Raw genomic sequence first — 55,043 nt, 5'->3', positions numbered from 1 at the left:
AAACGCCCCCGCTGCGTCACGGCTTCGAAGCCCGATCCGGTCGCCGACACCTCCACCGGTCCGCAGTCTTCCACGATCTCGGCGCCCAGTCGGCGGGCGGCATCGGCGAAGGCGGGGGCGATCAGGCGCGGGTTGCCGCTGCCGTCCTGTGGAGAGAAGGAGGCGGCGATGGCTCCCGGCCCCAGTCCGGGGAAGCGGCGGCGGATTGCCGGCGGCGACAGCTCCTCCAGCTCCAGCCCCCAGGGCCGCGCGTCAACGATGAAGCGGCGCATGTCGGCCAGCCCATCCTGGTCGAACACCAGCCGCAGATGGCCGGTGGCGCGGAACTCCACGTCGCGGCCCAGCAGCCGTTCCGCCTCGCCCCACAATGCCCGCGAGCGGTGGGCGAGCGGCAGTTGCGGCAGATAGCGCCCGCTGCGGCGGATATTGCCGAAGGACGCCACCGTGGCGCCCGAGCCGACGCGATGGCGTTCCAGCAGCGTGACGCTCAGGCCGCGCCGGGCCAGGAAAAAGGCGGCGGCCGATCCCATCAACCCGCCGCCCAGCACGATAACCCTCATCGACCTCTCCCACATGCGGGCGGACGCGGCTCCGCCCCATCGGTCAGGCTGCCCAGGACGGGCAGGCGGGTCAAAGACGGGTTGGACATGGTCCCATAAGGCCGGGCTATGGGAGCCAGCCATTGGAGCCGCGGTGCATAAGTCCGCCTTATGCATTTGCTTTTATTGGGTCTTAGACCGCTCTCACCCCGGCATGTCAGCTTTTTCCCAGCACAGGCACAGGCTGATCTGCGGAAGGGAGCGAAGATGGACGGGGGCATGGGAGAGGCCGATTGGAAGGTCGGCGTCGATATCGGTGGGACCTTCATCGATTTCTGCGCGCTGGACACCCGGTCGGGCCGGGTGGCGTCGTTGAAGGTGCTGACGACGCCGGACGATCCCGGTGCGGAGCTGATGACCGGCCTGACCCTGCTGGCCGAGCGCGAGGGGTTGGACCCGCGCGCCGTCACCCGCTTCGTGCACGGCACGACGGTGGGCATGAACACGGTGATCCAGCGCAAGGGCGCGCCGCTGGCGCTGCTGACCAATGCGGGGTTCGAGGATGTGATCGAGCTCGCCCGGCTGCGCATGCCCGACACCTATTCGCTGTTCTGCTCGCGCCCCGACCAGCTGGTCGCCCGCGACATGATCTTCGGCATCCCCGCCCGCCTGCGGTCGGATGGCACCGAGCGGCAGGCCCCCGACATGGCCGCCGTCGCCGACGCCGTCGCCGCCCTCAAGGCCAAGGGTGCGCTGGGCGTCGTCGTCTCCTTCCTGCATTCCTGGCGCGACGGCGGCCAAGAGAGCGCGGTGAAGGAGGAGATCGCCCGGCTCGCGCCCGACCTGTTCGTCTTCACCTCCGCCGAGGTCTGGCCGGTGATCCGCGAGTATGAGCGGACGACCACCGCGATCCTCAACGCCTATGTCCATCCCCGGATTTCCGGCTACCTGTCGGCGCTGGAGGAGCGGCTGGCCGGACGCGGGGTGCCCGCCCGTCCGCTGCTGACCAAATCGAACGGCGGCGTGATGAACGCGGCGGAGGGCAAGCGGGCCTGCGTCCACATGCTGCTGTCCGGCGCCGCCTCCGGCGTCAACGGCGCGGCGTGGCTGGCCCGGCAGGCGGGGGAGCCGCGCATCCTGACGCTCGACATCGGCGGCACCTCGGCCGATTTCGCCCTCATCATCGACGGTCAGGCCCAGTTCGGCACCGGCGAGATGATCGGCGAGTTTCCGCTGCACATCCCGTCGGTGTCGGTCAGCTCCATCGGCATCGGCGGCGGGTCGATCGCCAGCGTCGACGGCCAGGGGGTGCTGCGCGTGGGGCCGGATTCCGCGGGATCGACGCCGGGTCCGGCTTGCTACGGCCGCGGCGGCGAATGGGCGACGGTGACCGACGCGATGGTGGTGTGCGGCTGGCTCGGCCACAGCCAGATGGCCTATGGGCAGCTGCGGATGGATGCCGACCTCGCCCGCGCCGCGGTGGGGCGGCTGGCCGACCGGCTGGGCCGTTCGCTGGAGGCCACCGCCCAGGCCATCCTCGACGTCGCCGTGTCGGAAATGTTCGCGGAGGTCGAGAAGATGACCGCGCGCGCCGGTGTCGACGTGCGGGACTTCGCGTTGATGCCCTTCGGCGGCGGCGGGCCGATGCTGGGGGTGTTCCTGGCGCGCGAGCTGGGGATGCCGCGCGTCGTCGCGCCGCGCTGGCCGGGCGTGGTGTCGGCGCTTGGCGGTCTGGTCGCCGATCTGCGCGGCGACTTCGTCCGCACCCTGTTCGCCGAGCTGTCCGCCGGGCTGATGCCGACGCTGCGCGACGCCGTCGCCGTGATGGGCGCGGAGGGTCGCGACTGGCTCGTCGCCCAGGGCCATTCCGGTGCGGTCGAGCTGAGGATCGTCGCCGACATGCGCTATGCCGGCCAGAGCTATGAGATCGAGACGCCTCTGGATCCCGACTGGCTGGATGCCGACGATCCCCACTCCATCTCGGCCGCCATCGCCGCCGCCTTCCACGCTGCGCACACGCGGCTCTATGATTTCCACGACCCGGACGGGCGGATCGAGATCGTCAACCTGCGCCTGTCGGCCATCGGCAACGGCCCGGCGCTGCAGTTCCCGACAGCACAGGAGGAGCCGCGTGCCGCGTCGGCGGAGCGGACGGTTCCGGTCTTCACCGGCGGCGCCGTGACCCGGGTCGGGCTGTACCGCCGCGCGGATTTGCAGGCGGGGGCACGCTTCCATGGCCCGGCCATCGTAGCGCAAGAGGACACCACCTTCGCCATCCCGGCCGGGACCGAAGCCCGTGTCGATGCGCAACTCAACCTCCACCTGACCTTTGCGGAGTGATGCCAGTGTTTGACCGTATGAAGCTACAGGTTCTGGCGAACCATGCGCGGTCGGCGGCCGAGAACATGGCCCACACGCTCCAGCGCACCGCCCATTCCGCCTTCGTCAAGGAGACGGAGGATTTCACCGTCATGCTGCTGAACCGCCGGGGCGAGACCTTCGGCGTGCCGATGGAGCTGGGGGCGACCTGGTATCCCGGCCTGACCTATGGCCGCGCCATCGACATGATCGAGGATTACCGGCCCGGCGACGTCGCCTTCACCAACGATCCCTATTCCGGCTTCGTGGCGACCCACGCCCCCGACACCCATCTGTGGAAGCCGGTCTTCTTTGAGGACGAGATCATCGCCTGGACCGGCGGCCACATCCACAACACCGACATGGGCGGCGCCGTCCCGGCCTCGCTGTCGCGGGCGCTGACCGAAATCCACCAGGAAGGCATCCGCTTCCCGCCGATGAAGCTGGTCCGCGAAGGGGTGTTCGACGAGCAGATCCTGCGGATCATGACCACCAACGTCCGCAAGCCCGATCTGAACATCGGCGACATCAAGGCGCTGGTCGGCGCGCTGAACACCGGCGAGCGCAAGATCCTCGCCATGGTCGAGAAGTTCGGCAAGGCCGCCTTCCTCGACGGCGTCGATGCGCTGCTGGACCATGCCGAGGCGCAGGCGCGCGACATCCTGCGCGCCATGCCCGATGGGCAGTGGGTGTTCGCCGACTATGCCGACGAGGATTCGGTCGCCGCCAACCCCTGCCGCCTGAAGCTGACCCTGACGATCCGGGGCGACGAGGCGATCCTGGACTTCACCGGGTCGGACCCGCAGCTGGCATCCTCGCTCAACGTGCCGTCGGGCGGCGATCCCCGTCACACCATCCTGCTGGTCGGTGTCTATTACGTCCTCTACACCCTCAACCCGAAAATCCTGCTGAACACCGGCCTGACCCGGCCCTTCACCTGCATCGCGCCGGAGGGGACGGTCCTGAACCCGACCTTCCCGGCGGCGGTGGGCATGCGGTCGCTGACCTGCGCGCGGCTGCGCTCCGTGATCTTCGGCGCCTTTTCCCAGGCGGTGCCGGAGCGTCTTCCGGCGGCGCCGGCCGGCAACAACTGCATCGTCAACGTGATGACCACCGACGAGCGGACGGGCAACCGCATCATCGCCGCGGTGAACCCGGTGGTCGGCGGCGGCGGCGGCATGCCGCACCGCGACGGCACCAACGGGTCGGGGGCCGATGCCGCCTATCTGAAGAACACGCCGATCGAGATCACCGAAATGGAAACCCCGGTGGAGTTCGTCCGCTACGGTCTGGCGGCCGACAGCGGCGGGGCCGGGCGCTGGCGCGGCGGTCTGGCGACCCACATGGCCTTCCGCGTCTTCTCCCCCGACACCCGCATCACCGCGCGCAACCGCGACCGCGGCTTCTTCCGCCCCTGGGGCGTGCTGGGCGGCCGGGCGGCGGGGCTGTCCGACATGGTGGTCAATCCCGGTACGCCGGGGGAGCGGCGGCTGGGCAACATCGACACCGCGGTCCTGCAACCCGGCGATGTGCTGGACATCCGCTCGGCGGGCGGCGGCGGGCGTGGCGACCCCTTCACGCGCGAGCCGTGGCGGGTGGCGCAGGATGTGGCGCGCGGCTATGTCTCCGTTGGGGCGGCGGAGCGGGAGTATGGCGTCGTCATCCGCGACGGCGTGCTCGACGCCGAAGCGACCGACCGGCTGCGTGCGGCCCGGCCGGCGCCCACCGCGCATTTCCATTTCGGACCGGAGCGCGAGGGCTACGAGCGGCAATGGACCCCCGCCGCCTATGATGTCCTGACGCGGACCCTGGACGGCCTGCCGATCCACTGGCGCTTCTTCGCCAAGACGGAGATCTTCAGCCGCATGGCCGGCCGCACCGGGGCCGACGGGGTGGAGGCGGCGCTGGAAGAGGTCTATGCGCGCTTCCCCGAGATGCCCCGCGCCAACAAGCCCATGATCGGGGAGGCGGCGGAATGAGCGGGACGGCGTTCGGCGTTCCTCCGGACCCCGGCGGCAGGCTGGTCAGGCTGGCCGAGACCGGGCGGGAGCCGGTCCGCTTCCTGCTGGACGGCGTGGAGCGGATGGCGCTGTCGGGCGATACGGTGCTGACGGCGATCCTCACCAACGTCCCGTCACTGCGGCAGACGGAATTCGGTCCGGAGAAGCGTGCCGGCTTCTGCCTGATGGGGGCCTGCCAGGATTGCTGGATCTGGCAGGAACAGGGGCCGCGCATCCGCGCCTGTTCCACCCCGGTGGCCGAGGGCATGCGGCTGCTGACCCGGACCCGGGAGGACTGGACATGACAACGCCGAACGAACCGCAAGTCGTGATCGTCGGAGCCGGCCCTGCCGGCATCCGTGCGGCGGAAACGCTGGCGTCGGCCGGGTTGCGCCCGACGGTGATCGACGAGGGCGCGCGGGCCGGCGGGCAGATCTACCGCCGCCCGCCCGACGGCTTCACCCGCTCGCCGGCGACGCTCTATGGCTCGCAGGCCGGCAAGGCGGTGGCGCTGCACACCGCTTTCGACGGGCTGGTTTCAACCGGCCGGGCGGTCCATCTGCCGCGCCATTCGGTCGTGGCATTGGCGGACGGGACGCTACACGCGGTCGGCGACGGTGGGAGCCGCCGGATCGGCTATGACCGGCTGATCCTGGCGACCGGGGCGACCGACCGCCTTGCCCCGGTGCCCGGCTGGCAGGCGCCCGGCGTCTACAGCCTGGGCGCGATGCAGATCGCGCTGAAGGCCCAGGGCGTGGCGATGGGGCGGCGGATCGTGCTGGCCGGATCGGGGCCGTTGCTGACCCTGCTGGCGACGCAACTGCTGAAGGCGGGAGCGGAGATTGCCGCGGTCCTCGACACCGCTGGCATGCGCGGCCAGATCGCCGCCTTTCCCGACCTTGCCGTCCGCCCATCCTTCGCCCTGCAAGGACTGGCGATGCGGGCGCGGCTGGGACGGCTCTACCATGCCGGGATCGCACTGGAGGGGATCGAGGCGACGGAAACGGGAGTGACGGCGGTCCGCTGGACGGATGCCGGCGGACGAGCGCGGCGGACGGCCTGCGACGCGGTCGGGCTGGGCTGGCATCTGAAGGCGGAAACCCAGCTTGCCGATCTCGCCGGCTGCCGGTTCGACTACGACGCGACATGGGCGCAGTGGTTGCCCCGTGCCGACCGCATGGGCCGTGCCGGGGAAGGCGTCTATCTGGCCGGCGACGGTCTGCGCCTGCTGGGGGCCGATGGGGCGGAGGTCGCCGGGCGCCTTGCCGCAGCCGCCTGCCTGTCCGATCTGGGACTGCCGGCGCCGGACGTCGCGGCCGACCTGAAACGGCTCGACCGGCTGGAACGATTCGCCCGCGGCATCGCCCGTGCCTTCCCCTGGCCGGCCGATCGGGTGCGGGCATTGCCCGACGACGCCGTCCTGTGCCGCTGCGAGGGGATCACCGCCGGTGCGGTGCGTGAAACGGCGGCCTATGGCGGGGCGGAGGTCAACCGGGTGAAATCCTTGGGCCGTGCCGGGATGGGGCGCTGCCAGGGCCGCTATTGCCAGCTTGCGGCGGCCGATCTGATCGCCGCCACCGGGGGGCTCGCCCATGCCGGAGAGGTGGGACGCCTGCGTGCGCAAGCCCCGGTCCGGCCGACGCCGGTCCGCGCGCTACTGGAGGAGGCCCGGCCATGATGGTGGCGGCCCATGCCGCTGAAGCTCTTGATCCTGACAAGTCAGGATCAAGAGCCGCTGGTATGAGGCCACGGAGCGTCCCGCAGGGTGTTTCGACGTCAGTGGAGCGTCGTGGCTGCCAGCTGGGGGGCGGTGCGGGAGGTCTCGCGCGAACGCCCGATCCCGAGCAGCTGGTAGAGGCCGAGCGCCGCAATCGTCGCGGTGCCGATGCCGCCGATGGAGAAGCCTCCGGCGGAAATGGTGAAGTTGCCGGCGCCGAGAACCAGCGTCACGCCGACGGTGATGAGGTTGCGCGGATCGGAGAAGTCGACGCGGTTGTCGACCCACAGGCGCACCATCGCCGCGGCGATCAGGCCGAAGACGACGGTCGCCAGCCCGCCCAGCACCGGCGCCGGGATCGTCCGCAGCAGGGCGCCGAACTTCGGCGAGAAGCCCAGAAAGATCGCGGCGACCGCGGCGACGACGAAGATGAGCGTGGAGAAGACGCGGGTGACCGCCATCACGCCCATGTTCTCGACATAGGTGGTGACGCCGGTGCCGCCGCCGCTGCCGGAGACGATGGTGGCGATGCCGTCGCCGATGAAGCCGCGGCCGATGTAGCGGTCGAGGTTGCGCCCGGTCATGGCGCCGATGGCCTTGATGTGGCCGAGATTCTCGGCGACCAGGATGAAGGCGATGGGGGCGACGAGGGCCATGGCGCCGGCATCGAAGCTGGGCGTGCGGAACTCCGGCATGCCGAACCACGGGGCGGCGGCCAGTTCCGCGAAGCTGACCGGCGGCAGCATGCCGAACCCGTTGGCCAGCACGAGATAGAAGACATAGCCCGCCGCGATGCCGGCGAGGATCGAGAGCCGCCGGATGGCGAGCGGGGCATAGACCGCGATGAGGGCGGTGGCGGCCAGCGTGAACAGGGCGACGAGGATGTGCGGACCCGTCCCCTCGATGCCCTTGACGGCAACCGGGGACAGGTTGAGGCCGATTGCCGCCCCCACCGCGCCGGTGACCGCCGGCGGCATCAGCCGCTCGATCCAGCCGGTGCTGGTCCAGGTCACGAGCATGCCGATGAGGACATAGAGCACGCCGGCCGCGATGATGCCGCCCAGCGCCGGCCCGATGTTCGGGTTGGGACCCTGGCCGCTGTACCCCGTCACCGCGATCACCACGGCGATGAACGAGAAGGAGGAGCCGAGATAGCTCGGTACGCGCCCGGCGGTGAGAACGAGGAAGATCAGCGTGCCGATGCCGGAGAACAGCACGGCGAGGTTTGGATCAAACCCCATCAGCAACGGCCCGAGGATGGTCGAGCCGGACATGGCGACCAGATGCTGGATGCCGAGCGTCATCGTCGAGCCCCAGGGAAGGCGCTCGTCCGGCTGGACGACGGGGCCGGTCGCGAGCGGCCAACGCGGGAAGAAATCTGCCATGGAGGATCTGTCCGAAGCTGTGTGGAAAGGCGCCCTTGCCGGGGAAATGTCCGGGCCATAGCAGGCCGAGAAATTGACCATCCGATTGATCCCGGCAAGCAGGACGCCTTCCGTGGGAACGACGCCCGCTTTTTGGCGCCCGCGACGCCGCTACGCCACATTTTTGTGCAAGCCAATTGCGATTGTTTGTGAATTTTCCTGCGGGCTGCGTTCCGGCCGCAACCCCCTTCGACCGGCTGCCGGATGGTGAAGCCCGCGGCCGGGAATACGGCGGCATCGCTCCGGGCCTTTCCGGCAGCCGGCGCCGGGTCCGGTCATGCAGGGATCGACACCGTGACGGTCGTGCCCTTGTCGGACCTGACGGTCACGCCGCCATCGATCTGCTCGGCCAGCAACTCCATCAAGGTCAGGCCGAGCGAACCGGAGCGCGGGGTCGCGGACATGCCGACGCCGTCGTCGCCGATGGTCAAGCGCAGAAGGCTGCGCGAGGTGTGGCGGAACGAGACGGCGATGCGGCCGGACCGTCCGTCCGGGAAGGCGTATTTCAGCGCGTTGATCATCGCTTCGTTGGCGATCAGGGCGAGCGGGATGGCCTGGTCCGGCTTCAGGAAGGCCTCGTCGGTGTCGATGTCCAGGACCACCTGCAGGCCTTGCGCGGCCCCGAAGGACGCCAGCAGGTCGCGGCACAGCATCCCCAGATAGCCGCCGAATTCGATCTCCTGCAGCCCCTGCGCCCGGTAGAGCTTCTCGTGGATCTCGGCCATGCGGTCCAGCCGTTCCACGGCGCTGTGCAGTGCCTCCTGCACGGCCGGTTCCTGGCTCTGAGCGACGCTCATTTGGATGCGCAGGAAGGACGAGGCCATCTGCAGGGTGTTCTTGACCCGGTGGTTCACCTCCCGCATCAGGTCGTCCTTGTCGCGCAGCAGCAAGTCCTTGTCGTGCAGCGTGTTGCGCAGCACCCGCTCCACGTCGATGCGGCGCTCGACTTCACTGGCGAGCTGGTGGTTGAGCTCGTCCAGCCGTTCGGTGCGCGACGAGACGCGGCGGTCGAGATCCTCGTTGAGTTGCCGCAGGTCATCTTCCGCCGCCTTGCGCGCGGTGTTGTCGACGAAGGACACGAAATGGTAGCGGATGCGGTCTTCCTCGAAGACGGGAGCGGCATGCTGGAGCACCCATAGCTGAGCTCCATCCTTCCGGTAGAGCTGCACCTGACGCACGATGGCCTCCCCGGCGCGCAGGGCCAGGTCGATGGCGCGCGCCACCTCCGGGTCGGTGTCGGAGCCGGACAGGAAGTGATAGCTCTTGCCCAGTACCTCCTCCCGCGCGTAGCCGCTGAGTTTGATGAAGGCGGCATTGACGAAGACGATCGGCACATCCGGCAGGGTCGGATCGGCGATCAGCATCGGCATCAGCGTCGATTCCGCGGCCACCACGAAGGGACCGCCGCGCGCCTCCTCCTCCCTCACCATCTTCTCTGCGTCCTTCTGGTCGCGGGAATTAGCAGGCATGCAACGCTCCCAGCCCAATCGTTTCCAATGAAAGGATATGGCTGCGGAACGCAGCCTTCCCAGGCGTAGAGGGGGCAGAGCCCCTTCTGCGGCCCGGCCCTTCAGACAGACAAATATATCGATAAATGCCCCTAAGGCTGTTCCTGAACTTTCTGCATAGGCAGAAAATAAATTCGTAAACAGTCAAAAGAACACCTTCTTTTTATTCTGCAATTAATCGCGACATTCTCCAACTTTTCTTTATAAGGACATTGTATTTTTGCGCCGCAACATAATATAGTCTCTAGTCATTCAGGTCGAGCGCAGCGCTCCCAGACATCCAACCCAAACAGACATGGAATCGATATGGAAGACGGCGCACACACCCCCACCACCACCCGCCCGACCATTCGCAGCGCAAGCGACGAAGCCCCGGCGGGCAACGATGCGCCGAAGGGCGCCACCATCCGAAGCGCCAGCGAAGAGCACGCGCCGAAAGCCGGCCGTGGCTTTGGACAGCAGCCGAGGCCCTGGCCGCCGAAGCTCCCCGGCACCTCGGGCAACCAGAGCTTCCCGGAAACCGTCCAGGCCGCCGGCCAGAAGGTCGAGCGCGCACTGAGCCATGGCCTCGAAGACGGGGGCGGTCGGGCGATGGCACTCGGCGGTGCCATGATGGCTGGCTATGGAACGGCCTTTTCGGAAGCCGTCTCCTTCATGAACAAGGCCGTCGAGCGTCAGAACGAGATGATGGGCAGCATGCTGCAGGCCCGTGGCCCGCAGGACATCGTGATGGCGGGAAACCGCTACCTGCTCGGCGGGTGGCTGGCCTTCTGCGAGGTCAATGTCCGCGCCGCCCAGGCCGCATCCCGCCTGACCCAGGACGCCAGGCAAAACCCGCTCCACCGCGACGCCTGACGCCACCTCAAGAATCGCAGGAGGACCTCCGTTGACCAGTTCGGAACACGGGCCGCAGACGCTCCTCGCCGTCGAAGAGCAGGTGGGCGTCGGCAAACGCCGACAGGTCACCGGAACCGTCCGCGCCCGCACCGTCAGCCACGAGCGGGAACAGGCGGTCGAAGCCGACCTGTCGGTGGAAACGCTGGAGGTGGAGCGGGTGCCCATCGGGCGCTTCGTCGACGGTCCGATCCCCGATCGCCAGGACGGCGACACCACCGTCATCTCGGTGATCGAGGAGGTGGCTGTCGTGGAGGTCCGCCTGAAGCTGGTGGAAGAGGTCCGGATCACCCGCCGTACCGAAAGCCGCAAGATGACCGACCACGTCACGCTGCGCCGTCAGGACGTCGTGGTCGACCGGGATCCGGCGCCGGAAGACTCCGTGGCCTGACCGGCCCGGACCGCTTTCGAAAAGCCGCTTGAAACATCGCACAAATTCGAAATCTCACTGGAGAGCATCATGAGCACGATCGTCGTTGGACTTTACAAGGAAACCGGTTCCGCCAAGAAGGCCTTCCAGGCCCTGATCGCGGCGGGCTGCCAGGAAACGGACATCGAAACCTTCGGCGGCGCCGACAGCGCCGACAAGGCGGCCCAGGGCCTGCTGGGGCATGGCTTCGGGAAGGAACTGGCCGACCAGTATGGCGCTGCCGTCCGCCAGGGCCACACCCTGGTCGCGGCCGACATCGCCGACCAGGACGCCGACGCTGCGGAGGCGATCCTCGACGAGAATGGAGCCATCGACCTGCCGGAGGCTTCCTCGGCGCAGAAGGCGGCCCGGAATGAGGATAGCAAGAAGGCGGGCAGCGGCGGCACCGTCGAGCAGGAGACCCTCCAGTCGGTGAAGGAAGAGGTCGAGATCGGCAAGCGCCGGGTCGCCAAGGGCGGGGTGAAGCTCACCTCGGAAGTCACCGAGACGCCGGTACGGGAAACCGTGACGCTGCGTGACGAGGCCGTGGATGTGGAACACCGCAAGGTCGACCGCCCCCTGAGCCCCGACGAGGAGAAGGCCGCCTTCGGCGAGAAGACCGTCGAACTGACGGCGACCTCCGAAACGCCGGAGATCACGAAGGAAGCCCGCGTCGTCGAGGAGGTCGTGCTCTCCAAGACCGCTTCCGAACGGGAACAGGTGGTGGAGGCGAGCGCCCGCCGCACCGACGTCAAGGTGGAGCCCATCGGCGGCAAGTCCGGCAACACCGGCAACAAGCGCTGACCCCAAGCGGGCATACCATGAAGGGGCGGCGATCCGGCCGCCTCCCGCCGCAGCCGACTTCGGCCGTGGCGGAATGAAGGGCGATGGCGGTGGAGACTTCTCGGAGTTTTCAGCGCCATTTTCCGCCAATCAGGAACAAACGGACGCACGCATCCGATTGGCGAAAAGCCATCGGGAGCCAGCGATTCCGCATAGTGTCCATTGCAAATTGCTTCGCAGGTCACCAATTCGAGTCTGCTGAAGCCACCCAGGCTTGCTCATTTTTGCTGCGGTCCGCAAATCCCGGGCCCTTCCTGGTGTGACTCGATCCGGACGGCATGGCTGCCGCCAACGCCGACACATCCGGCCCACATCGGAGACCACCCCATGGATGCCCGCACAAGGCTTGCCTTCTTCATTTTGAAAACCCGCGTCGGCTGGATCGTGCGTGTGGACGGATTCGTCTATCCGCCCTGCGCCAACCGAACCGATGCGCTCGCCAAAGCCATTCGTGAAGCGCAGGCGGCGGAACGGCTCGGCTTCGCCAGCGTCGTGCTGGCGCAATCGGCGGCAGGGGAACGCTGCCATGTCCGCTGGTGCTGTGCGGCTATCGGCGGATCGGCCGGCGGAGCGTCAGAAGCGATTGCCGGTTCACCGCATCCGGCGGTTCCAGCCATGGCCGACGCCCTGACGGCCAAATCCGCGCTGGTCACATCCGCACCGGCCAATTCCGCACTGGAGGAACGCCCATGACCCCGCTGTTCCACTCCATCGAAGGGCGATGCCCCCATGGCGCCGATGTGCTGCGCGAACAGCTGCGCTGGACGAATGCCGAGCGCCGTTGGCATCCGGCGTTCCACGACACGCGATCCGACCTTCTTCCCCCCGCCTTTTCGCCGCCGGGACAAGCCAGCCTGATGCGGGGGGCCGTGCTGACCCGTCTCACCATGGCCTGCGCCGTGGCCGGCGCAACCGCCATCAAGGAACTGTGACCTCATGAGCCTCTCAGCCCATTACATCGTGTCGTGCCGGACGGACGGCTGGTTCATCGGGCTGGAAGGGGAACGGTACGGCCCCTTTCCCAACGGACAGGTCGGCGCCCTGATCGCCGCGGTGCAGGCCGCCAACCATGCCGGCAAGGACGGCCATGACGCCCGCGTCCTGCTGCGTAGCGCGGAAGGCATCATGGCCACCGTATGGATCTTCGGCACCGACAGCTACCCGTCGCCCTGGGTGGAGGATCTGCATCGGATTGCCCTGCTGCCGCGCCGCGAACGCGCCCGCGCACCGGTCCCGCCGCTGCCCGTCAGGGGCCTGGAGGCGATGACGCCGGACGCCGCGGTGGCGGGCCGGGCATAGCCTGTACCGATCAGGCGACCACCTCGTCCGTCCAGATTTTGAATCCCGTCAGCGTGTTGGGGCCGAAGGTGTGGGTAAGCGGCACATCGGCGGCGTCGCGCCCCTGGGCGATCAGGATTCGTCCGATCCGGGGGGCGTTGTTCCGTGGGTCGAAGACATGCCAGCGGCCACCGAGATACACCTCCATCCAGGCCGCGAAATCCATCGGCGCATAGGGCGGCGGCTCGCCGATGTCGCTGATGTAGCCGGTGCAGTAGCGCGCGGGAATGTTCATGGCGCGGCAAAAGGCGATGGCGAGATGAGCGTAGTCACGGCAGACCCCACGCTTCTCGGCATAGGTCTGGGCCGCGGTCCGCGTCGGGCGCGAATGCTCGTAGCCGAAGGTCACATGGCCGTGGACGAAATCGCAGATCGCCTGGACCCGCGCCCATCCCGGTGCGGTGCCCGCGAACAGCCGCCACGCCTCGTCCGACAGGACATCCGTCTCGCAATAGCGGCTGCCCAGCAGGAACAGCAGGGTGTCGGCCGGCAGCTCGTCCACCCGGTGCTGCACGGCGCCGGGCTCGGCCGGGTCGGGGAGCCCGCTGTCCCGGATGATGCTGTCGGCGCTGATGGTGACAAGTCCGGCGGGCGCGACCAGCCGGCTGCACCAGTTGCCGAAACTGTCGCGGTAACCCTGGATCGGTGCCGGTACGCTGGTGACGATGTGGTCGGGCTGCTCCAGGTCTCCGACGCGCGAGTAATGCACGTTCAGCATCACGATCATCGGCGTGGGAGCGGGAAAGCTGAAGGTCAGCTGGTAACCCAGTCGTATACGCATGAAGGCGTTCCTTTGAAAAAGCGTGGTGGTGCCGGCCGGTGGTTCAAAGGGAACGGGGATCGACCATTCTTCATCGGGTGGAATCCCGATACCAACACATCTGCGGAAATTTAGATAGCCGTCAGTGCCGTTGCTTCTTCCTCAGTATAGCGGCTCGGATGGCTATTTTATTCCGGCAGTGCCTTTTCTCAGTGGCGATTGGAGCGCTTCGGCCCGATCGGCATGATGGGCCGGTTCATGCGTTGCCGACATGGCCGCAGACCGGTGGCGTCAGGTCGGCCCACGGTGACCGCGCACGCTTCGGATGACCTCGGCGATCCTGTCCGGGTCCATCACCTCGCGTCGTGCGCCACCCTGGCACAGGGCGCCGCGAAAGCCGAGAATCGACGGACCCAGCGCCGCAAGAGGGGGGATGTCGGCAAGCCTCAGGGACCCGGCCAACCCTGCCGACAATCCGGCATCGCGTGCCCGTCCGATGAAATCGGCCAGCGCGTCGGTGGACAGATGATCGCGCAAGCTGCGGCCGTCCTTCAGTCCGGTGTCCAGCATCACGCCGATGAAGCCGGCATCGGCCATGGCATGAACCAGATCGGGCGTGGGGGGCGTCAGGTCGGCAAGGATGACGCCGACCAGCGCGGAAGCGCCGCGTGCCAGTGCCGCCGCCTCGATGCAGGCGGCCGGGTCGCCGCCGGCGACGATCCCCATCTTCACGATGTCGACCCCGGTGGCCGCCGTCCGGGAGACGGCCATCGCCGTGATGTCTGGATCCATCGGCAGATCGCCGATGGTGGCGCTGACCGGCCGTCGTCCGGATACCGTTGCGAGGCAGGCGCGGATCAAGTCGGCGGGCAACGCGCCCAGGGCGCCCTCGCGCGGATTTTTCAGATCGATCAGGTCGGCGCCGGCCTCCACCGCAAGATCGGCTTCTTCGGGATCGGTCACGCTGGCGAGCATGCGGATCATGAAAGCACCTTTGGCTCGGCCTTGCGGTCAGCTTCGGCCCGAAAGGCCGCCAGACGGTCACACAGCCAGCCCCAGGCCTCCCGTTCCCGCGCTCCGGCGGCTTTTTCGACGGCAATGGCAAGGTAAGCCATTTCCCGTTCCACCTTCTCCCGCGGCAGCAGATGCAGGCGGCTGCACAGGATCGCGGCCTCGATCACGGCGGCGGCGGCGCGGTTGTGGCCGGCGAAGGGCCGATGCGCCTCTTCATGGACGCATCGGCAATGGAAGCGCGGGCGCACCGGGTCGGCCTCCACCCGAACAACCTCCACCTCCCAATGGGCGAGGCTGTCGACCAGACGCACACCCGCGATGGCGGTCGCCGGGACCAGCGGCCAGTCCCGCCGTCCGGTCAGGCAGCCGGCGAACAGCCGCGCATCGTCGGTGAGGTTGACCACGGCCCGGCCGGTGGCCTCCAGCGCATTGAGCGTGACGGAGGGGCGGAAGGGGGCGATCGCCAGACCCTCTCCGGTCCGGGTGACGCCGAAGGGCGCGATGTGCGGGGTGCCGTCGGCGCCCAGCGTGGTGACGATGGTTTCCAGGATCATGATGCCCTTCCGCAGGCCCGGCGGCGCTCCTGCAAGGTCGTGCCGGCCGTCTTGAAACCGTGGATGTCGCTGTCCGCCTCTGCCGCCGTCTCCACGGTGCAGCCCCAGGAGAGGTCTTCGTCCTGGACATAGCGCTTGCCGAGCTGCCAGGCGAGAAAGGCCTTCTGCAACTCCACCCCCATGTAGAAGGCATGTCCGCCGTCCTCCGCCAGCCCCAGCAGGGGATAGAGACGGTACGGATCGGTCGCCACATGGTGCCCGTCACGGTTATAGACATGGACGCCGTCCTCGGCCACCTCCACCCGGAAGGAGGGGTCGCGGATGCTGCGGGCGGTCTCCGCGATCTCGGCCGGGGTGCCGGCGAAGGGACGGCGGTCGCGCAGAGCCAGCAGCCCGTCGTCGATGCCCTTGGGCAGGCTGCCGCTTTCGGCGGCGGCATGCATGATCCGCCGCGCCCGGTCGGCCTCGCGCACGGCGGTGCGGGCATGCGGGCTGACTTGCAGGGTCAGGACGGCGCCGATGGACAGTTCCGACACCATGCCCATCAGCAGAGCCGTGGTGCCGGTGGTGTCGGCGTCGGTCAGTTCGGTCAGGTTGCCGATGCCCATCAGCATCTCGATGTCGGGATAGCGCCGGCGCAGGTCGTGATAGCGGACCACCGACTCCGTGAAGCCGTAATGGATGGGGTCGAGCACCGGATCGGCGAGGAAACGCCGGCCGGAGGTCCGCAGCCGGTCGACGGCGCGGCACAGCGAGTCCAGGTCGCGCGCCTTGCCCGGAATCAGGATCGGGGTGGCGGCCGTCCGATCCAGCACCCACAGCGTGTCCTCGTTGAGGCTGAGCAGGTAGGAGGCACCGGCCGACGCCCCGCGCAGCAGCTCCTCGGGGTCGGCGCTGTCGACGCTGACGGTGTGGCCGGCGGCGACCAGGGCGGCGACGGCGGCCTCCAGCCCTTCGAACCGTTCGCCGGGGTGGCAGCCGATGTCGATCACGTCGGCACCGTCACGGCGCAGCCTTGCGGCGGTTTCCAGCAGAGTGTCGACGGAGCGGTGGGGGGCGTCGACGATCTCCGCGAAGATCGTCACCGCATGGCGGGACAGGTCGGTCCGCGCCGCCCGCCCGCCGAGATAGGCGGGGATGTCGCGCAGTTCTTCCGGCCCGCGTTCGAAGGTGACACCGAAATGCCCGGACAGTGCCGCCAGATCGCAGCGGGTCCGGCCGGGCAGGATCACCCGGGAACCCGGCGGCGGCGGCGGGAGGCGGCGCCTGATCAGTTCCTCGGTCATCAGGGCGGCGACGCTGACGCCGATCTGCACCACGTCGAACCTGAAAGGTGAGGACGCCATCCCGTTGAGCACCGCCCGCAGGCGTGGCTCCGCCAGCTTTCCGGTCACGAAGACGAGGTTGTCAGACATTCACCAGGCGCCTTTCCGGACGCACGGAGTCCAGGCGCGTTGCCAGCGCCGCTTCAAGTTCGGAAACGGTTTCGACGACGGTGGTCGCCTCGAACCCGCGCAGCCGTTCGACATTCTCCAGGTCGATGCGCCGGGGATAGACCGGCACCATGCCGTGCGGCGCCTCGGTCATCATTTCCGGCGCTGTGTCGCAGGCGAAGACGATGCAGGGCACCCGGCATTTGCCGGCCTGGGCGAAGGCGTTGGTCGGCAGCGTGTCGGAGATCCCCTGCACGCATTTGGCGACCGTGTTCGAGGTGGCCGGCCCCACCACCAGCGTGTGGTACTCGCCGAAATAGAACCGCCCGATCTGCGGCGCGCTGGCGGCACGGTCGCGGAACAGGCGGGTGCCCGGCGGGAAGTTGCCGTCGCGGCGGCGGTACATGCGCATCACCTCCTCGGCCGCCTTGCTGAGGAAGACGTCGAGCGGCGCCAGCCGCGCCATCAGGTCGAGCGTCTCCTTAATGTAATGGCCGGATCCGGTCAGCGCCCAGGCAAGCCGCGGCGAAGCGGGGTCGGGAGATTCCCCGGTCATGCTCGCACGCTTGGCAGAAGTTCCGCCTCCGGGCTGCGCAGCAGGGTGCAGCCGGGATTTGCGCGGCCGGCAAGCGCCTCTTCCATCAGCATGTGGTTGTCGCGATGGATGCACCAGGTTTCGCCGGCGAAGCGCGCGCGCCAATGCGGGAAAGCCGCATCGACCAGCCCGTCGCGGGCCAGCGCCGCCGCATCGGTGGCCGCACAAGGGCAGGGACCCGACTTGACCAGCACCAGCGCCGCCGCGTCCAGCTCCATCGCCAGCCATGCCGCCAGACTGTCGGAGGTGACATCCCAGCTTTCGGCGATCTCCGGTTGGTCGAGCGCCATCGCCGACGGCAGCCACACCGCCGGCATCCCCGCCCGGATCAGCGAGCGCAGCCGTTCGCGCGTCGCCGCGGTCTGCAGGGCCGGGCAAATGCCGTGCAGCATCAACCCGAACTGCTCCATCGCCAGCAGGGCCATGCGATGGGCGAGCCGGTCGTCGAAGCGCCAATTGTCCTGGGCGTCGCGCACCGCATCGGCGAAGGGGCCGCCGCCCGGCACGATGACCAGAGGGTGGAGATGGCCGGGCTGGGAGATCAGGTCCAACCATGTTCCCAGCCGGTGCCAGTCCGACAGGCTGCCGCCGATCTTGATCACCCAGGGCCGTGCCGTGACGTTCCCTGCAGCGTTTGGCGATCCGTCTTCAGGCGATGGGTTGGCCGTCATCGGATCAGATCCGCCGATCGGTCAAGACCATCAGGCGACGGGACGCCGGCAGGGACGAACCGGGCAGCTGGTCGCGCGTCCGCTCCAGCCGGATGCCGGGAACCGCGACCCCGTCATAGATGTCCAGCTTCGCCACCGACACGCGGGCCGACTGCACCTGTTCGTGGGCAAGGCACATGCGGGCGATCTTTTCCGCCAGCATCTCGACCAGATTGGTGTGCTCGTCCATCAGGATCCGCTTCAGCCCCGACAGCAGATCGTCGTAGGACAGCACGTCGCCGATATCGTCGGAGAATTGGGCACTGTCCTGGCGCACATGCAACAGCAGGTCGATGCGCACGCGCTGGGGAGCGTCACGCTCGTAATCGAAGACGCCGATCCGGCAGGGCAGGACGACATTCTCCAGAAACAGTTCGTAGAGGCCTGCGGGGATCGTGGACACCCTTGAATCGGCCGCAGTCGCGCCGCGTGCGCATTGGGCGGAAAGGATCGTTTCGAGCATCGGTGCCGTCCTCCTGGCTGTTGTCCGGCGGGGCCAGACGAGGATTGGTGTCGGGCAGGCCGTTTTGTACCTTAGCGGTATCCAGGGGACGGTATCTGTTCGAATGCGACACCGATTTGGTCTTTTCCGCCGTCCCCCGCAAGTCTTTTCGAAGCGGCGCCGGTCCGCGCCGCGGTGTCGGTTGCGCTATCAGGTCAGTCCGGCGAACTCATGCGCTGCGGCAAGCGGGCTGTGCCGCTGGTTCTGGCGGTCGCTGCGCGGTGCGACGCCGAAATGGTCGCGATAGCATTTGCTGAAGTGGGTGGCGGAAATGAAGCCGCAGCTGATCGACACCTCCATCACCGACATGCGGGTCTGGCACAGCAACTGCCGCGCCCGCTTCATCCGGAGGCCGAGATAGTATTTGGCCGGCGAGCAGTTCATGTATCTGCGGAACAGCCGCTCCAGGTTCCGGCGGGACTGACCCAGTTCCGCGGCCAGCGTCAGCAGATCCAGCGGCTCTTCGATGTTGGCCTGCATCACCGCCACGGCGGCGTTGAGATCCTCGTGATCCAGCATCGGATTGGTCTGCAGTTCCTCCTGCTGGCGGACGCTGCCGGCCCGGATCTTGGTGTGCAGGAGTTGCTCGGCGATGTCCGCCGCCAGCTTCTCGCCATGGCGGGCGGCGATCAGGTGCAGCATCATGTCGGTGGCGGCGGTGCCGCCCGCGCAGGTGAAGCGGTTGCGGTCGATGGTGAACAGTTCGCCGGTCGCCTCGATCTCCGGGAAGGTCTCGGCGAAGCCGGCCATGTTCTCCCAATGGATGGTGCAGCGGTAGCCGTTCAGCAGGCCGGCGCGGGCCAGGATGTGGCTGGCCGTGCACAGGGCACCGAAGGCGGTTCCCTGGGCGGCCGAACGCCGCATCCACGAGAAAACCGCCCGATCCTCGTACCAGTGGCCACCGACTCCGCTGCACACCATCACGGCGGACATCGGCGGGGCGTCGGCGATGGTGTGATCGACGCAGATCCCGATGCCGTTGCTGGCCCGCTGGACACCGCCGTTCGGGGAAAGCAGCGCCCAGCGATACAGCTCCCTTCCGCTGATGTGGTTGGCAAGGCGCAGAGGCTCCACCGCCGCGGTGAACGCGATCATGGAGAAATCGGGAACCAGGAGAAAACCGATCGTGTCGATCTTGGAAACGCCGGACTGCTGTTCATTGCACTTCATCGTCCCGTGCCCCTCTTCCGCATTCCTGCTCGTATTGTCGTGGGTCGCGAATGGTCGGCGAACACGCTGCTTTTCCGCGGCCTTGTTTGTTCGGTGGCCACGTTCGGATGGGCGGGGGGCGATCCCTTTCCGCACCATCAAAGTTTTATGACAAGGAGCGTACGAGGAAGAGGCCCGGTGACATTGAACAAAGCGGACATAATTCTTGAAGGAGAACGACGTCCGTGCGGATCCTGATTGTTTTTAAACACAACCATCCGCGTGTGAACGATTTGCCTGCCCATAGGTGCTAGCCCACCTGCACCGATGCGGCTATTCCGGACGAGCCATGGGGGCAGAATCGTCAGAGGCAGGCCAGCAGTTCGCCGCGTCCGCCGAAGCCACGGTCTCCCAGCCAGCGGCGCGCCCGTCCGGTCAGGCCCCGGCAGGTCGGCGGCACCCCGTCCAGTTCGGACAGATGGTTGTCCAGGAGCGACAGGAACGGCAGCTGGTTGAGGCCGCAGTCGGCGAAACCCGGCAGCGGCTCGACCTCGCCGCGGAACAGGATGGTGCCGTTTCGCATGCCATGGCCGATGGCGGCGCCCGGTTTGCCGCCGATCAGCAGGCTGCCGGCATTCATGTGCAGGGCGGCAAAGGCGCCGGCATCGCCGCCGACGGCGATCAGTCCGCGGCGCATGCGTTCGCCGACGCGGTCGCCGCAATTGCCCTGCACCAGGATCCGCCCACCCGTCATCCCCGTCCGCTCACCCGGCAGCGCGCCGCCCAGCCCGTCGCCCGCATGTCCGCCGATGAACAGCACGCCGCCGCGCATGGCGGCGCCCGCCGCCAGCCCGGCCGACCCGTCCACCACGAGGGTGCCGCCGCTCATGCCGGTGCCGGCGCGGTGGCCGACCGGTCCGGCGACCCGGATGGTGCCGGCGGTCAGCCCGGCGCCGACGAAGTCGATCCGCTCGTCCCCCTCCAGTTCGACGGCATCGCCCGGACTGCCGGACAGCTCGAACAGGTCGCCCACGGCGGCATGGCCCCGACCGATCCGCAACGGCAAGGCGGCGATCTCCGCCATGTCCAGCTCCGCCAGCCGGTGCGGCAGCAGGGGAGAGGCGTCGATGCGGCCGGTCAACGGGCCTTTCAGGCGGAAGCTGAGCACGCTCATGGCAGCAACTCGTGAAGGTGGAAGTGGTGGCGGCCCAGCTTGCCGCCGTAATTGCCGGCGGTGACGCCCCAGACGCCGGAGCCGCGACCCCGCTCGATAAGGCATTTCAGCCCGGCCGTGGTGGCCGCCGTGACATCGGCTGCGGTCAGCCCGTCGATGACGATCTCCAGCACCGATTCGACCTCGGCCGGCAGGCGGGAGCGGGGCAGGCCGCGCAGCGTCGGGCAATAGGCGTCGTTGGTGGAGGCCGGCATTCCCTTGTACTTCGCCCCCACCTTGGAGCCGGAGCGGACGACCCCACCGGGGAAGGGCAGCACCACGTTGGGCACGGCGCGCATGGCGTCCGCCGCCGCTTCCGCCGCCTCCAGCGCCGCCATCCGGGCATCGGCCAGGATCAGAAGATTGCCGCCACCGACCGCCGGGACGCTCCAGCTCGATTCCTCGCACAGGAACTCGCCGTCCATCACCGGGATGCGCCAATAGCGCCGGCCACCCAGCAGCTTCGACATCTGCTGCCCATCGCCGAAATAGCGCAGCTTGCGGCCCAGCGGGATCAGGTCCTCCTTGGCGCCGCGCGGCACGCCGGAGAAGCAGGCGGTGCCGGGGCAGGTCAGGATGCACTGGCCGAGGCGGGTCTCCACCTGCTTGCCCAGCACGCTGCGACCGGTGGCGAAGAACAGCAGGGCCACGCCGGGGCGCCCGTCCGGGGTCTCGTCCGGCGACAGCTCCCGCTCGATGCCGGATTCGCAGCCGCAGGCGATGACCGAGGTGGCGAAGCCCGTCGCCGCCATGCCGGCATGGCGTGCCCAGGCCAGCGTGTCGGCGGTGACGATCAGCCGGGTCGCCTTCATGTCGAAGGCCTCGGCATAGGTGTTCTCGATGTGGATGCCGTTCAGAAGCATGAGTCGGACGCCGTCAGGGTCGGAACGATGGAAAGCCCGCCGCGGCCATGGTCGAGGATTTCCCCGTCCGCGATGCGGAAATTGCCGAGCCGCACGGTCTGGTGATCCTCGAACCACGGCTTCAGCCGCCGTTCGATGGCGGAATCGAACTCCGGCCGGACGACGATGGTGTCGCCCCAGCCGGTGGCGGTCAGCTGTCCGTTCCGCGCCACCGGGCGGCCGTTCTTGAACACCCACGCGGGGGCGGCGAACATCGCCTCGCGGTCGGGCAGGTCGTCATACACCACCACGTCGGCGACGGCGCCGGGGCGAAGGTGGCCGCGGTCGCGCAGCCCCAGCACGCGGGCGGGGCCGGCGCGGGTCATGATGGCGATCTCCTCCAGCGTGTATTCGCGGTCGATGGAGCCGAGCCGGCTGTGCGCAGCCACGTCGGGATTGATCCGCGACAGCTGCTCGTTGCGGAAGCTGCGGTCCATCAGCAGCCGGATCAGGTGCGGATAGCTGGTGAAGGGGCCGCCATTGGGATGGTCGGTGGTCAGATAGACCCGCCAGGGATCCTCAATCAGCAGGAACAGCTCCAGCCCGATGGCCCATTGCAGGGCGTTGACGAAGGCCTTGTCGCGGTAGCGGAACGGCACCAGCCCGCAGCCGCCGTCGCATTCGATGTCGGTGCACACCCATTTGCGCGGGCTGGCGAGGCCGCTGTTGCGGAACTGCGACATGATGTCGGCCGACGCGGTGATGGTCTGGCCGAAGACGATCTGGCCGACATCGACCGAGATGTTCGGGCTGCGGTTCACCGATTCGGCGATCTCGGCGGCGGCCGAGGAGAAGCGGCGGTCGCCTTCCGTGCCGTAGCTGTGGAATTGCAGGTGGGTCAGGTGGGCGGGCAGCCCGTCGAGCGCGGCGATGGTGTCGCGCGTCACCGCTTCGTTGCCGGGGATGCCCAGGTTGTTGCAATGGATGTGCAGCGGATGCGGCACCCCCAGGTCGGACAGCGCGGTGGCCAGCGTGGTCAGGATGCGGCGCGGCGTGAGTCCGTAATGGGGATGCGCCTCGTCGAGGTCCAGCCGGCGCTGGTTGAACTTGAAGGCGCTGATGCCGCCGGGGTTCACCACCTTGACCCCGACCGCCTGGGTGGCGTGCAGGATCCAGGCGACATAGTCGTTGACCTCCGACTGCGTCGCCCCGGCCGCCAGCCGCTCCAGCAGGAAATCGTCGTTGCCCAGGACGGCGTAGCAGCCCTTGTCGATGATCGGGACGTCCGCCAGCTCCAGATGGGTGTGGCGCGCGTTGGAGGGCAGCATCGCCGGCTCGAACGCCGCCGTGTAGCCCATCTCCGCATAGCGGTAGCCGGTGACGAAGCTGGACGGGGTGAACAGCCCGCTGCCGGAGCGGCGCAGGCCGTCCGGGCCGCTGCCGTGCTCGCGATGCTCTTCCGGAAGCAGCAGGCGGGCGAGGTTCACCTTGCCGCCGCCGATGTGGCTGTGGATGTCGATGGCGCCGGCCATGACGATGCGGCCTTCGAGATCGATCACCTCGCCGATGCGGGCATCCGCCGGAGGCGCCGCGGCGATGCGGCCGTCCTTCAGATACAGGTCGCGTGGCGGCTCGCGCAGGGCGGTGCCGTCCGCAGCCCCGGCGGGGTCGCAGACGCGGCCGCCGCGCAGCAGGGTGTAGGCGTCAGACATGCGGCGTCTCCCGGACCAGGGCGGGAAGAGGGGAGATGGGAAGCCGGTCGAGCAGGGCGGTCAGCACTGCCGCGGCGGTCGGTAGCGTCATGGCAAGCGATGAGGGGGCGGATGATGAGGGGGCGGACCGCAGCCGGCGCAACGGCAGGGCGGCGACCCCGTCTGCGCGGTGGATGCTGCCGGCATGGTCGAGCCCGGGAACGGCGACCGGAATCAGCACGTCGGGATCGTAGGGCAGGGGTTGTCCCGGGCGGGCCAGCACGATCATCGGCGTGCGGGTGTCCGGCACCTCCGCGCCGTTCAGCGCCGACAGCCAGACCAGCGCGTCGATCTCGCCCCCGGCCAGCAGGCTCTTCAGCCGGTAGCGCAACGGATCATGCTCCGGCGGGCCGGCCCCCAGGCGGGACCGCAGCGGCACGCCATACTGCCAGGCGCAGACGTAGTTGGCGCCCAGCGCGTTGCCCTTGCCGCCAAGCGACAAGCCGGCGCAGCGGGTGGAGGCATTGGCGGTCACGACCAGCCGGTTGAAGGCCTCGATGGCGATGTCGCCGGCCACCGGGTCCAGCGTGGCGGCGATCCAGCCGACGACGCCGAAACGGGCCTCGCGCAACGCGGCGGCGACACGGGCGAGATCCTCCATCGCGATGCCGCCCACCCGGTCGCCACGCGGTCTTTCGCCGGACACCAGCTGCGACAGGGCGGCGGCGATGGCCGGGGCATGGATCAGGTCGACGGTCAGGCGCTCGAACCCGTCCGGTACCGGGCCGTCACCGGGACCGATCAGGAAGCCGCGCGCGGCACCGGCATCGCGGAACAGGGCCTGGGGCGGATGGACGATGCGGTCGAACAGGCGGGGGGCGTGGCGGTCGAACTCCGTCCCGAACAGCACGAACAGGTCGGCGCGGTTGCGCAGCTCGCCGAAGGTGGCGGTCATGGCGCCGGTCACCTGGAAGGCGCGCAGGCCGTGGAACAGGCTGTCGGACGCGGCGTGGTCGACCACCGCATGCAACCGCTCCGCCAGCGCCAGGGCTGCGGAGACCCCTTCGGTGTCGGCGGCCAGCCCGCCGACGGCGGGAGAGGCGGCGTTTCGCAGCAGCGCCGCCGCCGCGTCGAGCGCCGCGTCGAGCGGAACGGCGCGGCCCTTTATGAAGCAATGGGCCGGCAATGCCGGAAGGGCGAACAAGGTGCGCGCCCGTGCACAGCCGTTGGCGGTCACCCTGAGCTGGCCGGTCCGGTCGCGAGCGACCGTCAGGTCGTCGCAGGCCATTGCGCAGAACGGGCAAACGACATCGCTCATGAGAGGCGGAAGATCGGACCCGCCGAGTTCGCTGTCCATGTCCTAGACCCCGCGCATGATATCGGAAGAGAAGAAGTTCTCGGAAACTGCATAGAGAAGCGCATCTCAATTCATCGAATGAATGAGAATTGGAGGTCGGCAATTTGAATTGTTACTGTGACTTCGCAAATTTCTATCGCTGAACTCATTGATTTTATCGCTGACGATTTTATTATGGCCGAAAGGCGGCTGGTCGCCTTGGCTTTTGCGACAGGTAGGCCATGATTTGCGGCGAACAGCGAAAGACGGTCGACGCGGTGCGGGTGGAGGTGCCCGCCCGGCTGCATCTTGGATTCCTCGACATGGAGGGCGGGCTGGGCCGCCGCTTCGGCAGTCTGGGCCTGACGCTCGACGGGTTGGGCACGGAATTGACGCTGGGCCGGGCGGACTCGACAGGCGGCACCCCGGAACGGACGGATGGCAGGGCGAGCGGATATCTCGACCGGCTGTGCGGTGTTCTGGAGGTGGAGAACCGCTTTTCCCTGCGCCTCGGCCGGACGATCCCCTGCCATTCCGGGCTGGGATCGGGCACCCAGCTGGCATTGGCCGTCGGGGCTGCCCTGTCGGCGATGACCGGCCGGCCGCTGCCGCCGCGCCGGGTCGCCAGCCTGCTGGACCGTGGGGCCCGGTCGGGCATCGGCGTCGGTGCCTTCGAGCAGGGCGGCGTCATCCTGGACGGCGGCAAGGGCGCACTGGACGAGCCGCCGCCGGTCATCAGCCGGATGGCTCTGCCGGAGGCATGGCGGATGCTGCTGGTGTTCGACGATGCCAATCGCGGCCTGTCCGGCACGGCCGAAACGGTCGCCTTCCGCGATCTGCCGCCCTTTCCGGCGGACAAGGCGGCCTATCTGTGCCGTCTGGCGCTGATGGTCGGCTTGCCGGCGCTGGCGGAGGAGGACGCGATGCGGTTCGGTGCCGCGGTGACGGAATTGCAGAGCGTGGTCGGCGACCATTTCGCCCCGGCACAGGGCGGGCGCTTCAGCAGTCCCGATGTGGCGGAGGTGCTGCGATGGCTGCCGTCGACCGGCGCTGCCGGCGTCGGGCAGAGCTCCTGGGGGCCGACCGGCTTCGCGATCTTCGGCGATGCCGGATCGGCCGAGCGGGCGGCGGAGGGCGCACGGGCGCGCTGGCGGACGCGGACCAATCTGCGCTTCGTCGTCTGCCGGGGACGGAACCGTGGGGCGGTGGTGGAGACCATCTCCGGGCTCGAAGCGGTCGCTGCCGGATATGAAACAGTCGCAAAAAAGACAGCGTGACAATGTGAGGTGAAAGACAGTGCCATGAAGCGAACCAAGGAATTCGTTTCATGGAAAAGCCCTATATCATTCACGCCATTACTCCGGTGAAGGCGGTCAGTCCATTCGATATCAACATGGCTTGCGATGCCGGATATGGCGTCGTCGTGCCCTATACCAATGTCGAGACTGGCGAAGTTCCGGGCCTTGTCCAGGACATGATCTTCTCCCGCGCGCCGGGCGATGCCAAAAGGACCGGTCTGTTCATCGCCGGCCGCGATATCCTGAAGGCGCTGGACATGCTGGAGGCGGCGCGCGGGGCCATGGTGCCGCCGTTCGAAATCTCCGTCTTCGCCGACCCGTCGGGTGCCTATACCACCGCCGCGGCGATGATCGCTAAGGTCGAGGCCCAGCTCGAGAAGGCCGGAATGGCTTTGGCGGGGGCGCGGGTCGCGGTGTTCGGCGGCAAGGGGCCGGTGGGCGGCGTCGCCGCGGTGCTGGCGGCGCGTGCCGGAGCGTCGGTGCGGCTGGTCGGCCATGACGGCGCCGCGTCCGTCGCCGAGCGGGCGGATTCCTATCATGCGCGATTCGGCGTGACGCTGGGTGCGGTGGACGGATCGACCGACGCGCACAAGGCCGCCATCCTGGCGGAGACCGACGTGGTGCTGGCCGTCGCCCGCGCCGGCGTGCAGGTGCTGAGCCGCGCGCAGATCGCCGCCGCCCCCTCGGTGCGGGTGGTGGCCGATGTCAATGCCGTGCCGCCGGCCGGGGTGGAGGGGGTGGACGCCTTCAGCGACGGCGGCCCCATCGAGGGGACCGACGCGGTCGGCATCGGCGCGCTCGCCATAGGGAACGTGAAGTTCAAGACCCAGCATGGCCTGTTCAAGGCGATGCGCGAAGCGGCGAAGCCGGTCTATCTGGCCTTCGACGACGCCTTCACCCTGGCCCGCGCCCAATGCCGGAAAGCGGCCTGATCCTGGTCGCCGCCCTGTCCGGCCGTGCCATCGCCCAGGCGGTCGCGCGAACCGGAACCATGGTGGCGACGTTGGACCAGTTCGGCGACGCCGATGTGCCGGTGCCTGCCCGCCGGGTGCCGGGCGATCCCGTCGCCGGCTTCGACGGTGAAGCGCTGATCTCTGCCGCCCGCGCCTTGGCTCCGCGGGGCAGCGGTCTGGTTGCCGGATCGGGATTCGAACAGGTTCCCGACCTGCTGGACGCCCTGATGCGGACCGGTCCCTACCGCCTGCTCGGCAACGGGCCGGAGGTGGTACGGGCGGTGAAGGACCCGATAGGCTTCGCCGCGCGGCTGGCGACGCTGGGGCTGGAGGAGCTGGGCATCGGCCATCCGGAAACGCGGACGGCGGTTCCCGACGATGCGGTTCCGGGGGACTGGCTGGTCAAGCGGGTGGGGGCCGCCGGTGGCTGGCACATCACCCCTTGGACCGGCGCTCCGCTGCCGGGCGGGCATTACCTGCAACGGCGGGTGGCGGGGCGTGCGGTTTCCGTGGCCTTCGTCGCCGACCGCTCCGGCCGGTGCGAGACGGTGGCGGTCAGCCGCCAATGGGCCGATCCGGCGGCCGAAGCGCCGTTCCGCTATGGCGGGGCGGTCTTGCCGGCGGCGCTGCCGCCGTCACTGGTCGACCGGCTGTCGGACGCGGCGCGCCGCATCGCGGTGGCCTTCGGACTGGTCGGGTTGAACAGCCTGGACCTGCTGGTCGACGGAGAAACGGCGACGGTGCTGGAGGTCAACCCGCGCCCCGGCGCCACGCTCGACCTGCTTGAACGCCACCGGGTGGGTGGGGCGATGCACGCCCATCTGAACGCAGCAGCCGGACGCAGGTGGAGCCTTGGGCCGTCGCGTCCGGGCGTCATTGCCGGCGCGGTGGCCTACGCCCCCGCAGCGCTGACCGTGCCTGCGGATTTCGTCTGGCCCCCCTGGTGCGCCGACCTGCCGCGCGCCGGCAGCGCCATCGAGGGCGGACAGCCGCTGTGCAGCGTCACCGCCTGGGGCGGGGACGAGGAGGAGGCGAGGCATCGCCTGTCCCGCCGTATCGAACGCATCGTCGCGGACTGCACGCGGCGGTCCTGCCTTTTGGAGAATTCCGCCGATGTCCTCGCTTCCATTCAGTGTTAACCGGCTTGCCGCTCCCCTGGTCCATGCGCTTGTGGCCGACGCCGCCATGCTGCGGATCGGGGTGGAGCAGCATCCCGCCGGCTGCACCGTGATCGATGCCGGCATCGACCGGCCCGGCAGCCTGGAGGCCGGTCGCCGCATCGCCGAGATCTGCATGGGCGGCGCCGGCAGCGTGCGCATCGCCATGGATTCACCCTTCGCCCATTGGCCCACGCAGGTGACGGTCGGCGCCGCCGACCCGGTCCTGGCCTGTCTGGGCAGCCAATATGCCGGCTGGAGCCTGTCGGGCGAGAAATTCTCGGCATTGGGATCCGGCCCCGGCCGCGCCCTGGCGGTGAAGGAACCGCTGTTCGCCGAACTCTGCTATCGCGACATGGCCGACCGAACCGTGCTGGTGCTGGAGACGGACAAGCGTCCGCCGGCATCGGTGGTGGAAAAGGTGGCGCGCGATTGCGGCGTGCCGGCCGAGCGCGTGACCCTGATCCTGACGCCGACCCGCAGCCCGGCCGGCATCGTCCAGATCGTCGCCCGCGTGCTGGAGGTGGGGCTTCACAAGCTGCACGCCCTGCATTTCCCGCTGGATCGGGTGCGCGACGGCGTCGGCTGTGCACCGCTGCCGCCGCCGGGCCGCGATTTCGTCCAGGCGATGGGCCGGACCAACGACGCCATCCTGTTCGGCGGCACCGTCCATCTGCTGGTCGACGGGCCGGACGACGACGCGGCCGATCTGGCCGCCCGCCTGCCCAGCTCGGCCTCCGCCGACTACGGCCGCCCCTTCGCCGACCTGTTCGCTGCGAGCGGGTTCGATTTCTTCAAGATCGACCCGATGCTGTTCAGCCCGGCCCGCGTGATCGTCACCGCTTTCGAGAGCGGGCGGAGCTTCACCGCCGGGGCGTTGGCTCCGGCTCTGCTCGACCGTTCCTTCGGCATCGGCGGGTAAGGGCCGGGGCATGGGACGGACCCGCATCGCCATCTTCGTGGACGGCGCCGACTGGCACACCCGGCGGCTGACCGCCGCCTTCGCCCGGCGCGGCGCGAAGGCGGTCCCGGTGTCGCTCGGCGCCTGCGGCTTCGGTCCGGACGGGCCGGTGATACCGGGCTTCGATGGCGCCCTGCCCGACGCCTGTCTGGTCCGCACCATCTCCGCCGGCAGCTTCGAACAGGTGACGGTGCGGCTGGGCGTGCTGCATGCGCTGGCCCATGCCGGCGTGCCGGTGGCCAACAGCCCCGCGGCCATCGAGCGCTGCGTCGACAAGAGCGCCACCGCCTTCCGGCTGGCCGCCGCCGGGGTGCCGACCCCGCGGACCTGGACCGTCGCCGATCACGTCCAGGCGTCCTCCATCCTGGCCGCCCTCCATGCCGAAGGCGGCGCCGCGGTGCTGAAGCCGCTGTTCGGGTCGCAGGGCAAGGGGCTGCGGCGGCTCGATCCCGGCATGGAGCTGCCCGTCCCCGACGAGGTCGCCGGCGTCTACCATCTGCAGGAGTATGTCGGCGCGGCGGATGGCGGCTGGTTCGACTGGCGTGTCTTCGTGGTGGACGGGCGTCCGCTGGCCGCCATGGTCCGTCAGGGCGATCACTGGATCACCAACGTAAAGCAGGGGGCGCGCTGCCATCCGGCCAGTCCGGGCGGCATTCTGGGCGAGCTGGCGGTGGCCGCCGCCGCCGCCGCGGGCGCCGATTATGCCGGGGTGGACGTGATCCGCGCGCCCGACGGCCGCTTCCTGGTGCTGGAGGTCAACAGCATGCCGGCATGGCGCGGTCTTCAGGCGGTGACGCCGGTGGATGTAGCGCAGGCGCTGGCCGATCTGGTCCTGGCCCGTCTGGCCTCGGCCTCGCCCGCATCGGGTGAAGCGCGGAGGGCGGGATGAGCGCCCTGCTGCCGACCCCCGGACAGGAGTGCCGGGTCTCGGTCGAGGAGGCGGTGTTCACCGCCTGCCGGCTGGAGCTGTTGGCGCTGAAGCCCGGCAACGTCCACATCCATGCCGAAGGCCATGGCATGAGCGTGACGCAGTTCCTGGACAGCGCCGCCGCCATCGCCCCCATCCTCGCCACGCCCGGCCGGCCGGTGGGGGAAGCGATCCTGCGCGCCGTCGCGGCGACGCGGGATGTGGCCGGCTGCAACACCAATCTCGGCATCGTGCTGCTGTTGGCGCCGCTCGCCGCCGCTGCGCTGTGCCGCGACAAGGGCGAGCCGCTGCGGCTGCGGCTGGCGCGGGTGCTCGACGGGCTCAGCGTCGCCGACGCCGCCGATGCCTTCGCGGCCATCCGTCTGGCGCTGCCCGCCGGGCTGGGAGAGACTCCGCAGCATGACGTCGCCGAGGCCCCTCGCATCGACCTGCGGGCCGCCATGGCTGCCGCAGCCGACCGCGATCTGATCGCGCGGCAGTACGCGACCGCCTTCGCCGACGTCTTCACCTTCGGCGTGGCCCGCGGCCGTTCGGCGCTGCGTCGCGGTGCCAGTGCGGCGGAGGCGGCGAGCGCCATCCATCTGGGATTCATGGCGCTGCACCCCGACACCCACATCGCCCGCAAGCATGGCGCGGCGGTGGCGGAGCGTGTGCGGGACCAGGCATTCCGGCTGGAACGGCGCCTCGCCAACGGCCTTGTCTTCGGCGGCACCGATTCGGGCCATCAGGCCGCAACGGCCCGCCGGCTTCTCGCTTTCGACCGCGCGCTGAAGCGCCGCGGCCTCAATCCGGGCACGTCCGCCGACCTGACGGTGGCCTGCCTGTTCGTGCTTCGGCTGGCCGGCGACCTGCCTGCCGGACCGTGGCCGCCGGAAGACATCCGGCGGAGCCTTATCGAACCAACCATCACAAGGGATGCGCAATGCCTAAGATCGACAAGGTTATGGTCGGCGAAGCTCTGGTGGGCGACGGCAACGAAGTCGCTCACATCGATCTCATCATCGGTCCGCGCGGCAGCGCCGCCGAGACCGCCTTCTGCCAGACCCTGACCAACCAGAAGGAAGGCGTGAACGGCCTGCTGGCCGTGCTGGCGCCGAACCTGATGGTCAAGCCGTCCACCGTCATGTTCAACAAGGTGACGATCAAGAACGCCAAGCAGGCGGTGCAGATGTTCGGCCCGGCCCAGCGCGCCGTCGCCCTGGCCGTTGCCGAATGCGTCGAGGACGGCACCATTCCGGCGGACGAGGCCGACGACCTGTTCATCTCCGTCGGCGTCTTCATCCACTGGCAGGCGGAAGACGACCGCAAGATCCAGGACTACAACCATGAAGCCACCAAGCTCGCGCTGAAGCGCGCCATCGCCGGCAGCCCGACCGCCCAGGAGATGCTGGACGGCATGGCCGCTGCGGTTCACCCGTTCGCCGCCGGCTGACCGGAGGAACGCTGACCTGAGGCGAAGCGGGCAATCGTCCCGGCGTCGAGGCGACGGTCGTGGAGTGCGCTGGCCACCAGCACCGCATCGGTGCCGTGCGTGGCCAGCGCATCCAGATCCGCCGCATCGCGCACGCCGCCGGCCCCCCACACCCGAACCCCCGGGCGCCGGGCCGCCAGCGCCGCGATACGGTCCAGGTCTGGACCCTCGCCCGAGCCGACCCGGTCCAGCGTCATGGCGATCACCCGCTCGGGCCAGCGGCCGGCATCCTCATGCAGCACCGCCGGTCCCAGCGGCACTCCCTGCCGGATATCGAGCGACAGCGCCACCCGGTCCTGTCCGGCGAGCGTCAACGCCGCCTCCAGCGTCGCCCCGTCGGTCTGGCTTTCGCTGCCGATCACCAGATGGCGGATCCCGGCGTCGAGCCAGCGGCGGCAATCGTCCGGCGTCGCCAGACCGGCATCGACCCAGAACGCCACCTCCGGCCAGCGGGCCTGCAGCGCCGCGACGGTGGAGCGATGGTCGCCATTGCCCCCGATCGCGTCGAGATCGGCGACATAGCAGGCGCGGAAGGGATGCAGCGCCAGCAACGCGGCCACGATATCCTGGGGTGCCGATCCTGGGATCAGCGCAGTTTCGATGGGGCGGTAGCGGTCGCGCTCCCCCCGTTTGGCATGAACAACCTGCCCGCCAAGCAGGTCGATTACGGGAACGATGTCCATGGAGAACGGCCTTCGTCGGGTTCTGGTCTGCGAGTATGTCACCGGCGGTGCGCTGTGCAACGGGCCGCTTCCGACGGAGCTGATGGCGGATGCCAACGCGATGGTCGCGGCCCTGGTCGGCGATCTGGTCGCGCTGGATGGAATACACGTCACTTTGTGCTGGGACAACCGCCTTCCCCCGCCCTCATTTCCGCCCGACCGGGTCGCCCTGTTTCCGGTGGCGCCGGGCGAGGACCCGGACTCGCGGTGGCGCGATGCCGCCGCCCTGTGCGATGTGGTCTGGCCGATTGCGCCCGAAAGCGACGGGCTGCTGGGCCATGTCGCCGCGCTGTTCCGCGGCACCGGCCGGCCGGTGGTCGCCTGCGCGCCCGACGCCATCGCCCTTGCATCGTCGAAGACGGCGACGGCGGCACGGCTGGCCGCACACGGCATCGCGGCGATTCCCACCTTACCCTTCGGCGCCCCGCCGCCGCCCGCCGCCCGCCATGTGGTGAAGCCGGACGATGGCGCCGGTTGCCTCGACACCTTCGTCGTCGACGACATTGCCGACTGGACGCCGCCTCATGCCGGCCGCTGGATCGTCCAGCCGTTGGTGGATGGCGAGGCGTGCAGCCTGTCGATGCTGGTCGACGCGGCCGGCGGGGTGCGGCTGCTCGGCTGCAATCGCCAGAGGGTGGAGCGTGGACATGGCTGCTTCTCCTTCCATGGCGTGGAGGTCGGGGCGATGGAGCGCCGCCGTGCCGCCTGGGAGCCGCTCGCCCGCGCCATCGCCGCCGCGATCCCGGGGCTGCGTGGCTATGTCGCCGTCGACCTCATCGACCGGCCCGACGGCCCCGAATCGAATGGCCCGGTGGTGGTGGAGGTGAACCCGCGCCTGTCCGTCGGCTATTCCGGGCTGTCGCGGGTGCTGGGCTGGAATCCGGCCGGTGAAATCCTGGATCTGTTCCACACCATATCGGCCGACGCCGGCCGGGAGGGCGCGCATGTCTGACGTCCATTCATCGACCGTGATCGGCTGGGACATCGGCGGGGCCCACCTGAAGGCCGCCTGGGCGGAGCAGGGCCGGCTGCGCGATGCGGTGCAGGTGCCTTGCCGGCTTTGGCAGGGGATCGGAGAGCTGGACGCGGCGCTCGCCACCGTGCTGGAGCGCCTGCCGGCCGACGCCGACCATGTGGTGACGATGACCGGCGAACTGGTCGACCTGTTCGACGACCGCGTCCAGGGCGTACACACGCTGATCGAGCGCATGGAGGCTGCCCTGCCGCAGGGACGGCTGCGCGTCTATGCCGGCCGGGGCGGGCTGCTGTCGCCGCTGGAGGCGCGCGGCCGGGTGATGGAGGTGGCGTCGGCGAACTGGATGGCGACGGCCGCTGTCGTCGCCCGGTGTCTGCCGGCGGCGCTTCTGGTCGACATGGGCAGCACCACCACGGACATCGTGCCGGTGCGGGACGGTGCGGTGGCGGCGCGCGGCATCACCGATCATGAGCGGATGGCGGTGGAGGAGCTGCTCTATACCGGCCTGACCCGCACGGCGGTGATGGCGATGGAGCGCACCGCCCTCGTCGCGGGCGAGCGGTTGCCGATGATGGCCGAGTATTTCGCCACCAGCGCCGACCTCTACCGGGTCCTGGGCCGGCTGGACGAGGCGGCGGACCAGCACCCCGCCGCCGACAATGGGGCGAAGACGGTGGAGGCCAGCCTGCGCCGTCTGGCGCGCATGGTCGGCCATGATGCCGGCGATTACGATCCGGCGGTCTGGCAGGCGATGGCCGCCGATTTGACCGAACGGCAGTTGCGCCGCATCCACGATGCCGCCTGTCGCGTGCTGTCGGCCGGAACGCCGTTTCTGCCGGCGGACGCGCCGGTGGTCGGGGCCGGCGTCGGGCGCGCCGTCGTGAAGGAGGTGGCTGCCCGGCTGGGCCGCCCCTATCTGGATTTCAGCGATGTGGTGGGCGCCCCCGGTCAGGGCTGGGTCGCCAGTTGCGCCCCTGCTGCCGCCATGGCGCTGCTGGGTTGAGGAGGCAGACATGAGCCGCGCCTTCGTCAAGGAAAGCGACGCCGAGACCGAGGGGCCGCTGCCGCAGATCACCGGCCCCCTGCATGTGTCCGCCGCCACCGTCGCCGCCTGGCAGGCGGAGCTTGCCGAGGCCGATGCGGAGATCGCGAAACTGCGCGGCTCCGATGCGCCGGAGGACCGGCAGGCAACGAGCAGTGCCAGGCGGCGCGCCGACCTGCTCCGCGCCCGTCTGGCCGCCGCCGTTGTGGTGCGCCCTGCCGGCCCGGCGGAGGAGGCCGGTTTCGGCTCCGTCGTCGTTGCCGAGGATGAGAGCGGACGCCGATGGACATTTACCCTGGTCGGCGGCGAGGAGGCCGATCCTGCCGCCGGCCGGATCAGCTGGCAATCGCCGTTGGGCGAGGCGCTGATGGGCGGACGGGCCGGCGACGTGGTCGAATGGCCACGCCGGAACGGCCCCCTGTCGCTTACCCTTCGGTCGGTATCGGCGTCCTGACTGTCGGCGTCCCGATCCAGACCTCCCACTGATCGGGACGTCCCGATCCTGGCGCCTCAGCCGCCATCCAGCGCGCGCAGCTGCGGGCGGATCTTCACCATCATCTCGTCATGCTCGGCGGCAGGATCGGAATCGGCGACGATGCCGCCGCCGGCCTGGGCGATGACGCGGTCGGGCGTGACGGTCAGGGTGCGGATGACGATGCTGCTGTCCATCGCCCCGTCGAAGCCGATCCAGGCGACCGACCCGCAATAGGCGCCGCGCCGTGAGTCCTCCAGCTCGTCGATGATCTCCATGGCGCGGATCTTGGGCGCGCCGGTGATGGAGCCGCCGGGAAAGGTGGCGCGCAGCAGGTCGACCGGCCCCAATCCCGGCTTCAGCCGCCCCTCGATCACCGAAACCAGATGGTGGACGGAAGCGAAGCGCTCCACCCCGCACAGGACCGGCACCTTGACGCTGCCGATGCGTGCCACGCGGCCGATGTCGTTGCGCAGCAGATCGGTGATCATCAGATTCTCGGCCCGATCCTTGACGCTGCCTTCCAACTCGCGGGCCAAGGCGTCGTCTTCCTCCGTATCGGTGCCGCGCGGGCGGGTCCCCTTGATCGGGCGGGTTTCCATGCGGCCGTCGGCGTGAAGCCGGATGAAGCGCTCGGGCGAGGCGCTGGCCAGACCGGTGCCGCCGGGCAGCGACAGGCAGGCTGCGAAGGGGGCGGGGCCGAGCGCCAGCAGGCGGCGGTACAGGTCGAACACCGACAGCCCCGCCGGCCGGTCGGCCAGGAAGCGCCCGGTGAAGTTGGCCTGGAAGATGTCGCCGGCGCGGATGTATTCCAGCACCCGCTCGACCCGGCGGCAATAATCGTCGCGCTCGATCTCCGGCCGCCAGACGGCGGTGGCGGCGTGGGGCGGCGGCAGGACGGCGGGCGCGGCTTCCAGGCGGTCAAGGAATGATTGCAGGCGGTCGGCAGCGCGGAGGCGGCGCCGGATCGGGGTGGTCTCGGGAAAGCCGTTGGAGAGGATCCAGCCACGCCGTTCCCGTTCATCGAACACGATGACGGTATCGTACAATCCGAAGGCCATGTCGGGCAGGTCGGTGTCGTCGCCATGGCGTGCCGGCAGCCGTTCCAGCACCTGCCCCAGTTCATAGCCGAGGAAGCCGACGGCGCCGCCGGCGAAGGGAACGGGCAGGTCGGGGGGGATGCTTTGGCGGCAGGCTTCAAGCTGCTGTTCCAGCACGGCGAAGGGATCGCCGGCGACCGCATGGCCATCCACCGTGACGGATCCGCCATGCGCCAGGATCGTGCGGAAGGGGTCGACGGCGAGGATGCTCCAACGGCCCCGGCCACCGGCCTCCGCGGCACTGTGCAGAAGGGTGGCGAGAGGCTGGCCTGCCCAGGGAGCGAAGGCGGTCAGCGGATCGCGGTAGGGAATTTCGCGGACCAGCAGCGGACAATCGACGCCCGGGCTGCTCCCGGCCTTAATGTCCCTGGCCGGAAGATCGAGGACCAGACCGTCCTGCGGCATGCGTCATGCTCCGATGCTGGTGGCGAGGGGCTTTGCCCAGAAGCGAAGGGGCTTTGCGGTCTCCTCCCTGTCGCCGGCATCGCACCAGGACAGGGTGCCGCCGATATCCGGCTCTAGCCGGTAGCCCAGCCGCCGCCATGCGGAATCGGGCGTCCGGTAGGTCTTCGGGCGGCGGGGGTGGTCGGTGGATCGCACGATCTCGCCGAAGGCGGCGGAGGTGAAGCGGTTGCCCTGGCGAATATGGGACTCGCCGATTTCCAGCAGGGCGGTTCCCACCCCCTGACCACGATGGGAAGGCAGGACCACCACCTCGCCGAAATAGAAGATCGAGCGGGGGTCGCGGCCGGCATGGGTGAAGGGATCGCGCAACGCGTCCAGTTCCCGGTCGAGCGGTGCGCCGGTGGCGGCGGCGATCATCCGGTCGCGCTCGAAGGCGGCCAGGATGAGGCCGCCCGACAGGCTGCCGAGATCGGAGAGATAGCGTTGCTCGTAGGCGGCCGACCCGGAATAGAGAAACGGGAACTCGCCCAGCACCGCCAACCGCAGGACCGCCAGTTCCTCCAGCCGGTCGGCCAGGGCGGCGGCGGTCAGCCGCTCCACCCGTATGTTGCCCAGTTGCGTTTCGCCATGCGGCGGCCGCCCGTGGGATGGAACGGGCCGCGCCGGAAGAGCGGCGGCGAAGCCCCCTTCCGGGAGAGCCCCCGCGCTCACCGCGCCGGCACCGGCAGAAACCGCCGCAGGAACGCGAAGCGTGCCGGGCGCGGAGCGACGGCGGTCCTGCCGAAGCTCTGGGTGATGCGGTCGAGGATGATCGCCAGCAGCACGACGCTGAGCCCGCTTTCGAAGCCGAGCGCGATGTCCAGGCGCTGGATGCCCTGCAGCACGACGTTGCCCAGGCCGCCGGCACCGATCATGGAGGCGATGACGATCATCGACAGCGCCATCATCATGGTCTGGTTCACCCCGGCCATGATCGACGGCAGGGCGTTCGGCAGCTGCACCTTGAACAGAAGCTGGCGGTCATGGCAACCGAAGGCCTTGCCGGCCTCGACGATCTCGCCCGGCACCTGCTGGATACCGAGCGCGGTCAGGCGCACGGCCGGCGGCATGGCGAAGATCACGGTGGCGAGGATGCCCGGCACCCGGCCCAGACCGAAGAACATCACGGCCGGGATCAGGTAGACGAAGGCCGGCATCGTCTGCATGAAGTCCAGAGTGGTGCGGACGATGCTCTCGACCACGCGGTTGCGCGCCATCCAGATGCCCAGCGGCACGCCGATCAGCAGGCAGAGCAGGGTGGAGGTCAGGACCAGGCCCAGCGTGGAGGCGGTCTCCGTCCACAGACCCATGCCGGAGATCAGCAGCAGGGCCGCGGTCGTGAACACGGCGAAGCCGGCGCCGACGCGCCAAAGCGACGTCGCGACGATCAGCCCGATCAGCAGCCAGGCCGGCGCCCCGACCAGCACGAAGTCGATGGCGCCGCCGAAGCCGTTCACCACCGTCGAGATCGCGTCGAACGTCGACTGGAAATGGTCGAGCATGAAGCCGACCAGTTCCTCGACCCATTTGCCGATTCTGATTTCGAATTCCATCGGTCAATCCCCCCGGACCAGGGTGTGGAGCATGAGGGCGCGCGAGATGGCGCCGAGGAAGTTGCCGTCGTCATCGACGACGGGCACCGGCCATTCGGTGTCGGCGACGAGAGCGAGCAGGGCGTGGATGGGCGTCGCGGCATTGACGGTGCGGACGTCCGGCAGGAAGGCGTTGACGAAGCGCGGCTGCGGCCCCCTCAGCTCGCGGTCCAGCGTCGCCTGCGAAACGACACCTTCGAAGCGGCCGTCCTGGGTGCGGACATAACCGAAATTGTGGTGGTTCTCGCGCAGCTGCTGCAGGGCCGGGGCAAGTTCGCCGGGCATGCGGATGACGGTGTTGGTCGCTTCGTAGCGCGCCACGTCGCCGGCGCGCAGCACCTTGGAGGCATCGACGTTGCGGAAGAAGGAGCGGACATAATCGTCGGCCGGGCGGCTGAGGATCTCGTAGGGCGTGCCGACCTGCACGATGCGCCCGCCCTCCATGATGGCGATGCGGTCGCCGATGCGCATCGCCTCGTCCAGGTCGTGGGAGATGAAGACGATGGTGCGCTGGTGCTCGCGCTGCAGGCGCAGCAACTCGTCCTGCATCTCGGTGCGGATCAGCGGGTCGAGGGCGGAGAAGGCCTCGTCCATCAGCAGGATGGTCGGGTCGTTGGCCAGCGCGCGGGCCAGCCCGACGCGCTGCTGCATGCCGCCGGACATCTCGCGCGGGTAGCGGTGGGAGTAGGTGCCCAGGCCCACCTGCTCCAGCGCCTGCTGCGCGGCCTTGTGGCGTTCCGCCTTGGACGCGCCGGAGATCTCCAGGCCGAAGGCGGCGTTGTCCAGCGCGCTCAGATGGGGCATCAGGGCGAAGGACTGGAAGACCATGCCCATGTTGCGGCGGCGGGCCTGGATCAGCTCGGCCTTGGACATGCTGACCAGGTCCTTGCCGTCGAGCAGGATCTCGCCGCTGCTGGGTTCGATCAGCCGGTTCAGCAGACGGATCATGGTGGACTTGCCGGACCCCGACAGCCCCATGATGACGAAGATCTCGCCGGCGCGGACCTGGAAGCTGGCATCCAGGACACCGACATTGACGTTCAGCTTCTCCAGAACCTCGGCCTTGCTGGCGCCCTGGCGCAGCATCGTCAGCGCGGGTTTCGGATCGGGGGAGAACACCTTGTAGACGTTCCGCACCTCGAGGCGGACGGCCGCGTCCTCGCCGATGCTCGTCCTGGCGGCTCCGCGGGGAAAGCCCAGGTTGGCCGGTGCGCCGACCGAAACCGCGCTTCGCATCATCGTGTTCATCGACAGGTCCCCCCTGATTGCGCGACAGCGTGGCCCGTGGGACTGAGAGAATCGTTGTGCATATTCATGGAAGCATTCCCTGTTCGACTAGGCTGTCGTAAATGGCCAGCGCTCCCGCTTCGGCTGTCGGGTTGACCAGCAGTTGGCCCTTTCCGCTCTTGCTCTCGGTCGCCGCCTTCAGCCGGTCGAGGGCCGATCCGCCGCGTTTGACACGCATCAGCTTGGGCTTCGGGCGCCATGGCCGATGTTCGCAGTCCGACAGGAAGAGGTCGGCGGTTGCCTGGACCGCCATCGGCTCGATGATGCCCCGCCGGGCCGGGCCATAGGCCGAGGCGCGGGCGGGCGGGGCGGAAGGATGGATGGTCGCTACGAGGCGGCCGGTGGCGGTCAATGCCCGCCGCTGTCCGCGCGGCAGCGCCTGAACGAGATCGGCGGCGCCCGGCATGGAGGCCTGCGCATCGGCGGGGCCGATCCGCACCACATCGGGAACGACGGCGGCATCGAGGCCACGGGCGATCAGGTATGGCAGCATGCCGCTGCCCTCGCCGTCCTCCGCCTGCCGTCCGGTCAGGATCAGCGACGGGTCGAGCCGGCGCAGATGGGCGATCAGCGGTTCGACCGGGTCGCTTCCCTCCGGCAGGACCAGCACGGTCAACCGCTCCAGACCCATGCCGAGATAGGCGCGCAGAGCCTCGCCGTCGGCGGCCGGGCCGGCATGGATTGCCGTCAGCCGGCGCGGGCGCAGAGCCAGCGCCATCTCCAGCGCCTGGGCATCGGTGGCGGCGCGTCGGGCACGGCCGGAAACCGGATGGCGGCCGATGGACAGCAGGACGGCGACGCCCATCGTGGAGAAATCAGCCATGGCGGCGCTCCCGGATGAGCCGGATCAGGGCGGGCATGATCTCCTGCGCATCGGCGACGATGGACAGGTCGGCGCGCTTGATCATCTCGGCATGAAGGTCGGTGTTGACGGCGATCACGTTGCGGACGCCGGTGATGCCCTGAAGATGCTGCGGCGCACCGGCGATGCCGAAGGCGAGATAGCAGCGCGCGCTGACCACCGTGCCGGAGGCGCCGACCTGCCTTTCGCGCGGCAGATGGCCGGCGTCGCACACCACACGGCTGCCGGCGCGGGTGGCGCCCAGCGCCTCGCCCAGCTCGGCGAAGCTCTGCCAGTCGGTCACGCCGTTGCCGGCGCTGAGGATGAAGTCGGTTTCCGACAGCGACAGGGCGTCGGGATCGACGGCCAGCCGCCGGGCGCCGCCCAGGCGGGGCAGGACCTCTTCCCCGGCCGTGAGCGGAGCGGCGAGGTGGAGCGGCCTGGCCTCGTGCCGCACGCCGTCGAGGGGGGCGAAGGCGTCCACCGCGATCGTCATCAGCCGGGTGGGGCGGCGCCCGGTCTCCAGCGAGCCGCCGGCCGACTGGCGCGTCGCCCGGTCGGGACCGAGGCTCTGCACACCGGCGAACAGCCGCTCCCCCGTCGCCGCCGCGATCCGCCGCGCGACGTCGCCGCCGTCCGGGGTGTCCGGGAACAGGATGTGGCGGGGAGACAGCGCCTCCATCAGCGCCGAAGCGGCGGCGGCGCGCCTTTCCGGCACGTAATCGTCGGCCCAGCCGTCGGGCAGGGCGACATGGCGGTCGGACCCGGCTTCGGCCAGGACCTCCCCCGAACCGGTGGAGACGGTCACCACCGCACCGCCGCCACCACCACCAATTGCGCCGTCGGCCAGCAGACGGGCGGCGGCGATCACCTGCCGGTCATGCTCGCTCACCTCGCCGCCGGGACGGTCGAGCATGGCAAGGACCAGATAGGCCGGCTCGGCGATCACCTGCAGCGGGATCGCCGGTGCGGCGGCGATGGCGTGGCCGACCGCAGCAACGGTTCCGGCCGAGGCCGCGTCGCGAGCCCAGTCGTAGCGTGGGCGCGGCTGGCGCTGGACCAGGGCCACGTCGCGGATGGCGCGAGGATCGCGGCGGCGTTCGTTCGTCGCGGCGGCGACCGGCTGGCGCAGCACGCGCGGGCGTTGTCCGGTCAGGATCGTGCGGGACGCGCGCTCGGCACGGGGATCGACACGGCGGCGCATGGTGGTGTGTTGGCTCATCGGGCGGTCTCCGTCGCGGCGAGCACCAGTTCGGCGATTTCCGCCACGTCCGGCCGGGGACCGACGACGCCCTCCAGCATCAGGGCGCAGTTGGGGCAGGCGACGGCGACCATCGAGGCGCCGGTCTCGCGGACATGCTCCATGCGGACGTCGGGAATGCGGCGTTCGCCCGACACGTCGGTCAGCGGGGCGCCACCGCCGCCACCGCAGCAGCTCGACCGCAGGCCGGACCGCAGCATCTCCCGGCGCTGCACCCCGATGGCGTCCAGCAGGGCGCGCGGCGCCTCGATCTCGCCGTTGTAGCGGCCGAGATAGCAGGGGTCGTGGAAGGTGACGCTGCGCCCGACCGGCTTGGTCACCGTCAGCGCGCCGCCGGCGATCAGCTCCAGCAGCAGGGCGGTGTGGTGGACCACGGTCCAATTGCCGCCGAAGGCCGGATATTCGTTGCGCAGCGTGTGCAGCGCGTGCGGATCGGCGGTGACGATGCGGCTGAAGCGGCGGGCGTTCAAGGTCGCCACGTTGCGGGTCGCCAGCGACTGGAAGGTCGCCTCGTCGCCCAGCCGGCGGGCGACGTCGCCGCAATCCAGCTCCTCGTCGCCGAGAACGGCGAAGTCCACACCGGCGCGGCGCAGCACCACCACCAGTGCCCGCAGAGAGCGCTGGACCCGAAGGTCGAAGGCGCCGTCGCCGACCCACAGCAGCGTGTCGCAGGACCCGCCGGCCGCCAGCCGGGGCAGCGACAGGTCGGCCGCCCAGTCCCAACGCCGGGCCAGGGCGCGGCCGCCGGGATTGTCGGTGGCGCGCAGCTCCTCCAGCATGCCGGCGGCCTTGCCGGGCGTGGCGCCCAGCTCCAGCGTCTGGAAGCGGCGGAGATCGACGACGGCGTCCACATGCTCGATCATCATCGGGCATTCCTGCACGCAGGCGCGGCAGGTGGTGCAGGACCACAGCGTGTCGGGATGGATCATCGCATCCGGCCCGATCAGCGGCAGCGCCGCCCCGCCATGGGCCTTGCCGACGCCGCGGCCGGGATGGGGATTGCCGGCATAGGCGGCGTCGCTGGCCTGCCCGTCCATGGCGATGACCAGATCCTGCACCAGCTTCTTCGGGTTCAGCGGCAGGCCAGCGGCATAGGCCGGGCAGGCGGTCTCGCAACGCCCGCACTGGACGCAGGCATCGAAGCCGAGCAGACGGTTCCATGCGAAATCGACGGGGCGTTCCACACCCAGCGCGCCCGGCTCGACGGTGCCTGCATCCTCTTGCGGAGCGAGCGGCAGCGGCTTCAGCCCGGTGTCGCGGCCCTTGCCATCGTGGAAGCGGGCCGGACGCGGGTGAAAGGCCAGATGCAGCGCCCCATGCACCGCGTGCTTCAGCGGCCCCTTCCACACGCCCCACACCAGATCGGCCATCGCCAGCCCGGCAATCGCGACGAGGACCAGGGCCAGGGCCTCCGGCATGACGCCGCCCAGCGCCTGATCGAGGGACACCGCCAGCAGGGAGCCGGAAAATCCCAGAAGCGAGACGGGGAGGCGGGCGAAGCGGCCCTGCGACAGCTCACGCGGGCGGACGACCCGGCGGCGATGCCAGACCATCAGGGAACCCGCCAGCATCGCCGCCAGCACGACCGCCAGAAGCAGCCAGACGACGGACCAGCCGGCGACACCGACAGCCATCGCCACCAGCAGCAGGACCGCAGCGAGGAATCCGCCGGCGGCCAAAGCGTGGAAGCGGGCGTTGAACGGCGTCCGCCCCACCACATGATGGACATCCACCAGATAGCGGCCGGGCAGGGCGCGCAGTCCGGCGACCACACCGACCGCGGCCGGCCGGCCGGCCAGCCAACGACGCGACTGCCAGGCGGCCAATGCCGCGCCGATGACGAGCACGGCAAGGACGACGGTTGAAAGAGCGGTGGCGATCACGTCGAACGGCTCCTGTCGCTTGGCGGGGGCAGAGGTTTCAGATGTCCTTGCAGAGACGTGCGGCGTCGTAGATCGCGGCGTGGATGTTGCGGCCGGCCACCGCATCGCCGATGCGATGCAGCGTGTAGCCGCCATGACCGTTGGCCTGCACCGGTTGCGGCCGGCCGGCGATCAGGCTGTCGAGATCGGTTTCGCCGCGGTTCAGCGACCGGTCCTTGAGATCGAAATAGAGGCCGTCGTTGGGCAGGGTGCCCAATTCCACCACGATCTGGTCGACCAGCCGCTCCTCCTCCTCGTGGGTGTATTCATTGCGCAGGACGGCGACGCGGCGGTTGCCCTCCTGGTAGATTTCCACGAGCTGGTGGTTGGTGGTCATCACCACGTTCAGCTTGTAAAGCTCGCGCAGGTGGATCGGCTGGTTGGTGGTGCCGACCTCCTCCGCGACCATGCGGTCGGGGGTGGCGATCTCCACCAGCGCGCCGCGCTTGGCCATGAACTCGGCGCAGGACGCGCCGTGATGCTGGCCCGTGCCGTCATACATCAGCACGGTTCCGGTCGGTTCCACCGCCCCCGTCAGGACATCCCAGGTCGACACCGCCAGATCGGCGCCCTTGAAGTCGCCGCGGTTGGGACGGCCGCCGGTGGCGAGGATCACGACGTCGGGCTTCTCGGCCTCGATCGCGGCGCGGTCGGCCTCGACCCCAAGGCGGACATCGACGCCCAGCTTGGTGACCTGCTGGGACAGCCAGCGGGTGATGCCGCTCATCGCCTCGCGCCAGGTCGCCTTGGCGGCGATGCCGATCTGGCCGCCGGGGGTGGCGTTGCGTTCCAGCAGCACGACCGAATGGCCGCGCTCGGCGCAGACGCGGGCGGCTTCCAGGCCGCCGGGGCCGCCGCCGACCACGACGACGCGGCGCTTGCGCTCCGCCTTCGGGATCACATGCGGCATGCTGCGCTCGCGGCCCGTCGCGGCGTTCTGGATGCACAGCGCGTCGCCGCCGACATAGATGCGGTCGATGCAATAGCCGGCGCCGACGCACTGGCGCACATCGTCCAGCCGGCCTTCCATCAGCTTGCGCACCAGATGCGGATCGGCGATGTGGGCGCGGGTCATGGCGACCATGTCGACATGGCCTTCCTCCACCGCGCGGGCGGCGGTGGCGAGGTCGGTCACGCGCTGGGCATGGAAGACGGGAATGCCGGCTTCGCGCTTGATGCCGCTGGCCAGATGCAGGAAAGGGGCGACCGGGAAGGACATGTTGGGCAGCGATATGGCATGCGCCAGATGATCGCGCGCCTGACCGCCCAGGACATTGACGAAATCGATCAACCCGCGTTCGGCATAGGTCCGGGCGATGGCGATGCAGTCCTCGTGGCTGAGGCCGTCGTCGATCAGCTCGTCGCCCGACATGCGCATGCCGATGACGTAATCGTCGCCGACCTCGGCACGGATCGCCTCGAACACCTCGATGCCGAAGCGCATGCGGTTTTCCAGGCTGCCGCCATACTTGTCGGTGCGCCGGTTGACCGAGGGGCTCCAGAACTGGTCGATCAGATGCCCGTGGGCGGCCGACAGCTCGAACCCGTCCAGTCCGCCTTCCTTGCAGCGGCGGGCAGCGGCGGCATAGCCGGCGATGATCCGCTTGAAATCGAAATCCTCCATCTCCTTCGGCGTGTTGCGGTGCGCCGGTTCGCGGGCGGCGGATGCGGAGACGGTGGGAAGCCAGTTCTCGGTGTCCCAGCGGGTGCGCCGGCCCATGTGGGTCAGCTGGATCATCAGCGCCGCGCCATGGCGGTGCACCCGGTCGGAGAACTCGCGGAAGAAGGGAATGACGCTGTCGTCGGCGACGGAAATCTGGTTCCACGGGGCCGCCGGGCTGTCCACCGCGACGGAGGAGGAGCCGCCGAACATCGTCAGCCCGATGCCGCCTTTGGCCTTCTCCTCGTGGTAGAGCTGATAGCGTTCCTTTGGCTTGCCTTCGGATCCGTAGCCCGGCGCATGGCTTGTGCTCATCACGCGGTTACGGATCGTCAGATGCTTGATCTGAAGAGGCTTCAGAAGGGCTTCGGCGGGTGAGGACATGGCAGGAACGATCCCCAGTATTGAGCCTGCCAAGAATTCACCATCGCGGCCATTGTCGCGTTGCCCCCCGCGACCGGGAATTACCTTTTTGCGACAGGGGCGGAGTGGAGCGGTACGGCTCGATCAAGTATTTGAATTTTCGGAGAAAATTTGCGGCAACTGTCGCCCGTCATTCCACCGGTGCGCCATCCTGGACAATCGGCGCGGGATCCTCGAACAGGCGGCGGTCGGGCAGGAGGGTATCGCCGTCGGCACGCCGGAAAGCGGCAAGAGGCGAAAAATGCGGGTCGGCCTCCACATCCGGTCCGGCGGTGCGCCGCACCTCCGATGGCGGGACGCCGAACAACTCCCGGAACTGGCGGGAGAAATGCGCGCAGTCGGCGAAGCCGGCCTCGTTCGCGATGGCGGTGACCGAGAGCTTGGTGTTGCGCAGCAGCCAGTGGCCATAGCGCAGGCGCAGGCTGCGGTAATAGGTGGCCGGGCTGGTGCCCACGGCCAGCCGGAACAGCCGTTCGAACTGCCGGGTGCTGACGTTCAGGCGACCGACGATCTCTTCCACCGACAGGGGATCGCTGATGTGCTGCTCCATCAGCAGCAGGGCGCGGCGGACCCGGTCGTTGGTGATCTCCATGACCGTCGGCGGCTGCGGTTGCGACTGGCTGGCCGGACGGGCCTTGTCGATCAGCAGGATATGCATGGTTTTCTGCGCCGTGGCGCGGCCCAGATGGCGCTCGATCAGGAAGGCGGCCAGATCCGCCACCCCGGCGCCGCCCGAGCAGGTGATGCGGTCGCGGTCCACCACGTAGAGTTGGTCGGCCACCGGCACCAGATCGGGAAATTCCTCGATGAAATCGCTGTGATGGTACCAGCTGACGCAGCAGCGCCGGTTCTTCATCAGGCCGATGCGGCTCAGCACGAAGCTGCCGGTGCACACGCCGACCAGGGTCACGCCATAGGATGCCGCGGCGCGCAGATAGGCCAGCGTCTCGTCGTCGAGTTGCGGGCCGGCGTGCAGCAGCCCGCCCACCACGACCAGATAGTCGAAGCGGCGGGGATCGGTCAGCGGCTCCCAGCGGGCGACGCCGATGCCGCAACTGGACATCACCGGTTCCGGCCGCGACCCCATGATGGTCCAGCGGCAGCGGATCTGTCGCGATCTGTCGCCTTCGTCGGCGGCCAGCCGCAGGGCGTCGATGAAGGGGGCGAGCGCCGTCAGCGTAAAGTTGTTGGTCAGGATGAACCCGACCGACAAAAGCGCGCGTTCCTCCTGCCGGGGTGCGGGACCGCTACCGCCGAAACGGCGATATTCCACTGTCTTCCCCACCAGGACATCCTCCCAGTCCGACGGCCCCAGAGCTGATCGCCCCAGTCTGATCGCCCCGGTCTGATCGCTTTCGATCCGTCATTCCGGATGCTAGCCTCACTGGCCTGCGCCCGGAAGACAATTCAATGGCAACGATCCTAGCGTTCTATCACCAGATCGCTGGTCGGGCGGCTGCAGCAAAGCAGAATCAACCCCTGGTCGATTTCGCGTTTGCGAATGCCGCCGGTGTGGTTCATTTCCACGGTGCCGGAGATCAATTTCGTCTTGCAGGTTCCGCACAACCCGCGCGAGCAGGAGGTCGGAACCCGGATGTCGGCGGCCGATGCGGCATCCGCCACCGCCATGTCGGGCGGGCAGGTGAAGACCTTGCCGGTCTTCGTGAATTCGATGCGGAACCCGGCCGAGGCCGGCGCTTCCCCGGCCGGTGCGGCCTGGATCGCTGCCGCCTGGGCCGACAGGTCTTCCGCGGCATGTCCGGCTGCGAGTTCCGCGGCCATTTCCTCGAAGTTGAAACTTTCCTGGTGGTAGCGGCTCATATCGAAGCCACCCCCTTCCAGGAAGCTGCGCACCGCCTTCATGAAGGGTCCGGGACCGCAGACATAGACCTCGCGCTCCATGAAATCCGGAGCGATCAGTCCCAGCATCGGCAGAGACAGCCGGCCGGTGAAACCGGCCCAATGGGCCTCGGTGCCGATGCCCTCGCAGACATGCGCGACGCGCAGGCGGCGGCCGGGACCGGTCAGCGCGTCCAGTTCGCGGCGAAAGACGATGTCGGCCGGCGTGCGGGCGGCGTGGACGAAGACGATATCATGATCCTCGCCCAGATCGTCGAAGGTCCGGGTCATCGACATCAGGGGCGTGACGCCGCTGCCGCCTGACAGGAACAGGAACTTGCGCGGCTTCTCGGACTCGCCGGGCGTGAACTCGCCGAGCGGACCGACCGCGCGGATCGTGTCGCCGGGCTTCAGAGTGTCGTGCAGCCAGTTCGACACCGGGCCGCCGGGCACGCGCTTGACGGTGATGGAAAGCCGGTGCGGCCGCGCGGCGGAAGAGGAGACGGTGTAGCTGCGCTGAACGGTTTCACCGCCGATGGGCAATTCCAGCGTGATGAACTGGCCCGGCTTGAACCGGAACAGGCAGGGGCGCTTCGGTGCGAAGACGAAGGTCTTCACGTCATGCGTTTCGTCCCGCACCGCCCGGCACACCAGCGTGTCGTCGATTTCGGGATCCCAGTCCCTGACCGGAGCCGGAGCCGCATCCTGCTGCATCGTCATCTCTCTCCTTCAGCCGTGAACAACGGGCGATCCCGGCGGCTTGCCGGCCGGGACCGCCCTGGCATCGCGTTACTCGGCGGCGACGCCCACCGCGGCCTGCTTGCCCAGCAGATGCTCGGACATGCGGCTGACATACCAATCCGTGAACTTCTCGACGAGCGGCTCGGTGTAGGGCGAATAGGGGCCGGGCTCGTAGGCGGGGCTGATGGCGCCGTTGTGCGAGATCTCGACCAGATCGGCATCCTGCTGGTTGGTCGCCTCCCACACCTCGGTCAGGCGGTTCAGGTCGTAGTCGACGCCCTCGACCGCGTCCTTGTGGACCAGCCAGCGGGTGCGCAGCAGGTTGCGGTCGGGACCGAGCGGGAACACCGAGAAGGTCACGATGTGGTCGCTCATGAAGTGGTTCCACGAGTTCGGCTGGGTCCAGAAGGACAGGGCGCCCAGCTTGCGCTCGGTGATCGACCCCAGCAGCTTCTGCGACGCGCTGCGGGTGTCCTTGGTGTGGGCCTCGCCGGCGCCGTCCAGCGGCAGGCGTTCGGTGCGGAAGCCGGTGACGTCGGTCAGGCGCTCGACCTCGCGGCTGGGGAAGCCGGCCGCCTCCCAGCCGAGGTGGCAGGACTGCACCAGCGCCTCGTACTTCGCGGCGTGCTCCATCCGCTTCGGGTTGGTGCCGTCGGGGGCGAAGCCGAAGCCGTATTCGAACAGCGGGATGGTCAGTTCCGGATGGTTGCCGACGCAGTGGTAGCATTCACGATTGTTTTCCATCGTGAGCTTCCAGTTGCCCTTCTCGATCAGGTCCACCGTCTTGGCGACCTTGCAGTTCTTCAGGTCGTGCGGAAGGATGTAGGGCTCGATGGCCGCCGCCATGCGGTCGATGTCGTCCGGAGCCTCCTCCGCCAGGCAGATGAAGATCAGGCCGCCGACGGACCGGATGTGCACCTTTTTCAGGTTCCGGCACTTGCGGTCGAAATCGTTGCCCATATGCTCGGCGAACAGAAGCTCGCCGTCCTGGCCGTAGGTCCACTGGTGATAGCTGCACACCAGATTGCCGACCGAGGTCTTTTCCTTGAGGATGATGCGCGCGCCGCGATGGCGGCAGACATTGTGATAGGCGCGCAGTTCCATGTCGTCGTCGCGCATGACGATGACGGACGTCTTGCCGATATCCACCACCATCACGTCGCCCGGCTCCGGCACGTCCGGTTCGACGCCCACATGCAGCCAGTGGCGGCCGAAGATGATCTCCATGTCCAGCTTGAAAATTTCCTCGCTTGTGTAGAACGGGGCTTCCAGGCTGTACCCCTTCTTGCGGCGCGTCAGCAGGGTTTCTATGGAGATCTCGGACGACATGACGGTTGACCTTCTGCGGGAGTGGGGCCGTGTGTTCGCGGAACCGTCTCAACCTTGACCGGGCTGTGCTTTTCTCGATTCCACGGAGCACAGCGTGCCGCTCGCCGGAGCGCGCCGCGTTCTGGATTGCGACATCAACTTTAAAAAGGCCGACAGCCAGTCCGGTCTTTTTGCGCCAGCCGGACTTCGGCAATGGTCGGTTTGCGACATGACGCGATTGTTCAACGGCGATGGCCGCTTCGTCGAGCGGTGGTGAAGGTTTGTCCGCCGCAGACCTTTTCAAGGTATCGGCTTGCAGGCTGTGCAGAATTCGCAGGCCGGGCGGGGTTCGTGCGAGGCTGTCGCAAATCCGATACGAATTGCCGCTCTGATGAAGGTTTTTTGCTTTCAGGCCCGGCATTCTTCCTCAATCGATACTGATGTCCGCAACGGTTCGCATCAGTTGGAATCGGCTTTCCGCCTTCATCCGCGACGGTGATCGACCATCCGCAAGCTGAATGCGGGTCCTTCGCCCGGTCACGGCCATCGGCAAGACGGGGGTGATCTGCCGGGGCACTTGCACACGTCCGGTACAAGCGTCTCCGCATGGCGAATCAGCCGATCCAAACAAACAAACGATAAGAGGAGGCTTCTTGATGAAAATCTTCGGTAAAGCCTTGGGCATTCTGCTGTCGGCGGCCATGACCGTCGGTGTTGGGGCCGGTGCGATCGCCAATAAGGCGCAGGCGGCGGAGAAGTCCATCAACATCGGCTGGACCGCCTGGTCGGACGCCGAGGCGGTGACGAAGCTGGCCAAGCATGTGATCGAGGAGCGGTTCGGCTACAAGGTCGAGCTGACCATGGCCGATATCGGCATCCAGTATCAGGGCATCGCCAGCGGCAAGCTGGATGCCATGCTGATGTCCTGGCAGCCGCTGACCCACAAGCCCTATCTCGACAAGGTCGGCAAGGACATCGTCGACCTCGGCCCGCTCTACACCCGCGCCCGTCTGGGCTGGGTGGTGCCGGACTATATTCCCGTCGACCAGGTCAAATCCATCGAAGACCTGAAGAAGCCCGAGGTGCAGAAGCAGCTGGGCGGCAAGATCCAGGGCATCGATCCGGGTTCGGGGCTGATGCAGGCGTCGGAGAAGGCGCTGAAGACCTATGATCTGAAGGGAATGCAGCTGGTGTCGGCCAGCGATGCCGCGATGCTCGCCGCTCTGGAGCGCGCCATGAAGCGCAACGAGTGGATCGTCGTGACGAGCTGGAGCCCGCACTGGATGTTCGCCAACTGGAAGCTGCGCTACATCGACGATCCGAAGGGCGCTCTGGGCGGGCTGGAGAGCGTGAACGCCATCGTCCGGAAGGGTTTCTACCAGGATCATCCGGAAGTCTACGAGTTCCTGAATCGCATGGTCCTGCCGATTGGCGATCTGGAGGCGATGATGCAGGAAGCCCGCCAGTCCAGCTATGAGAAGGCGGTCGACAATTACATCAAGAACAACAAGGCCCGGATCGATTACTGGGTCACCGGCAAGCTTTGATCCGCGGGCGAGCCACCACCGTCGGCGCGGTGGCCGCTTACCCTTTCCTGTGCAGTTCGTGGAGGCGGTCCGTTCTGAACGCGTATGCGTGTGGGATGGCCGTCTCCAGCCATTCCCGCCTTCAGCCACTCCCAGCCACTCCCTAGCCACTCGATGATCGGGATCGCCGATGGATTCGTCAGCACACATGCAGGACATCGCGTCGACCGCCAGCGTGATCTTGTCGGCTGAGGGATTATGCAAGCTGTATGGCGGCAATCCCGCACAGGCTCTGGCCATGCTGCAGGCCGGTGCGGACCGCGCCGACATCCGGCGGGAAACCGGCGCGACGGTGGCCGTGGCCGGCGTCTCCTTCGACCTGTCGGCCGGCAAGATACTGGCGTTGCTGGGCCGGTCCAATTCCGGCAAGTCGACCCTGATCCGCATGGTGAACCGTCTGGTCGAACCCACCGGCGGGACCGTGTTCCTGAACGGGCGCGACATGGGGGCGATGACGCCGGCCGATCTGGTGGCTGTCCGCCGCGACACCATGGCGATGACGTTCGGCACCGCGGCGTTGATGCCGAATCGCAGTCTTCTGGACAATGTCGCCTTCGGACTTGAGGTTGCCGGGCTGCGCCGGCGCGACCGTCGGGACCGGGCGCTTGCCGTGCTGACACGCATCGGGCTGGCCCATGTCGCCGCCCAACTCCCGCACGAGGTTCCGTTCGAGGTTCGGCTGCGGATCGGTCTGGCGCGGACCCTGATCGGCGATCCGTCGATCTTGCTGATGGATGTGCCCTTTGCCGGAGTCGATCCTGTCCTGCGGCAGGAGCTGGAGGCCGAGTTCCTCGAATGGCAGCGGTCGCATCGTGCGACGGTGCTGCTTTCCACCCAGGAGCCGGACGAAGCGGTGCGGCTGGCGGACCATATCGCCTTCATGGAAGCGGGGCGCATCACGCAGATCGGCACCCCTGATGAAATCCTCGAATCCCCTGCGAATGAGCATGTCCGGGCGGCCTTCCAGGACATTGCGGCCAGTCGGCGCCAGCGCCTGCGTGCGGCCCACCTTGAGGAATTGATTTCCCATTTCGAACGGACGGCGATGGAGGGACTGGACACGGTGGATTCGTCGGCTGGAGCGCTCGACGGCACTGCGCGCCAGTTGACTGGCATCATTGACCGCACCAACGAGCAGGCGTCATCGACCGTCGTGGCCGCCGAGCAGATCGCAAGCAATGTCCAGTCCGTCTCCGCATTGGCCGACGACACCTTTCGGTCGCTGGACGAGATCCGCCTGCGCATCGACGATTCCGCCCGCATCGCCTTGTCGGCGGTCGAGCAGGCCCGCAAGGCGGACGAGTCGGTGCACAGCCTGCGGGAGTCGGCCCAGGACATCGGCAACGTCGTCCGCATCATCGATGAGATCACCGGACAGACCAATCTGCTGGCCCTGAATGCAACCATCGAAGCCGCGCGCGCGGGCGAGGCCGGCAAAGGCTTCGCGGTGGTGGCGCAGGAGGTGCGCCAGCTGGCCAGCCAGACCGCAAAGGCGACGCAGGACGTCTCGTTCAGAATCCAGGCGATGCAGGACGCAACCGGCAACGCCGCCCTGGCCCTGCAGAGCATTACCGCGGTGATCGAGGAGATCAGCACCATCTCGCTCGCCATCGCCCGGTCGATGGAGGCGCAAGCCGCCGCCTCGGCCACCATTCACGCCAGCATCGACCAGGCGGCATCCGGGGCGGGCGTGGTCGCCCGCAACGCCCGGCATGTCACCAGCGGTGCCCGCGACACCGAAAGCGCGACACGGCACGTACTGACCGCTGCGGCGGATCTGGCCGGCCAAACCGAATTGCTGCGCCGCAGCATCGAACGGTTGCTGGACGGCATCCGTGCCGCATGACCGGCACTATCACCCTTTGTAAAAAAGAGAGCAACGATCCCATGAGCAATCATCTGTTTCGCGTCGGCGAGGCCACCGTGTTCGCCAAGGAAGGCCAGTTCACCGATGCCATGCCGGAGATCGTGATCGGCACGGTCGACGGTCCGGCCGGCCATGCCTTTGCCACCATGATGGGGCAGACCGCCGGTCATACCCGCATGTTTGCGGTGCGGGATTGCAACCAGATGGTTCGCCCGGCCACCATGATGGTGTCCAAGGTGACGATGAAGTCCAGCGCCTATGTCGATCTGTTCGGCGGCATCGTCCAGGCCGCCACGGCCGACGCGGTGCTGGACTGCGTCATCGACGGCGTGCTGCCGCGCGATCGGGTCAATGACCTGTGCATTCTGGTGATGGTCTGGATCGACCCGCGCTGCCCCACCGATCCGAACCTCGATCGCGCCGATCTCTATCGCACCAATTACGAAGCCACCAAGATCGCCATCGGCCGGGCCATGCGCGATGAACCCAGCATCGAAGAACTGATCGAAAACCGGCACAAGGTTCGACACTTCATGTTGGATACGCAGGAGTAATTTTCTAATGAGCGTAAGGCTTGAAACATCGGGCTTTACGCTCTTCTTCTATGGGCAGGCACGGCCTTCGGCGGTAGCGGTTTGCGGACGCTCCCCAGACTCCTCTCCACCCGGCTCCACGCCGTCCAACGGCCCCGGAATCGGTGCCTGGGGGAGGAAGGGCAGGCGCTGGTCGAACGGGACCGGGGGGCGGACCGTCATCCGCCAGAGCGCGAACGACAGGGCGACCGCCGCCACCAGCGCCGAGAACAGGAACAGCCCATCCTGCTCGAACCTCGACATCACCAGAGAGGCCAGGAAGGGGCCGGCGATGGCGCCCATCGAGAAGCCCAGGACCATGCCGCCGCTCGCCGGCACCATCTCGGCCGGGGTCAGGAAGTCGTTGGTGTGCGAGACGCAGATCGGATAGATCGCGAAGATGATCCCGCCGAACAGGGCGATCCCGGCGATCAGGAGACCGAACCCACCCTGCGGAAGTATGGTCATGCCGATGCTGACGATCACCAGGGCGGCGAACAGGCCGACCAGGACCAGCCGCCGGTCGATAAGGTCCGACAGCTTCCCGATTGGCCACTGAAGGATCATGCCGCCGATGATGGCGGCACTGATGAAGCTCGCCGACTGGCCGAGATCGTAATCCAGATGCCGGACATAGACCGGACCCAACCCATAGAAGGCGCCGACCACCAATCCGCTGATCACCGTGCCGGCGAAGCCCAGCGGACTGGAGCGGTAAAGATGAAGGATGCGGATGGGCGCCAGCGTCTGCAGTAGCGGCGGGGCCTTGCGGCTCAGCGCAACCGGCAGAACGGCCAGGGAAACCAGGATCGACACCAGGACGAACTGTGTGAACCCGTGGGGATCCTCGACGACGATCAGATATTGGCCCGCCCCTTGTGCGCCATAGAGGGCGATCATGTAGAGAGCCAGGATCTGCCCGCGCGTGGCGGAGGTGGCGCTTTGGTTCAGCCAGCTTTCGATGCAGACGAACAGGCCGGCCATGCAGCAGCCCTCGACGAGGCGGAGTGCGATCCAGGCCGGGGCATCGGACCCCAGAGTGTGCCCGAGGGTTGCGGCGACGAGAACCGTTGCGGAGGCGCTGAAGGCGCGGATATGGCCGACCTGCCCGATGAGACGGTATGCCTGCGTCGATCCGATGGTGACGCCGAGATAATAGGCGCCGGTCAGGGCGCCGAGCAGGATGGGCGAGGCGCCCGCCGCATCCAGGCGGACGCTGACGATGGTCGTCAGCGCTCCCATCCCCCCCATCGTCAGAAACACTGCGACCAGCAACGGCACGATGGGTTGGATGAGGGACATCGCGTGATCCGAAGGAGGAGGGCAGACGCCCGCGTGGAGGGGTGAGGTTCCTGGCCGGGCAGAAGCTGGCTATTTGAAGGCCGGGCGGTGCCGGCGTCCATATCGACATGCGGTGGCTCGGGGCGTGCGACATCATGGCGCCCGCAACAGGCCGCTCTGCCGATCATGCGACCGGCGTTCGCCCCTTCAGCGGTTCTGCGTGTTGGCAGCGCCGTTGCGGTCGCTGGCCAGGAACGCTTCGACGGTGGCGAGCGCCATACGCTCATCCTCGATCACGACATGCCGGCGCAATTCCTGCACCGCCGCGGCAAGACCGCCCGCTGCGAAGGCCCGCCGAATCGCCTGCGTGGCTTTTTCGTCAATGAGTTGCATGATCCCTGGACTCCTTCGGATGAGACCCGGCCGACTGGCCGCCGGCCGGCGGTGCGACGCTGCAAACCGGCCGCCGGGTTACCGCAACACAATCGCCCGATGGTTGTGCAGCATGAC

The 55,043-nt window shown here is 68.5% G+C and carries 54 protein-coding genes (2 of these 54 cut by a window edge); 24 read left to right on the top strand and 30 right to left on the bottom strand.

Annotated features, from left to right (window positions below):
- Positions 1-560 carry the 5' portion of an NAD(P)/FAD-dependent oxidoreductase gene (locus AZOLI_RS17860; RefSeq protein WP_044551610.1) on the bottom strand. The gene continues 586 nt to the left of window position 1, outside the view, so 560 of the gene's 1,146 nt are visible here — the first part of the coding sequence; it begins with the start codon at positions 558-560; its stop codon lies beyond the left edge, outside the window.
- Between the two features lie 246 nt (positions 561-806).
- Between AZOLI_RS17860 and AZOLI_RS17855 the strand changes: the two genes are divergently transcribed.
- The 4 genes from AZOLI_RS17855 to AZOLI_RS17840 are packed head-to-tail and all read left to right on the top strand — an operon-like array spanning position 807 to position 6,575.
- Positions 807-2,879: a hydantoinase/oxoprolinase family protein gene (locus AZOLI_RS17855; protein WP_044551607.1), complete on the top strand. Its 2,073-nt coding sequence runs from the start codon at positions 807-809 to the stop codon at positions 2,877-2,879.
- Positions 2,880-2,884: 5 nt separating this feature from the next.
- The gene (locus AZOLI_RS17850; protein WP_044551604.1) at positions 2,885-4,876 is read left to right on the top strand and encodes a hydantoinase B/oxoprolinase family protein; all 1,992 of its coding nucleotides are present in this window, start codon (positions 2,885-2,887) and stop codon (positions 4,874-4,876) included.
- Positions 4,873-5,202 (top strand): (2Fe-2S)-binding protein, encoded by a 330-nt coding sequence (locus AZOLI_RS17845; RefSeq protein WP_014188560.1) that lies wholly within the window; start codon positions 4,873-4,875, stop codon positions 5,200-5,202. The genes AZOLI_RS17850 and AZOLI_RS17845 overlap by 4 nt, the downstream gene beginning before the upstream one ends.
- Positions 5,199-6,575, top strand: coding sequence for an NAD(P)/FAD-dependent oxidoreductase (locus tag AZOLI_RS17840; RefSeq protein ID WP_014188559.1), 1,377 nt, complete (start codon positions 5,199-5,201; stop codon positions 6,573-6,575). The genes AZOLI_RS17845 and AZOLI_RS17840 overlap by 4 nt, the downstream gene beginning before the upstream one ends.
- A gap of 98 nt (positions 6,576-6,673) precedes the next feature.
- On the opposite strand, the gene AZOLI_RS17835 is transcribed toward AZOLI_RS17840, so the two are convergent.
- Together AZOLI_RS17835 and AZOLI_RS17830 are read right to left on the bottom strand one after the other, a co-directional pair.
- Positions 6,674-7,999 carry a solute carrier family 23 protein gene (locus tag AZOLI_RS17835; protein WP_014188558.1) on the bottom strand — a complete coding sequence of 442 codons (1,326 nt, stop codon included), beginning with the start codon at positions 7,997-7,999 and terminating at the stop codon, positions 6,674-6,676.
- A 314-nt stretch (positions 8,000-8,313) separates the two neighbouring features.
- On the bottom strand, positions 8,314-9,507 hold the full coding sequence (locus AZOLI_RS17830) for a sensor histidine kinase (protein ID WP_044551603.1): 1,194 nt from the start codon (positions 9,505-9,507) through the stop codon (positions 8,314-8,316).
- Between the two features lie 345 nt (positions 9,508-9,852).
- On the opposite strand from AZOLI_RS17830, the gene AZOLI_RS17825 reads away from it, so the two are divergent.
- The 6 genes from AZOLI_RS17825 (at position 9,853) to AZOLI_RS30445 (ending at position 12,991) form a co-directional block, all read left to right on the top strand.
- On the top strand, positions 9,853-10,401 hold the full coding sequence (locus AZOLI_RS17825; RefSeq protein ID WP_014188556.1) for a hypothetical protein: 549 nt from the start codon (positions 9,853-9,855) through the stop codon (positions 10,399-10,401).
- Between the two features lie 31 nt (positions 10,402-10,432).
- Positions 10,433-10,831 carry a YsnF/AvaK domain-containing protein gene (locus AZOLI_RS17820; RefSeq protein ID WP_014188555.1) on the top strand — a complete coding sequence of 133 codons (399 nt, stop codon included), beginning with the start codon at positions 10,433-10,435 and terminating at the stop codon, positions 10,829-10,831.
- Between the two features lie 69 nt (positions 10,832-10,900).
- On the top strand, positions 10,901-11,653 hold the full coding sequence (locus AZOLI_RS17815; RefSeq protein WP_014188554.1) for a YsnF/AvaK domain-containing protein: 753 nt from the start codon (positions 10,901-10,903) through the stop codon (positions 11,651-11,653).
- 366 nt (positions 11,654-12,019) lie between these two features.
- The gene (locus AZOLI_RS17810) at positions 12,020-12,385 is read left to right on the top strand and encodes a hypothetical protein (RefSeq protein WP_014188553.1); all 366 of its coding nucleotides are present in this window, start codon (positions 12,020-12,022) and stop codon (positions 12,383-12,385) included.
- A complete protein-coding gene (locus AZOLI_RS17805; RefSeq protein ID WP_014188552.1) occupies positions 12,382-12,624 on the top strand; it encodes a hypothetical protein in 243 nt (80 codons plus the stop codon). The genes AZOLI_RS17810 and AZOLI_RS17805 overlap by 4 nt, the downstream gene beginning before the upstream one ends.
- 4 nt (positions 12,625-12,628) lie before the next feature.
- A complete protein-coding gene (locus AZOLI_RS30445; RefSeq protein WP_014188551.1) occupies positions 12,629-12,991 on the top strand; it encodes a hypothetical protein in 363 nt (120 codons plus the stop codon).
- A gap of 10 nt (positions 12,992-13,001) precedes the next feature.
- Here the strand turns inward: AZOLI_RS30445 and AZOLI_RS17795 are convergent, their stop codons facing one another.
- The 12 genes from AZOLI_RS17795 to AZOLI_RS17740 all read right to left on the bottom strand — a co-directional run bounded on the left by AZOLI_RS17795 (position 13,002) and on the right by AZOLI_RS17740 (position 24,811).
- Positions 13,002-13,811 carry a transglutaminase-like domain-containing protein gene (locus tag AZOLI_RS17795; protein ID WP_014188550.1) on the bottom strand — a complete coding sequence of 270 codons (810 nt, stop codon included), beginning with the start codon at positions 13,809-13,811 and terminating at the stop codon, positions 13,002-13,004.
- Positions 13,812-14,081: 270 nt separating this feature from the next.
- Positions 14,082-14,774 carry a (5-formylfuran-3-yl)methyl phosphate synthase gene (locus AZOLI_RS17790; protein ID WP_014188549.1) on the bottom strand — a complete coding sequence of 231 codons (693 nt, stop codon included), beginning with the start codon at positions 14,772-14,774 and terminating at the stop codon, positions 14,082-14,084.
- On the bottom strand, positions 14,771-15,358 hold the full coding sequence (locus AZOLI_RS17785; protein ID WP_014188548.1) for a DUF447 domain-containing protein: 588 nt from the start codon (positions 15,356-15,358) through the stop codon (positions 14,771-14,773). Before AZOLI_RS17785 ends, AZOLI_RS17790 begins: the two co-directional genes overlap by 4 nt.
- Positions 15,355-16,773 (bottom strand): DUF6513 domain-containing protein, encoded by a 1,419-nt coding sequence (locus AZOLI_RS17780; protein ID WP_014188547.1) that lies wholly within the window; start codon positions 16,771-16,773, stop codon positions 15,355-15,357. Before AZOLI_RS17780 ends, AZOLI_RS17785 begins: the two co-directional genes overlap by 4 nt.
- A complete protein-coding gene (locus tag AZOLI_RS17775; protein ID WP_014188546.1) occupies positions 16,766-17,347 on the bottom strand; it encodes a flavoprotein in 582 nt (193 codons plus the stop codon). Before AZOLI_RS17775 ends, AZOLI_RS17780 begins: the two co-directional genes overlap by 8 nt.
- On the bottom strand, positions 17,344-18,057 hold the full coding sequence (locus tag AZOLI_RS17770; protein WP_244442575.1) for an amino acid kinase family protein: 714 nt from the start codon (positions 18,055-18,057) through the stop codon (positions 17,344-17,346). Before AZOLI_RS17770 ends, AZOLI_RS17775 begins: the two co-directional genes overlap by 4 nt.
- 4 nt (positions 18,058-18,061) lie before the next feature.
- Positions 18,062-18,499 (bottom strand): dihydroneopterin aldolase, encoded by a 438-nt coding sequence (locus tag AZOLI_RS17765; RefSeq protein ID WP_244442574.1) that lies wholly within the window; start codon positions 18,497-18,499, stop codon positions 18,062-18,064.
- A 249-nt stretch (positions 18,500-18,748) separates the two neighbouring features.
- Positions 18,749-19,768, bottom strand: coding sequence for a GlxA family transcriptional regulator (locus tag AZOLI_RS17760; RefSeq protein ID WP_014188543.1), 1,020 nt, complete (start codon positions 19,766-19,768; stop codon positions 18,749-18,751).
- Positions 19,769-20,111: 343 nt separating this feature from the next.
- Positions 20,112-20,921, bottom strand: a complete 810-nt coding sequence (locus AZOLI_RS17755) for a formylmethanofuran dehydrogenase subunit C (protein ID WP_014188542.1) — start codon at positions 20,919-20,921, stop codon at positions 20,112-20,114.
- On the bottom strand, positions 20,918-21,823 hold the full coding sequence (fhcD, locus tag AZOLI_RS17750) for a formylmethanofuran--tetrahydromethanopterin N-formyltransferase (protein ID WP_014188541.1): 906 nt from the start codon (positions 21,821-21,823) through the stop codon (positions 20,918-20,920). Before fhcD ends, AZOLI_RS17755 begins: the two co-directional genes overlap by 4 nt.
- The gene (locus AZOLI_RS17745; RefSeq protein WP_014188540.1) at positions 21,814-23,514 is read right to left on the bottom strand and encodes a formylmethanofuran dehydrogenase subunit A; all 1,701 of its coding nucleotides are present in this window, start codon (positions 23,512-23,514) and stop codon (positions 21,814-21,816) included. Before AZOLI_RS17745 ends, fhcD begins: the two co-directional genes overlap by 10 nt.
- Complete coding sequence (locus AZOLI_RS17740) at positions 23,507-24,811, bottom strand: formylmethanofuran dehydrogenase (protein WP_162488259.1); 1,305 nt, start codon at positions 24,809-24,811, stop codon at positions 23,507-23,509. The genes AZOLI_RS17745 and AZOLI_RS17740 overlap by 8 nt, the downstream gene beginning before the upstream one ends.
- A gap of 260 nt (positions 24,812-25,071) precedes the next feature.
- Between AZOLI_RS17740 and AZOLI_RS17735 the strand changes: the two genes are divergently transcribed.
- From AZOLI_RS17735 to fae (AZOLI_RS17705), 7 genes are read left to right on the top strand one after another with little or no spacing between them, the layout of a single operon-like run.
- Positions 25,072-26,106 (top strand): beta-ribofuranosylaminobenzene 5'-phosphate synthase family protein, encoded by a 1,035-nt coding sequence (locus tag AZOLI_RS17735; protein WP_014188538.1) that lies wholly within the window; start codon positions 25,072-25,074, stop codon positions 26,104-26,106.
- A 50-nt stretch (positions 26,107-26,156) separates the two neighbouring features.
- Complete coding sequence (locus AZOLI_RS17730) at positions 26,157-27,059, top strand: NAD(P)-dependent methylenetetrahydromethanopterin dehydrogenase (protein ID WP_014188537.1); 903 nt, start codon at positions 26,157-26,159, stop codon at positions 27,057-27,059.
- The gene (locus AZOLI_RS17725) at positions 27,041-28,219 is read left to right on the top strand and encodes an ATP-grasp domain-containing protein (protein ID WP_014188536.1); all 1,179 of its coding nucleotides are present in this window, start codon (positions 27,041-27,043) and stop codon (positions 28,217-28,219) included. The genes AZOLI_RS17730 and AZOLI_RS17725 overlap by 19 nt, the downstream gene beginning before the upstream one ends.
- A complete protein-coding gene (gene mch / locus AZOLI_RS17720; protein WP_014188535.1) occupies positions 28,194-29,159 on the top strand; it encodes a methenyltetrahydromethanopterin cyclohydrolase in 966 nt (321 codons plus the stop codon). The genes AZOLI_RS17725 and mch overlap by 26 nt, the downstream gene beginning before the upstream one ends.
- Before the next feature lie 10 nt (positions 29,160-29,169).
- Positions 29,170-30,087 (top strand): ATP-grasp domain-containing protein, encoded by a 918-nt coding sequence (locus AZOLI_RS17715; protein WP_014188534.1) that lies wholly within the window; start codon positions 29,170-29,172, stop codon positions 30,085-30,087.
- Positions 30,084-31,175 carry a triphosphoribosyl-dephospho-CoA synthase gene (locus AZOLI_RS31290; RefSeq protein ID WP_014188533.1) on the top strand — a complete coding sequence of 364 codons (1,092 nt, stop codon included), beginning with the start codon at positions 30,084-30,086 and terminating at the stop codon, positions 31,173-31,175. Before AZOLI_RS17715 ends, AZOLI_RS31290 begins: the two co-directional genes overlap by 4 nt.
- A complete protein-coding gene (gene fae / locus AZOLI_RS17705; RefSeq protein WP_244442573.1) occupies positions 31,070-31,558 on the top strand; it encodes a formaldehyde-activating enzyme in 489 nt (162 codons plus the stop codon). The genes AZOLI_RS31290 and fae (AZOLI_RS17705) overlap by 106 nt, the downstream gene beginning before the upstream one ends.
- Here the strand turns inward: fae (AZOLI_RS17705) and AZOLI_RS17700 are convergent.
- Positions 31,537-32,280: a HisA/HisF-related TIM barrel protein gene (locus AZOLI_RS17700; protein ID WP_044551599.1), complete on the bottom strand. Its 744-nt coding sequence runs from the start codon at positions 32,278-32,280 to the stop codon at positions 31,537-31,539. The genes fae (AZOLI_RS17705) and AZOLI_RS17700 overlap by 22 nt on opposite strands.
- Between AZOLI_RS17700 and AZOLI_RS17695 the strand changes: the two genes are divergently transcribed.
- From AZOLI_RS17695 to AZOLI_RS17685, 3 genes are read left to right on the top strand one after another with little or no spacing between them, the layout of a single operon-like run.
- Positions 32,279-33,271: an ATP-grasp domain-containing protein gene (locus AZOLI_RS17695; protein ID WP_014188530.1), complete on the top strand. Its 993-nt coding sequence runs from the start codon at positions 32,279-32,281 to the stop codon at positions 33,269-33,271. The genes AZOLI_RS17700 and AZOLI_RS17695 overlap by 2 nt on opposite strands.
- The gene (locus AZOLI_RS17690) at positions 33,264-34,298 is read left to right on the top strand and encodes a hydantoinase/oxoprolinase family protein (RefSeq protein ID WP_014188529.1); all 1,035 of its coding nucleotides are present in this window, start codon (positions 33,264-33,266) and stop codon (positions 34,296-34,298) included. The genes AZOLI_RS17695 and AZOLI_RS17690 overlap by 8 nt, the downstream gene beginning before the upstream one ends.
- A 10-nt stretch (positions 34,299-34,308) precedes the next feature.
- On the top strand, positions 34,309-34,791 hold the full coding sequence (locus AZOLI_RS17685; protein ID WP_014188528.1) for a GreA/GreB family elongation factor: 483 nt from the start codon (positions 34,309-34,311) through the stop codon (positions 34,789-34,791).
- Positions 34,792-34,847: 56 nt separating this feature from the next.
- Here the strand turns inward: AZOLI_RS17685 and pabB are convergent, their stop codons facing one another.
- From pabB to AZOLI_RS17630, 11 genes are all read right to left on the bottom strand, one after another.
- A complete protein-coding gene (gene pabB / locus AZOLI_RS17680; RefSeq protein ID WP_014188527.1) occupies positions 34,848-36,314 on the bottom strand; it encodes an aminodeoxychorismate synthase component I in 1,467 nt (488 codons plus the stop codon).
- A gap of 3 nt (positions 36,315-36,317) precedes the next feature.
- Positions 36,318-37,025, bottom strand: a complete 708-nt coding sequence (locus AZOLI_RS17675) for a GNAT family N-acetyltransferase (protein ID WP_014188526.1) — start codon at positions 37,023-37,025, stop codon at positions 36,318-36,320.
- Positions 37,022-37,906, bottom strand: coding sequence for an ABC transporter permease (locus AZOLI_RS17670; protein WP_014188525.1), 885 nt, complete (start codon positions 37,904-37,906; stop codon positions 37,022-37,024). The genes AZOLI_RS17675 and AZOLI_RS17670 overlap by 4 nt, the downstream gene beginning before the upstream one ends.
- A 3-nt stretch (positions 37,907-37,909) precedes the next feature.
- Positions 37,910-39,193, bottom strand: coding sequence for a glycine betaine/L-proline ABC transporter ATP-binding protein ProV (proV, locus tag AZOLI_RS17665; RefSeq protein ID WP_014188524.1), 1,284 nt, complete (start codon positions 39,191-39,193; stop codon positions 37,910-37,912).
- A 64-nt stretch (positions 39,194-39,257) separates the two neighbouring features.
- Positions 39,258-40,055: an electron transfer flavoprotein subunit beta gene (locus tag AZOLI_RS17660; RefSeq protein WP_162488258.1), complete on the bottom strand. Its 798-nt coding sequence runs from the start codon at positions 40,053-40,055 to the stop codon at positions 39,258-39,260.
- A complete protein-coding gene (locus tag AZOLI_RS17655) occupies positions 40,048-41,295 on the bottom strand; it encodes an electron transfer flavoprotein subunit alpha/FixB family protein (protein ID WP_014188522.1) in 1,248 nt (415 codons plus the stop codon). Before AZOLI_RS17655 ends, AZOLI_RS17660 begins: the two co-directional genes overlap by 8 nt.
- Positions 41,292-43,217, bottom strand: a complete 1,926-nt coding sequence (locus AZOLI_RS17650) for a (Fe-S)-binding protein (protein ID WP_014188521.1) — start codon at positions 43,215-43,217, stop codon at positions 41,292-41,294. Before AZOLI_RS17650 ends, AZOLI_RS17655 begins: the two co-directional genes overlap by 4 nt.
- Before the next feature lie 37 nt (positions 43,218-43,254).
- The gene (locus AZOLI_RS17645; protein WP_014188520.1) at positions 43,255-45,300 is read right to left on the bottom strand and encodes an NADH:flavin oxidoreductase; all 2,046 of its coding nucleotides are present in this window, start codon (positions 45,298-45,300) and stop codon (positions 43,255-43,257) included.
- A 169-nt stretch (positions 45,301-45,469) separates the two neighbouring features.
- On the bottom strand, positions 45,470-46,624 hold the full coding sequence (locus AZOLI_RS17640) for a GlxA family transcriptional regulator (protein WP_065814232.1): 1,155 nt from the start codon (positions 46,622-46,624) through the stop codon (positions 45,470-45,472).
- 137 nt (positions 46,625-46,761) lie between these two features.
- Positions 46,762-47,892, bottom strand: coding sequence for a hybrid-cluster NAD(P)-dependent oxidoreductase (locus tag AZOLI_RS17635; RefSeq protein ID WP_014188518.1), 1,131 nt, complete (start codon positions 47,890-47,892; stop codon positions 46,762-46,764).
- 75 nt (positions 47,893-47,967) lie between these two features.
- Complete coding sequence (locus tag AZOLI_RS17630; RefSeq protein ID WP_014188517.1) at positions 47,968-49,248, bottom strand: aromatic ring-hydroxylating oxygenase subunit alpha; 1,281 nt, start codon at positions 49,246-49,248, stop codon at positions 47,968-47,970.
- 94 nt (positions 49,249-49,342) lie between these two features.
- On the opposite strand from AZOLI_RS17630, the gene AZOLI_RS32570 reads away from it, so the two are divergent.
- The 4 genes from AZOLI_RS32570 to fae (AZOLI_RS17615) all read left to right on the top strand — a co-directional run bounded on the left by AZOLI_RS32570 (position 49,343) and on the right by fae (AZOLI_RS17615) (position 53,234).
- Positions 49,343-49,504: a hypothetical protein gene (locus AZOLI_RS32570; RefSeq protein ID WP_162488257.1), complete on the top strand. Its 162-nt coding sequence runs from the start codon at positions 49,343-49,345 to the stop codon at positions 49,502-49,504.
- Between the two features lie 379 nt (positions 49,505-49,883).
- Positions 49,884-50,774 (top strand): glycine betaine ABC transporter substrate-binding protein, encoded by an 891-nt coding sequence (locus AZOLI_RS17625; protein WP_014188516.1) that lies wholly within the window; start codon positions 49,884-49,886, stop codon positions 50,772-50,774.
- A gap of 169 nt (positions 50,775-50,943) precedes the next feature.
- Positions 50,944-52,659 carry a methyl-accepting chemotaxis protein gene (locus AZOLI_RS30440; RefSeq protein WP_162488256.1) on the top strand — a complete coding sequence of 572 codons (1,716 nt, stop codon included), beginning with the start codon at positions 50,944-50,946 and terminating at the stop codon, positions 52,657-52,659.
- A 41-nt stretch (positions 52,660-52,700) separates the two neighbouring features.
- Positions 52,701-53,234: a formaldehyde-activating enzyme gene (gene fae, locus AZOLI_RS17615; RefSeq protein ID WP_014188514.1), complete on the top strand. Its 534-nt coding sequence runs from the start codon at positions 52,701-52,703 to the stop codon at positions 53,232-53,234.
- Positions 53,235-53,282: 48 nt separating this feature from the next.
- Here fae (AZOLI_RS17615) and AZOLI_RS17610 read toward each other — a convergent pair whose 3' ends face one another.
- The 3 genes from AZOLI_RS17610 to purU form a co-directional block, all read right to left on the bottom strand.
- Complete coding sequence (locus AZOLI_RS17610) at positions 53,283-54,554, bottom strand: MFS transporter (RefSeq protein WP_014188513.1); 1,272 nt, start codon at positions 54,552-54,554, stop codon at positions 53,283-53,285.
- Between the two features lie 186 nt (positions 54,555-54,740).
- Positions 54,741-54,926 carry a hypothetical protein gene (locus AZOLI_RS17605; protein ID WP_014188512.1) on the bottom strand — a complete coding sequence of 62 codons (186 nt, stop codon included), beginning with the start codon at positions 54,924-54,926 and terminating at the stop codon, positions 54,741-54,743.
- A 78-nt stretch (positions 54,927-55,004) separates the two neighbouring features.
- Positions 55,005-55,043, bottom strand: the 3' end of a protein-coding gene (gene purU / locus AZOLI_RS17600; protein WP_044551596.1) for a formyltetrahydrofolate deformylase. It continues 825 nt past the right edge of the window; the window shows 39 of its 864 coding nt (coding positions 826-864); the start codon falls outside the window, past its right edge; its stop codon occupies positions 55,005-55,007.

The organism is Azospirillum lipoferum 4B (assembly GCF_000283655.1).
In the GTDB taxonomy this organism is placed as follows: Bacteria; Pseudomonadota; Alphaproteobacteria; order Azospirillales; family Azospirillaceae; genus Azospirillum; species Azospirillum lipoferum_C.
The sequence above is the reverse complement of the archived record's forward strand: the minus strand, read 5'-3'. Positions and strand labels throughout refer to the sequence as shown.

Excerpts from the sequence above, each read along its gene's own strand:
- AZOLI_RS17775 (WP_014188546.1), bottom strand. The coding sequence starts at position 17,347 with ATGACCGGGGAATCTCCCGACCCCGCTTCGCCGCGGCTTGCCTGGGCG.
- mch (WP_014188535.1), top strand. The coding sequence starts at position 28,194 with ATGTCCTCGCTTCCATTCAGTGTTAACCGGCTTGCCGCTCCCCTGGTC.
- AZOLI_RS17690 (WP_014188529.1), top strand. The coding sequence starts at position 33,264 with ATGTCTGACGTCCATTCATCGACCGTGATCGGCTGGGACATCGGCGGG.
- AZOLI_RS17795 (WP_014188550.1), bottom strand. The coding sequence starts at position 13,811 with ATGCGTATACGACTGGGTTACCAGCTGACCTTCAGCTTTCCCGCTCCC.
- AZOLI_RS17625 (WP_014188516.1), top strand. The coding sequence starts at position 49,884 with ATGAAAATCTTCGGTAAAGCCTTGGGCATTCTGCTGTCGGCGGCCATG.
- AZOLI_RS30440 (WP_162488256.1), top strand. The coding sequence starts at position 50,944 with ATGGATTCGTCAGCACACATGCAGGACATCGCGTCGACCGCCAGCGTG.
- AZOLI_RS17830 (WP_044551603.1), bottom strand. The coding sequence starts at position 9,507 with ATGCCTGCTAATTCCCGCGACCAGAAGGACGCAGAGAAGATGGTGAGG.
- AZOLI_RS17815 (WP_014188554.1), top strand. The coding sequence starts at position 10,901 with ATGAGCACGATCGTCGTTGGACTTTACAAGGAAACCGGTTCCGCCAAG.
- AZOLI_RS17840 (WP_014188559.1), top strand. The coding sequence starts at position 5,199 with ATGACAACGCCGAACGAACCGCAAGTCGTGATCGTCGGAGCCGGCCCT.
- AZOLI_RS17735 (WP_014188538.1), top strand. The coding sequence starts at position 25,072 with ATGATTTGCGGCGAACAGCGAAAGACGGTCGACGCGGTGCGGGTGGAG.
- AZOLI_RS31290 (WP_014188533.1), top strand. The coding sequence starts at position 30,084 with ATGAGCGCCCTGCTGCCGACCCCCGGACAGGAGTGCCGGGTCTCGGTC.
- AZOLI_RS17745 (WP_014188540.1), bottom strand. The coding sequence starts at position 23,514 with ATGTCTGACGCCTACACCCTGCTGCGCGGCGGCCGCGTCTGCGACCCC.
- AZOLI_RS17785 (WP_014188548.1), bottom strand. The coding sequence starts at position 15,358 with ATGATCCTGGAAACCATCGTCACCACGCTGGGCGCCGACGGCACCCCG.
- proV (WP_014188524.1), bottom strand. The coding sequence starts at position 39,193 with ATGAACACGATGATGCGAAGCGCGGTTTCGGTCGGCGCACCGGCCAAC.
- AZOLI_RS17835 (WP_014188558.1), bottom strand. The coding sequence starts at position 7,999 with ATGGCAGATTTCTTCCCGCGTTGGCCGCTCGCGACCGGCCCCGTCGTC.
- AZOLI_RS17770 (WP_244442575.1), bottom strand. The coding sequence starts at position 18,057 with ATGACGGCCAACCCATCGCCTGAAGACGGATCGCCAAACGCTGCAGGG.
- AZOLI_RS17760 (WP_014188543.1), bottom strand. The coding sequence starts at position 19,768 with ATGAAGTGCAATGAACAGCAGTCCGGCGTTTCCAAGATCGACACGATC.
- AZOLI_RS17755 (WP_014188542.1), bottom strand. The coding sequence starts at position 20,921 with ATGAGCGTGCTCAGCTTCCGCCTGAAAGGCCCGTTGACCGGCCGCATC.
- AZOLI_RS17700 (WP_044551599.1), bottom strand. The coding sequence starts at position 32,280 with ATGGACATCGTTCCCGTAATCGACCTGCTTGGCGGGCAGGTTGTTCAT.
- AZOLI_RS17635 (WP_014188518.1), bottom strand. The coding sequence starts at position 47,892 with ATGCAGCAGGATGCGGCTCCGGCTCCGGTCAGGGACTGGGATCCCGAA.
- AZOLI_RS17630 (WP_014188517.1), bottom strand. The coding sequence starts at position 49,248 with ATGTCGTCCGAGATCTCCATAGAAACCCTGCTGACGCGCCGCAAGAAG.
- AZOLI_RS17670 (WP_014188525.1), bottom strand. The coding sequence starts at position 37,906 with ATGGAATTCGAAATCAGAATCGGCAAATGGGTCGAGGAACTGGTCGGC.
- AZOLI_RS17660 (WP_162488258.1), bottom strand. The coding sequence starts at position 40,055 with ATGGCTGATTTCTCCACGATGGGCGTCGCCGTCCTGCTGTCCATCGGC.
- AZOLI_RS17725 (WP_014188536.1), top strand. The coding sequence starts at position 27,041 with ATGCCGGAAAGCGGCCTGATCCTGGTCGCCGCCCTGTCCGGCCGTGCC.
- AZOLI_RS17695 (WP_014188530.1), top strand. The coding sequence starts at position 32,279 with ATGGAGAACGGCCTTCGTCGGGTTCTGGTCTGCGAGTATGTCACCGGC.
- AZOLI_RS17655 (WP_014188522.1), bottom strand. The coding sequence starts at position 41,295 with ATGAGCCAACACACCACCATGCGCCGCCGTGTCGATCCCCGTGCCGAG.
- AZOLI_RS17845 (WP_014188560.1), top strand. The coding sequence starts at position 4,873 with ATGAGCGGGACGGCGTTCGGCGTTCCTCCGGACCCCGGCGGCAGGCTG.
- fae (WP_244442573.1), top strand. The coding sequence starts at position 31,070 with ATGGTCGGCGAAGCTCTGGTGGGCGACGGCAACGAAGTCGCTCACATC.
- AZOLI_RS17645 (WP_014188520.1), bottom strand. The coding sequence starts at position 45,300 with ATGTCCTCACCCGCCGAAGCCCTTCTGAAGCCTCTTCAGATCAAGCAT.
- AZOLI_RS17855 (WP_044551607.1), top strand. The coding sequence starts at position 807 with ATGGACGGGGGCATGGGAGAGGCCGATTGGAAGGTCGGCGTCGATATC.
- AZOLI_RS17715 (WP_014188534.1), top strand. The coding sequence starts at position 29,170 with ATGGGACGGACCCGCATCGCCATCTTCGTGGACGGCGCCGACTGGCAC.
- fhcD (WP_014188541.1), bottom strand. The coding sequence starts at position 21,823 with ATGCTTCTGAACGGCATCCACATCGAGAACACCTATGCCGAGGCCTTC.
- AZOLI_RS17730 (WP_014188537.1), top strand. The coding sequence starts at position 26,157 with ATGGAAAAGCCCTATATCATTCACGCCATTACTCCGGTGAAGGCGGTC.
- AZOLI_RS17610 (WP_014188513.1), bottom strand. The coding sequence starts at position 54,554 with ATGTCCCTCATCCAACCCATCGTGCCGTTGCTGGTCGCAGTGTTTCTG.
- AZOLI_RS17685 (WP_014188528.1), top strand. The coding sequence starts at position 34,309 with ATGAGCCGCGCCTTCGTCAAGGAAAGCGACGCCGAGACCGAGGGGCCG.
- AZOLI_RS17805 (WP_014188552.1), top strand. The coding sequence starts at position 12,382 with ATGACCCCGCTGTTCCACTCCATCGAAGGGCGATGCCCCCATGGCGCC.
- pabB (WP_014188527.1), bottom strand. The coding sequence starts at position 36,314 with ATGCCGCAGGACGGTCTGGTCCTCGATCTTCCGGCCAGGGACATTAAG.
- AZOLI_RS17605 (WP_014188512.1), bottom strand. The coding sequence starts at position 54,926 with ATGCAACTCATTGACGAAAAAGCCACGCAGGCGATTCGGCGGGCCTTC.
- AZOLI_RS17810 (WP_014188553.1), top strand. The coding sequence starts at position 12,020 with ATGGATGCCCGCACAAGGCTTGCCTTCTTCATTTTGAAAACCCGCGTC.
- AZOLI_RS30445 (WP_014188551.1), top strand. The coding sequence starts at position 12,629 with ATGAGCCTCTCAGCCCATTACATCGTGTCGTGCCGGACGGACGGCTGG.
- fae (WP_014188514.1), top strand. The coding sequence starts at position 52,701 with ATGAGCAATCATCTGTTTCGCGTCGGCGAGGCCACCGTGTTCGCCAAG.
- AZOLI_RS17740 (WP_162488259.1), bottom strand. The coding sequence starts at position 24,811 with ATGAGCGATGTCGTTTGCCCGTTCTGCGCAATGGCCTGCGACGACCTG.
- AZOLI_RS17790 (WP_014188549.1), bottom strand. The coding sequence starts at position 14,774 with ATGATCCGCATGCTCGCCAGCGTGACCGATCCCGAAGAAGCCGATCTT.
- AZOLI_RS17780 (WP_014188547.1), bottom strand. The coding sequence starts at position 16,773 with ATGTCTGACAACCTCGTCTTCGTGACCGGAAAGCTGGCGGAGCCACGC.
- AZOLI_RS17825 (WP_014188556.1), top strand. The coding sequence starts at position 9,853 with ATGGAAGACGGCGCACACACCCCCACCACCACCCGCCCGACCATTCGC.